At 72.6% G+C, this 57671-nt stretch carries 55 protein-coding genes (1 of these 55 running past the window's edge); 33 read left to right on the top strand and 22 right to left on the bottom strand.

The window, feature by feature from the left end; translation table 11 throughout:
* A protein-coding gene (pabB, locus tag ABZ635_RS10360) for an aminodeoxychorismate synthase component I (protein ID WP_357761971.1) crosses the window boundary here: on the top strand, positions 1–568 show its 3' end. It extends 1559 nt beyond the left edge of the window; the window shows 568 of its 2127 coding nt (coding positions 1560–2127); its start codon lies beyond the left edge, outside the window; the stop codon is at positions 566–568.
* Between the two features lie 157 nt (positions 569–725).
* Here pabB and ABZ635_RS10355 read toward each other — a convergent pair whose 3' ends face one another.
* On the bottom strand, positions 726–1835 hold the full coding sequence (locus tag ABZ635_RS10355) for a hypothetical protein (protein WP_357761969.1): 1110 nt from the start codon (positions 1833–1835) through the stop codon (positions 726–728).
* 867 nt (positions 1836–2702) lie between these two features.
* Here ABZ635_RS10355 and ABZ635_RS10350 point away from each other — a divergent pair.
* The 3 genes from ABZ635_RS10350 to ABZ635_RS10340 are packed head-to-tail and all read left to right on the top strand — an operon-like array spanning position 2703 to position 4461.
* On the top strand, positions 2703–3398 hold the full coding sequence (locus ABZ635_RS10350; protein ID WP_357761967.1) for a type 1 glutamine amidotransferase domain-containing protein: 696 nt from the start codon (positions 2703–2705) through the stop codon (positions 3396–3398).
* A gap of 51 nt (positions 3399–3449) precedes the next feature.
* The gene (locus ABZ635_RS10345; RefSeq protein ID WP_357761964.1) at positions 3450–4043 is read left to right on the top strand and encodes a DUF4291 domain-containing protein; all 594 of its coding nucleotides are present in this window, start codon (positions 3450–3452) and stop codon (positions 4041–4043) included.
* A 34-nt stretch (positions 4044–4077) separates the two neighbouring features.
* Complete coding sequence (locus ABZ635_RS10340) at positions 4078–4461, top strand: SgcJ/EcaC family oxidoreductase (RefSeq protein WP_357761961.1); 384 nt, start codon at positions 4078–4080, stop codon at positions 4459–4461.
* Positions 4462–4466: 5 nt separating this feature from the next.
* On the opposite strand, the gene ABZ635_RS10335 is transcribed toward ABZ635_RS10340, so the two are convergent.
* The 3 genes from ABZ635_RS10335 to ABZ635_RS10325 all read right to left on the bottom strand — a co-directional run bounded on the left by ABZ635_RS10335 (position 4467) and on the right by ABZ635_RS10325 (position 7447).
* Positions 4467–5327: a bacteriocin fulvocin C-related protein gene (locus ABZ635_RS10335; RefSeq protein WP_357761958.1), complete on the bottom strand. Its 861-nt coding sequence runs from the start codon at positions 5325–5327 to the stop codon at positions 4467–4469.
* Positions 5328–5649: 322 nt separating this feature from the next.
* A complete protein-coding gene (locus tag ABZ635_RS10330) occupies positions 5650–6399 on the bottom strand; it encodes a class I SAM-dependent methyltransferase (protein WP_357761955.1) in 750 nt (249 codons plus the stop codon).
* Between the two features lie 136 nt (positions 6400–6535).
* A complete protein-coding gene (locus tag ABZ635_RS10325) occupies positions 6536–7447 on the bottom strand; it encodes a LysR family transcriptional regulator (RefSeq protein WP_357761952.1) in 912 nt (303 codons plus the stop codon).
* A 107-nt stretch (positions 7448–7554) separates the two neighbouring features.
* On the opposite strand from ABZ635_RS10325, the gene ABZ635_RS10320 reads away from it, so the two are divergent.
* Positions 7555–7743, top strand: coding sequence for a hypothetical protein (locus ABZ635_RS10320; protein WP_357761949.1), 189 nt, complete (start codon positions 7555–7557; stop codon positions 7741–7743).
* Positions 7744–7848: 105 nt separating this feature from the next.
* Positions 7849–8556 carry a metal-dependent transcriptional regulator gene (locus tag ABZ635_RS10315; RefSeq protein ID WP_357761946.1) on the top strand — a complete coding sequence of 236 codons (708 nt, stop codon included), beginning with the start codon at positions 7849–7851 and terminating at the stop codon, positions 8554–8556.
* Between the two features lie 63 nt (positions 8557–8619).
* Here ABZ635_RS10315 and ABZ635_RS10310 read toward each other — a convergent pair whose 3' ends face one another.
* Positions 8620–10221, bottom strand: coding sequence for an alkaline phosphatase D family protein (locus ABZ635_RS10310; protein ID WP_357761943.1), 1602 nt, complete (start codon positions 10219–10221; stop codon positions 8620–8622).
* A gap of 226 nt (positions 10222–10447) precedes the next feature.
* On the opposite strand from ABZ635_RS10310, the gene ABZ635_RS10305 reads away from it, so the two are divergent.
* The 3 genes from ABZ635_RS10305 (at position 10448) to ABZ635_RS10295 (ending at position 13380) form a co-directional block, all read left to right on the top strand.
* Positions 10448–10942: a hypothetical protein gene (locus ABZ635_RS10305; RefSeq protein ID WP_357761940.1), complete on the top strand. Its 495-nt coding sequence runs from the start codon at positions 10448–10450 to the stop codon at positions 10940–10942.
* 227 nt (positions 10943–11169) lie between these two features.
* Positions 11170–12444 (top strand): MFS transporter, encoded by a 1275-nt coding sequence (locus ABZ635_RS10300; protein ID WP_357761937.1) that lies wholly within the window; start codon positions 11170–11172, stop codon positions 12442–12444.
* Positions 12445–12519: 75 nt separating this feature from the next.
* Complete coding sequence (locus ABZ635_RS10295) at positions 12520–13380, top strand: alpha/beta hydrolase (RefSeq protein WP_357761934.1); 861 nt, start codon at positions 12520–12522, stop codon at positions 13378–13380.
* 47 nt (positions 13381–13427) lie between these two features.
* On the opposite strand, the gene ABZ635_RS10290 is transcribed toward ABZ635_RS10295, so the two are convergent.
* Positions 13428–14297 (bottom strand): helix-turn-helix domain-containing protein, encoded by an 870-nt coding sequence (locus tag ABZ635_RS10290; protein ID WP_357761931.1) that lies wholly within the window; start codon positions 14295–14297, stop codon positions 13428–13430.
* Positions 14298–14498: 201 nt separating this feature from the next.
* Here ABZ635_RS10290 and ABZ635_RS10285 point away from each other — a divergent pair, with 201 nt between their 5' ends.
* Positions 14499–15851, top strand: a complete 1353-nt coding sequence (locus ABZ635_RS10285; RefSeq protein ID WP_357761928.1) for an MFS transporter — start codon at positions 14499–14501, stop codon at positions 15849–15851.
* 166 nt (positions 15852–16017) lie between these two features.
* Positions 16018–17187 carry a hypothetical protein gene (locus tag ABZ635_RS10280; protein ID WP_357762207.1) on the top strand — a complete coding sequence of 390 codons (1170 nt, stop codon included), beginning with the start codon at positions 16018–16020 and terminating at the stop codon, positions 17185–17187.
* Positions 17188–17245: 58 nt separating this feature from the next.
* On the opposite strand, the gene ABZ635_RS10275 is transcribed toward ABZ635_RS10280, so the two are convergent.
* Positions 17246–17605, bottom strand: coding sequence for a VOC family protein (locus ABZ635_RS10275; protein WP_357761925.1), 360 nt, complete (start codon positions 17603–17605; stop codon positions 17246–17248).
* 264 nt (positions 17606–17869) lie between these two features.
* Here ABZ635_RS10275 and ABZ635_RS10270 point away from each other — a divergent pair, with 264 nt between their 5' ends.
* The 6 genes from ABZ635_RS10270 to ABZ635_RS10245 all read left to right on the top strand — a co-directional run bounded on the left by ABZ635_RS10270 (position 17870) and on the right by ABZ635_RS10245 (position 23588).
* Positions 17870–18610, top strand: a complete 741-nt coding sequence (locus tag ABZ635_RS10270; RefSeq protein ID WP_357761922.1) for a phosphotransferase — start codon at positions 17870–17872, stop codon at positions 18608–18610.
* Between the two features lie 118 nt (positions 18611–18728).
* A complete protein-coding gene (locus tag ABZ635_RS10265) occupies positions 18729–19646 on the top strand; it encodes an ABC transporter ATP-binding protein (protein ID WP_357761919.1) in 918 nt (305 codons plus the stop codon).
* On the top strand, positions 19643–20482 hold the full coding sequence (locus ABZ635_RS10260; RefSeq protein ID WP_357761917.1) for an ABC transporter permease: 840 nt from the start codon (positions 19643–19645) through the stop codon (positions 20480–20482). The genes ABZ635_RS10265 and ABZ635_RS10260 overlap by 4 nt, the downstream gene beginning before the upstream one ends.
* Before the next feature lie 15 nt (positions 20483–20497).
* A complete protein-coding gene (locus tag ABZ635_RS10255) occupies positions 20498–21721 on the top strand; it encodes a histidine kinase (RefSeq protein ID WP_357761914.1) in 1224 nt (407 codons plus the stop codon).
* 33 nt (positions 21722–21754) lie between these two features.
* On the top strand, positions 21755–22399 hold the full coding sequence (locus ABZ635_RS10250; RefSeq protein ID WP_357761911.1) for a response regulator transcription factor: 645 nt from the start codon (positions 21755–21757) through the stop codon (positions 22397–22399).
* A 124-nt stretch (positions 22400–22523) separates the two neighbouring features.
* Complete coding sequence (locus ABZ635_RS10245; protein WP_357761908.1) at positions 22524–23588, top strand: right-handed parallel beta-helix repeat-containing protein; 1065 nt, start codon at positions 22524–22526, stop codon at positions 23586–23588.
* An 82-nt stretch (positions 23589–23670) separates the two neighbouring features.
* Here the strand turns inward: ABZ635_RS10245 and ABZ635_RS10240 are convergent, their stop codons facing one another.
* The 5 genes from ABZ635_RS10240 to ABZ635_RS10220 all read right to left on the bottom strand — a co-directional run bounded on the left by ABZ635_RS10240 (position 23671) and on the right by ABZ635_RS10220 (position 29460).
* Complete coding sequence (locus tag ABZ635_RS10240) at positions 23671–24951, bottom strand: aminotransferase class I/II-fold pyridoxal phosphate-dependent enzyme (protein ID WP_357761906.1); 1281 nt, start codon at positions 24949–24951, stop codon at positions 23671–23673.
* Positions 24952–25113: 162 nt separating this feature from the next.
* Complete coding sequence (locus tag ABZ635_RS10235; protein ID WP_357761903.1) at positions 25114–26085, bottom strand: exonuclease domain-containing protein; 972 nt, start codon at positions 26083–26085, stop codon at positions 25114–25116.
* A 254-nt stretch (positions 26086–26339) separates the two neighbouring features.
* A complete protein-coding gene (locus tag ABZ635_RS10230) occupies positions 26340–27986 on the bottom strand; it encodes a protein kinase (RefSeq protein WP_357761900.1) in 1647 nt (548 codons plus the stop codon).
* A 137-nt stretch (positions 27987–28123) separates the two neighbouring features.
* A complete protein-coding gene (locus ABZ635_RS10225; protein WP_357761898.1) occupies positions 28124–28990 on the bottom strand; it encodes an alpha/beta fold hydrolase in 867 nt (288 codons plus the stop codon).
* Positions 28987–29460: a MarR family transcriptional regulator gene (locus ABZ635_RS10220; RefSeq protein WP_357761895.1), complete on the bottom strand. Its 474-nt coding sequence runs from the start codon at positions 29458–29460 to the stop codon at positions 28987–28989. Before ABZ635_RS10220 ends, ABZ635_RS10225 begins: the two co-directional genes overlap by 4 nt.
* Positions 29461–29617: 157 nt before the next feature.
* Here ABZ635_RS10220 and ABZ635_RS10215 point away from each other — a divergent pair, with 157 nt between their 5' ends.
* The 4 genes from ABZ635_RS10215 to ABZ635_RS10200 all read left to right on the top strand — a co-directional run bounded on the left by ABZ635_RS10215 (position 29618) and on the right by ABZ635_RS10200 (position 32697).
* Positions 29618–30544, top strand: a complete 927-nt coding sequence (locus ABZ635_RS10215; protein ID WP_357762204.1) for a metal ABC transporter substrate-binding protein — start codon at positions 29618–29620, stop codon at positions 30542–30544.
* Positions 30545–30575: 31 nt separating this feature from the next.
* On the top strand, positions 30576–31322 hold the full coding sequence (locus ABZ635_RS10210; protein ID WP_357761892.1) for a metal ABC transporter ATP-binding protein: 747 nt from the start codon (positions 30576–30578) through the stop codon (positions 31320–31322).
* Positions 31310–32206: a metal ABC transporter permease gene (locus ABZ635_RS10205; RefSeq protein ID WP_357761889.1), complete on the top strand. Its 897-nt coding sequence runs from the start codon at positions 31310–31312 to the stop codon at positions 32204–32206. Before ABZ635_RS10210 ends, ABZ635_RS10205 begins: the two co-directional genes overlap by 13 nt.
* A gap of 65 nt (positions 32207–32271) precedes the next feature.
* A complete protein-coding gene (locus tag ABZ635_RS10200) occupies positions 32272–32697 on the top strand; it encodes a DNA-binding protein (protein WP_357761886.1) in 426 nt (141 codons plus the stop codon).
* A 151-nt stretch (positions 32698–32848) separates the two neighbouring features.
* Here the strand turns inward: ABZ635_RS10200 and ABZ635_RS10195 are convergent, their stop codons facing one another.
* Positions 32849–33658, bottom strand: a complete 810-nt coding sequence (locus ABZ635_RS10195; RefSeq protein WP_357761883.1) for a thioesterase family protein — start codon at positions 33656–33658, stop codon at positions 32849–32851.
* 318 nt (positions 33659–33976) lie between these two features.
* On the opposite strand from ABZ635_RS10195, the gene ABZ635_RS10190 reads away from it, so the two are divergent.
* A complete protein-coding gene (locus ABZ635_RS10190; protein WP_357761880.1) occupies positions 33977–35287 on the top strand; it encodes a DUF2716 domain-containing protein in 1311 nt (436 codons plus the stop codon).
* 107 nt (positions 35288–35394) lie between these two features.
* On the opposite strand, the gene ABZ635_RS10185 is transcribed toward ABZ635_RS10190, so the two are convergent.
* Complete coding sequence (locus ABZ635_RS10185; protein ID WP_357761877.1) at positions 35395–37677, bottom strand: tetratricopeptide repeat protein; 2283 nt, start codon at positions 37675–37677, stop codon at positions 35395–35397.
* 178 nt (positions 37678–37855) lie between these two features.
* Positions 37856–38338: a hypothetical protein gene (locus ABZ635_RS10180; RefSeq protein ID WP_357761874.1), complete on the bottom strand. Its 483-nt coding sequence runs from the start codon at positions 38336–38338 to the stop codon at positions 37856–37858.
* Positions 38339–38689: 351 nt separating this feature from the next.
* On the opposite strand from ABZ635_RS10180, the gene ABZ635_RS10175 reads away from it, so the two are divergent.
* Positions 38690–39211: an N-acetyltransferase gene (locus ABZ635_RS10175; protein WP_357761871.1), complete on the top strand. Its 522-nt coding sequence runs from the start codon at positions 38690–38692 to the stop codon at positions 39209–39211.
* 58 nt (positions 39212–39269) lie between these two features.
* Here ABZ635_RS10175 and ABZ635_RS10170 read toward each other — a convergent pair whose 3' ends face one another.
* The gene (locus ABZ635_RS10170; RefSeq protein ID WP_357761868.1) at positions 39270–39680 is read right to left on the bottom strand and encodes a DUF2000 domain-containing protein; all 411 of its coding nucleotides are present in this window, start codon (positions 39678–39680) and stop codon (positions 39270–39272) included.
* A 111-nt stretch (positions 39681–39791) separates the two neighbouring features.
* Here ABZ635_RS10170 and ABZ635_RS10165 point away from each other — a divergent pair, with 111 nt between their 5' ends.
* On the top strand, positions 39792–40247 hold the full coding sequence (locus ABZ635_RS10165) for an Lrp/AsnC family transcriptional regulator (protein WP_357761865.1): 456 nt from the start codon (positions 39792–39794) through the stop codon (positions 40245–40247).
* Between the two features lie 13 nt (positions 40248–40260).
* Here ABZ635_RS10165 and ABZ635_RS10160 read toward each other — a convergent pair whose 3' ends face one another.
* Together ABZ635_RS10160 and ABZ635_RS10155 are read right to left on the bottom strand one after the other, a co-directional pair.
* The gene (locus ABZ635_RS10160; protein WP_357761862.1) at positions 40261–41253 is read right to left on the bottom strand and encodes a GNAT family N-acetyltransferase; all 993 of its coding nucleotides are present in this window, start codon (positions 41251–41253) and stop codon (positions 40261–40263) included.
* 73 nt (positions 41254–41326) lie between these two features.
* Positions 41327–41815 carry an anthrone oxygenase family protein gene (locus tag ABZ635_RS10155; RefSeq protein WP_357761859.1) on the bottom strand — a complete coding sequence of 163 codons (489 nt, stop codon included), beginning with the start codon at positions 41813–41815 and terminating at the stop codon, positions 41327–41329.
* A gap of 408 nt (positions 41816–42223) precedes the next feature.
* Between ABZ635_RS10155 and ABZ635_RS10150 the strand changes: the two genes are divergently transcribed.
* Entirely contained in the window at positions 42224–43894 is a 1671-nt protein-coding gene (locus ABZ635_RS10150; RefSeq protein ID WP_357761856.1) for an OmpA family protein, read from the top strand.
* Positions 43895–44070: 176 nt separating this feature from the next.
* On the opposite strand, the gene ABZ635_RS10145 is transcribed toward ABZ635_RS10150, so the two are convergent.
* The gene (locus ABZ635_RS10145; protein ID WP_357762201.1) at positions 44071–44718 is read right to left on the bottom strand and encodes a DsbA family oxidoreductase; all 648 of its coding nucleotides are present in this window, start codon (positions 44716–44718) and stop codon (positions 44071–44073) included.
* Between the two features lie 11 nt (positions 44719–44729).
* Entirely contained in the window at positions 44730–44882 is a 153-nt protein-coding gene (locus ABZ635_RS10140; protein ID WP_357761853.1) for a hypothetical protein, read from the bottom strand.
* Positions 44883–44969: 87 nt separating this feature from the next.
* Between ABZ635_RS10140 and ABZ635_RS10135 the strand changes: the two genes are divergently transcribed.
* The gene (locus ABZ635_RS10135; RefSeq protein ID WP_357761850.1) at positions 44970–45365 is read left to right on the top strand and encodes a helix-turn-helix domain-containing protein; all 396 of its coding nucleotides are present in this window, start codon (positions 44970–44972) and stop codon (positions 45363–45365) included.
* Between the two features lie 20 nt (positions 45366–45385).
* Here the strand turns inward: ABZ635_RS10135 and ABZ635_RS10130 are convergent, their stop codons facing one another.
* Positions 45386–45922, bottom strand: coding sequence for a DUF6194 family protein (locus ABZ635_RS10130; protein WP_357761847.1), 537 nt, complete (start codon positions 45920–45922; stop codon positions 45386–45388).
* Between the two features lie 207 nt (positions 45923–46129).
* On the bottom strand, positions 46130–47035 hold the full coding sequence (locus tag ABZ635_RS10125; protein WP_357761844.1) for an ADP-ribosylglycohydrolase family protein: 906 nt from the start codon (positions 47033–47035) through the stop codon (positions 46130–46132).
* A gap of 162 nt (positions 47036–47197) precedes the next feature.
* Between ABZ635_RS10125 and ABZ635_RS10120 the strand changes: the two genes are divergently transcribed.
* From ABZ635_RS10120 to ABZ635_RS10090, 7 genes are all read left to right on the top strand, one after another.
* The gene (locus tag ABZ635_RS10120; protein ID WP_357761841.1) at positions 47198–48382 is read left to right on the top strand and encodes a protein phosphatase; all 1185 of its coding nucleotides are present in this window, start codon (positions 47198–47200) and stop codon (positions 48380–48382) included.
* 218 nt (positions 48383–48600) lie between these two features.
* Positions 48601–49344 carry a septal ring lytic transglycosylase RlpA family protein gene (locus ABZ635_RS10115; RefSeq protein WP_357761838.1) on the top strand — a complete coding sequence of 248 codons (744 nt, stop codon included), beginning with the start codon at positions 48601–48603 and terminating at the stop codon, positions 49342–49344.
* 189 nt (positions 49345–49533) lie between these two features.
* On the top strand, positions 49534–53121 hold the full coding sequence (locus tag ABZ635_RS10110; protein WP_357761835.1) for a TM0106 family RecB-like putative nuclease: 3588 nt from the start codon (positions 49534–49536) through the stop codon (positions 53119–53121).
* A gap of 330 nt (positions 53122–53451) precedes the next feature.
* Complete coding sequence (locus ABZ635_RS10105) at positions 53452–53775, top strand: hypothetical protein (RefSeq protein ID WP_357761832.1); 324 nt, start codon at positions 53452–53454, stop codon at positions 53773–53775.
* 10 nt (positions 53776–53785) lie between these two features.
* Entirely contained in the window at positions 53786–54328 is a 543-nt protein-coding gene (locus ABZ635_RS10100; protein ID WP_357761830.1) for a hypothetical protein, read from the top strand.
* Between the two features lie 58 nt (positions 54329–54386).
* Entirely contained in the window at positions 54387–55637 is a 1251-nt protein-coding gene (locus ABZ635_RS10095; RefSeq protein WP_357761827.1) for a site-specific integrase, read from the top strand.
* Positions 55638–55788: 151 nt separating this feature from the next.
* Positions 55789–57510: a hypothetical protein gene (locus tag ABZ635_RS10090; RefSeq protein ID WP_357761824.1), complete on the top strand. Its 1722-nt coding sequence runs from the start codon at positions 55789–55791 to the stop codon at positions 57508–57510.
* The last annotated feature ends 161 nt before the right edge of the window (positions 57511–57671 follow it).

The following is a 57671-nucleotide window of genomic DNA, read 5'->3' as shown; positions in this document are numbered from 1 at the left end:
CTCCGAGAGAATCGCCGAGAGCCGCCCCATCAAGGGCACCGCACCCCGGCACCCCGACCCGGCCACCGACGCCCGTGTCGCCGCCGAACTGCGCACCGGCGCCAAGACCCGCGCCGAGAACCTCATGATCGTGGACCTACTCCGCAACGACCTCGGGCGCGTCTGCGAGGTGGGGAGCGTGGAGGTCCCCGCCTTCATGTACACAGAGTCGTACGCCACCGTGCACCAGCTCGTCTCCACGATTCGAGGTCGGCTGCGCCCGGACGTCTCCACCCTGGAGGCCGTCCGCGCGTGCTTCCCCGGGGGATCGATGACCGGGGCGCCCAAGCTGCGCACGATGGAGATCATCGACGGGTTGGAAACCTCCGCACGGGGTGTGTACTCGGGGGCGCTGGGCTACGTCTCGCACACCGGCGAAGCCGACCTGAGCATCGTCATCCGCACCGCCGTGCGCACCGACGGCGGGATCACCGTGGGCGCTGGAGGGGCGATCGTGCTGGACTCCGACCCCGAGGAGGAGTACGAGGAGATGCTCCTCAAGGCCAGGGTCCCCGCCCGAGCCCGTTGACGTGCGCGGACACTGTTGGCGCGCACGGGCTCTGTTGGCGCGCCAGGGCCTGTCGGCCAGCACGGGACCGCTGGCACGCTGACGTGCGCGGACACTGTTGACGCGCCGGGGCTCGCAACCGCACGGGACCGCTGGCCCGCAGGGACACCGCGAAACGTCACCAGCCCCGCCAGGCTCGCCTCTCCTTCTCCGTGATGACCGCCGGGCCGTCCGGCAAGCCCCGACTCATCCAGTCCGCGATGTCGTTGTTGCCGACGAAGAGATTGATCACCATGATCCGCACATCCTCCAGGGGCAGGCGGAAGGACCAACCGACATCGTCCTGCAAGGGCACCACCAGGGCGGAGCGGTCCGGGCCGTGCATGGAGGCCCGGTCGGCGATCACCACGATCTCCTCGCCCGGCTCCTCGTCGTCCTCGCTCTGGCGGACCACCGCCAGCACCTGCTCGGGGGTGGCCCCGTCAAAGGCCGGGTCGTCCACGATCTGTAGGTAGGGGGCGTAGTCCTCGGAGGACTCGTGCCGGGGGTCGAGGCGGTCCGCGTCCGCTGCGAACGCGGCCCAGGCCCGGTCGTCACTGAAGTCGGTGCGCACCAGCAGCCCCGAGTCGTTCTGGGTGATCACGGGCAGAGGCGATGTCGGCGGCTGGTAGCGGGGCGGTTGACCCGCCGTCTCCAGGACTTCGCGCATCAGGTGAGGGGAGGCGTCCAACCAGTCCTCGTAGGACTCGTCCGGTTCGCGTTCGGACTCGACGCCACCGCGGTCCTTCTGGTGCTCCAGGGTGTCCTCGATGCTGGGGCGATGCGTGACGAGGTAGGTGAGGGCCGCCTGACGGGGCGTGACACGGAACGGCTCGAAGTCGTCGTCGCCGGGGAGGAAGGCCACGAGCGGGCGCAGGGGAGCGTCGCGCTCGGTGCCGCGGTCGGCGACCAGGACGAGGTCGGGAACCCAGGCGTCGTCGCTGTGAAGAGCTTGCAGCACCTCCACGGGGGTCACGCCCCGCCAGGCGGGGTCCTGGACCACGAGCAGGCGTCGGCGGATGGGGGCCTGGGCTGGGAGGGTGGGGTTCTGGTTGGGGAGGGTGGGGGCGTGCTCGGGAATCGGGGGCAGGGATGGTCCGGGAGTGTGCACGACCATGCCGGGCAGATCCCCCATACGGGAGAGCACGTCCTCCCAAGCGGGATCGTCGCAGTCACCCCGGATCAGTAGGGCGCCGGGCACGCGCTCGGTCTCACCCTCGGGGGGCGGGGGCAGGGTGGGGTGCGTCATGGGGAGTCTCTTCACAGTCGCGGCCTGCGGTCAATCTCGTTATATCGGGAGCGACCGACAATGCGGGAGCAGCTGACAATGCCGGAGGAACCGACAATGCGGGGAGGGCCAGGTACCAATCTGCGAACAGCACTCGGACACTTGGGGGTACGGCTCCCGATTCGCGTACTCGGAAGCGGGGTGGGGGTGGGGGTGGGGTTGGGTGGTGATGGGGGTTGAGGTTCTTTTGTGAGCCCACGGTCCGGGGTTGCTGTCAGCGGGACCCTCTACGGCCAACCCGTTTATCCCTTTGGGCCTGTAGGTCTTGTGCGGGTTACTGCGTACCCCTTGTGTGCTGAGGACTCTGGTCAGGGCGGGGTGTGTGGATGGTGCTCTGCCCGGACCGCACTTGGCGGATGTGCTCTCGTGTGACACGACTGGCAGGAAAGGGCCAAGCACGGCACCGGGCCACCCCCCAGGACGACTGATGTGTTCGAGAGATGCGTGTCCCCCGGACTGGTAAAAACCCCCGCCGTCCGAGCACCGCTTGCCGCTCTACGGCCAACCCGCTCTCCCCGGGAAAGCGCGTACCCGCACGTTTGCACCCCGCTGTGGCTCAGGGGGTTTGCGCCGTTCTGCTTACTACCGCACATGACTGAGGTTCAAAACCCCTGGGGGTGAAGGGGGAACCTCGCCTTCGGCTGTATCTGTGGTTGACGGGGTTTGCGCCGCCGTGCGTGATGGGGGGCGACCAGCCCCCGGGGGTGAAGCGCTGTGGTTGCCGCTTACTGCCGTTCCTGGCTCCGACCGGGTGTTCCGATGGAAGACGGCTGCCTGGCCAACTAGTGTCGGCGACACCACGGTAGCCACCCTCTGCGGAGAGACAGCATGTCCACGATCCTGTTCCTGATGACCGGCGCCGACCACTGGACCCTGGCGGACGGCACCCGACACCCCACCGGCTTCTGGGCGGAGGAGGCGGCGGCCCCTTACGCGGCCTTCCGGGACGCCGGACACGAAATCGTCGTCGCGACCCCCGGCGGCGTGGTACCACCCGTGGACCGGGGCAGCCTCTCCGCCGACCTCAACGGTGGGCAGGAGAACGCCGACCGGGTTTCGGCCGTCCTCGACTCCTTCACCGAGATGCACTCCCCGCTCAGCCTGGAAGAGGTCGACCTCGGCGACTACGACGCCCTCTTCCTCCCCGGCGGGCACGGCCCCATGGAGGACCTGGCGGTGGACGCGGTCGCCGGAGACCTCCTCACCACGGCGCTCGACACCGGCAAGGTCCTCGGGGTGGTCTGCCACGCTCCCGCCGCGCTGTTGGCCGCCGAACGCCCGGACGGTACCAACCCGTTCGCCGGGTACCGCGTGAGCGCCTTCACCAACGCCGAGGAAGAGCAGGCGGGCTTGGCGGACCGGGCCGTGTGGCTGCTCCAGGACCGGCTGGTGGAGGCGGGTGTGGACTTCCAGGAAGGGGAGCCCTGGGCGCCCAAGGTCGTGGTCGACCGGACTGTGGTGACCGGACAGAACCCGGCTTCCGCGGAGCCGGTGGCGCTGGCGCTGCTCGGGATGCTGGCGTAGCGACGGAAAACCGGTTGCTCTCACCGCTGACCAGCACCATGGTGGTGCCCCATGAGCTTCCAGATCCGGGCGGCGTTCACCGACACCGCCGTCACCGTGTACCAGGCCTACACACCCGGCATCGGGGTGCCCGCCGCGCGTGAGGGCCGCTTCCCGTCCACGTGGAAGCGCGAGCGCATGACGTGGATCAAGCCGTCGTTCCTCTGGATGATGTACCGGTGCGGGTGGGGGCGTAAGGAGAGCCAGGAGACGGTCCTGGCCGTGGAGATCACCCGTGAGGGGTTCGAGTGGGCACTGCGGAGTGCCGCCCTGTCGCACTTCAAGCCAGGCCTGCACCCCGACCACGAGGCCTGGAGGCGTGAGCTGCGCGGCGCTCCGGCGCGCGTGCAGTGGGACCCCGAGCGCGACCTGCGCCTGAACCCCCTGGGGCACCGTTCGCTCCAGCTGGGGCTTTCGGGTGAGGCCTCCCGCCGCTACGCGGACGAGTGGACGGTGTCGATCACCGACATCACGCCGCTGGTCCACCAGATCCACGCGCTGGTGACGGCGGGAGATCTGGAGGCGGCCGCCGAACTGCTGCCCCGGGAACGCCCGTACCCGATCGCGGAGGCGGCCATCGCCCACCTGCGCCCGCCGACCCCTTGACCTCAAGCTTGGTTGAGGCACCAGGATGGCGCCCATGAACACCGACACCATCGCCGTCGAACAGGTCGTCGCCGACGTCCAGCGGACCCAGCGGTCCAAGGACGCCGAAGGCTTCCTCTCCCTCTTCCATCCCGACGCCCTGTGGACCACCCGGAACGGCAAGGTCCTCGTCGGCCTCGACGCCATCGCCGGGTTCACCCGCGCCGTCCTGCCCGACGCCGACTGGGACGGCGAGGTCACCTACGCGGTGACGCACGTCCAGTTCCTGCGTCCCGACGTGGCGGCCGTCAAGGTCCGGCAGGTTTACCACGGGGCCGGCGGAGACGACGAGGGATCGCCGCTCTACGTCATGACCCGCGAGGACGACGGACGGTGGCTGCTCACCGTCGGCCAGAACACCGCCGTGCACCAGGAGTAGACCCGCTATCCCGTGGGTTCCGCCCGGGCGCGCATGCCGTCCCGCGTGTACATCCACGCGGTCCCGCAGGTGAAGGGGACCTCGGCGCAGCCCTTGGAGAGGCAGGGCTCCCACACCCCGCAGCGCCTGCTGACCGAGGTCTCCCCGTGCGGGTCCGGCTCGTCGGGCCCCAGGGTCGCCAGCAGCGCGTGGGCCTCCTCCGAACCGAAGGCCGAGACCGCCTGCCCGCGCAGTTCGCGTTCGCGCACGGGGGCGAGTCCGTCGCGGAACACCAGCACGTCGGACAGGGTGCGGCGGGCCAGGTGCACCACCTCGCGCTGGGCGGCGCTGAGATGGGGGTGGGCGCGTTCGTAGCGGCGCAGGTGTTCGATCCACAGGTCGCGGCGGGCCCGGGGAGGGAGTTCGGCGAACACGAGCCTGCGGCGGACGAGCGGGTGGGTGGTGAACTCGTCGTAGTCCCTCGGTAGGCGGCCCCGGTTGGCCTCCACCCACTCCCGGGCCAGGCCGTGGTCGCTGCGGGCCAGGGCGGGTGTGCGCCCGACCAGCGCCAGGGTCATGACGACGGCCCACCCTTCGCGCAGCCGCCGCAGACGCGGCCGTACGGAGGCGCCGGGGGAGGGGGCCTGGGCACGCTCCCAGGGTGCGCGGCGGCGCTGGCGGCTGAGTTCGCCCAGGGCCTCGACCACGCGCAGAGCCGCCTGGGCCCCGAGACCGCGCAGCAGAGGACGGACCATGGCGACACCGCTCCAGCAGCGGACCTCGGCACCCCGGTGGCGGACCAGGGTGGGGACCCATGGTGCGTTGGGGCCCCACTGCCGCACCCTCCACTCGCGCACGTCCGGGTGGGTGAGCGGCAGTGTCTCCAACCTGCCACCAGATACCGAAGCCACGGCGGTGGAGATGTCCGCGCACCTGTCGCACGAGGAATCGAAGGCCAACACGTACCGAACCCGAACATCCCTCATGATCTCCCTTGCCTCTCCGCCGCCTCCAGTGTCAAGGGGGGTCGCGCGGCGTGGGTCGGGTTTTCGGAACTTGGCACGACCGATCGGCGACAGCACGCGGGAATACCGTCGCGAACGCGGAGGAACCCGTGATCCCACCCCAGGTCAGAGCCCTTTTTTGGTGGTCACTTGAGGTGTGTATCGGGCAGGCCGAGCCCCGCGGCGTTCGGCGGGTTCGCCGAGGTCAGGAGGTGTCCTCCAGGCGAGTACCGGCCAGGAGCAGGAACAGGGGGACCCTCAGCCGACGTGCGTACTCGACCGTGTCACCACCGAACCGTTGCCGCTCGGGAGCGCACTCGCGCAGCCCCGTCAGCCCGAACCCGGCCCGGGTGAGGGCGTCGACGTGGTCCTCCACGGTGCGGTGGTGCCACACCACCCGGGTGCCCATCCAGTCGCGTTCGCGCGGGCCGGTCTCGAAGTAGTCGTCCACCACCTGGCCCCGCCGTGGCCCCTCGTCGGGGCGGCGTGCGTCGTGGCAGGTCAGCACCGGGTGGGGGACGGTGAACACGACGCGTCCGTGCGGACGCAGCCAGGTTCGCGCCCGCGTGAGCGCCGGGGTGAGTTCCGGGAGATAGTGCAGGGCCATCCGGGACACGACGAGGTCGACGCTGCCAGGTCGGGCGGCGAAGCCCTCCATGAGGGCGCGCACGACGCGTCCGGGGGTGCCCACCAGCGTGGAGCGGGCGCGCTCGGCCATGGACTTCGAGGAGTCCACTCCGAGGTAGCTCCGGCACCCGGCTTCCAGCAGGAGGCGCCCCAGGTCGGCGTCGCCGCACCCGAGGTCGAGCACGTCGAGACCGGCGGTGTCGCCCAGTGCGCCCAAGAGCGCGGGCTCCTCCATGACCGTGTTGGGGCTCGACGTCCCGGCGTGCCGACGGGCGGTGTAGCGATCGGACATTCCCCGTTCGTCGTAGGGGGAGGAGGGGGTGTTCATGGGGGCACCCTACGCGGGCGGGCTCGTGGCGCGGGGTGCGGCTGACCCCGGGGCTGGTGCACCTGACCTACGTCTCCGTGGTCGGCGGTCAGCGGGCCCTGCGCAGCGCCCTGTGGCGACGCGACGGCCGGGGCGGTCAGGCGACCAGGCCGGGGGCCAGGCGCTCCAGCTCGGCGACGGCGGCGGCGATCGCCGGGCGCTCCCGAGCCCCCGCGCGGGTGAAGGTGAGCAGTGAGCGGGCCGGTGCCGGTGAGCCCTCCAAGGGCACACGGGTGACCGGGAGCTGTGGAGACAGGTCCGCCGACCTCGGGACGAGCGCCACCCCGAGGCCGTGGGCGACCAGCGCCGCCACCGAGCTCCACTCCACCGCCTGGTGACGGCCCTGCGGGGTGAAACCGACCGCCCCGCAGGCGGTCATGACGTGGGCGTGGCAAGTGGTGTCCGGCCTCGGCAGAATCCACGACTCCCGCGCGGTCTCCACCAGGGGGACGCTCTGCCGTCCGGCGAGGCGGTGCCCCCGCTCCACCACGAGGTCCAGGGGGTCGTCGAACAGCGGAGCCTGGTCGAAGCGGGTGTCGTCCAGGGAGGGGGTGCTGGGCGCGGCCTCCACGACGGTGAGGTCGATGTCACCACGAAACAGCAGGTCAAGACTGTCTCCGGGTTCGGATTCCAAGATCTCCACCTCCAAGCGCGGGTACTCTGTGCGCAGGGCGGCGGCCATGGGCGCCAGCAGGCGGGTCAGCACGACGGGGAAACCCGCCACGCGCAGCGTTCCGGCCGGTTCCGCCTCCAGCCCGCGCATCTCGATCTCCGCCCGTTCCCATAGGGCCTGGATCGTGTCCGCGTGCCCCAACAGGCTCCGCGCGGCCGGTGTCAGCCGGACACCGCGCCCCTGGGGCTCCAACAGCGGAACGTCGAGCTCCTTCGAGAGCTGTCGGATCTGCTGCGAGGCCGCCGAAGGCGTGAAGTGCAGTGCCTCAGCGGCGGCTGTCACCGTTCCGTGGTGGGCCACGGCCCGAAGGATACGCAACCGACGAAGATCAATCATGTAGACGATTCTTCAGAGTGTCATCCAGATTTTCAACCTGGACCGCGAGGGTCCGTGGGCGTGAAGCTGGACCGGAGAAGTCGACGACGGCGAATCAGAGGTGCTTGATGACCAGTGTGTGCCCCCACTGCGGATGGCCCGACGACCAGCCCTACACGGTGCTCTCCCAGCACCGCACGGGAGCCGGGATGACCGTGTGGTCCCGTTGTGCGTGCGGCTCGGCCCAGGTCCGGGAGATCGGGCTCGCGGGGACGCGGATCGTCTCCCGTGGGCGCCCCTCGGGCGCCCGGCTCTGACGCCTGGAACTCCTCGGGCGTCCGCCCGAAAACGTGACGGGGGTCCGTCCACAGGCACGGTGCGGAAATCGTGGTCCGTGGTCGGTCCGCGATACGGTTACGGGCATGGGGAACACACCGGGGCGACCGTCCACTTCGGCCGAGGACTACGTGAAGGTCATCTACGACCTCCAGGAACGCGGCACCGGCCCGGTGACCATCTCGGGGATGGCCGAGCGGCTGTCGGTGTCCAACTCCTCGGTGTCGGGCATGCTGCGCAAGCTCAGCGAACTCGGATTCGTGGAGCACCAGCGGTACGGCAACGTCAGCCTCACCGAGACCGGCACCAAGGCCGCCCTGGCGGTGCTGCGCCGCCACCGCCTCCTGGAGACCTACCTGGTGGCCGAGCTGGGCTACTCCTGGGACGAGGTGCACGACGAGGCCGAGATCCTCGAACACGTGGTTTCGGACAAGTTCGTCGACCGCATCGCGACCCACCTGGGCGACCCGGTGGTGGACCCGCACGGCGACCCCATCCCCACCCGTGAGGGTGTCATCGTCGATCGCCCGTCCGTCCTGCTCTCCGAGGCCGAGACCGGGACGACCGGGGTGATCGTCCGGGTCAACGACACCGACCCCGAGCTCCTGCGCTACCTCGCCGACATCGACCTGGGCATCGGCATGTGCGTGGAGGTCGTGGAACGGCTTCCCTTCGCCGGTTCCCTCCAGATCGCGGTCCGCCCCGAGAAGGGCGGTGAGTCCCGGGAGCAGTCGCTGGGGCTGGTCGCCGCCGAGGCCCTGTGGCTCAGCCCTGAGAACGACGGCGACACCTGACCCCGTCCACGGCGGCGGGGCTTCCGGGGACGCCCCGGCAAGCCCCCCGCCGTCCGGCCTCGTCTAAGCCAGGGGCTGGGCTCCGGCGCGACCGGCCTCGATGACGAACCGGGCCCGGTCGCGGACGGGCGAGCCGGGTCTGCTCACGTAGTCGACCACCCGGTAGTCGGCGGTCCACTCCGTGGGGGTGACCCGGTTGCGCACGTAGCCCCGGTTGCGGTTGATGAACTTGATGTGCGGGTTCTCCGCCAGCTGCACCGCGTCGCCCGGGTTCTGCTCCGCGCCGTCCCGACCGCTGGTGAAGGAGGTGCCCACCAGTTCGGTGGCGACCGTGCGCGATCCCGGGTCGTCGAAGTCGGCCTTCACGTCCACCACGTAGTTGGCGTGCACGTCGCCGGTGATCACGACCGGGTTGGACACCTCCGCCAGCTCGTCGCGGACGCTGTCGCGCTCGACCCGGTAGTTGTCCCAGGCGTCGTCGCTGAAGTTGGTGGGGTCCCCCTCCGCGAAGTCGCGCTGGGAGAAGAACACCTGCTGCGCCAGGATGTTCCACCTGGCCCTGGAGGCCGACAGCCCCTGTGAGAGCCACCGGCGCTGGTCGGCGCCGAGCAGTGTGCGCTCGGGGTCGTCGCGCTCGGAGTCCTCCACCTGCGCGTCCCGGTACTGGCGGGTGTCCAGCAGGTGGACGTCGGCCAGGTTGCCGTAGGTGAGCCTGCGGTACAGGTGCAGGTCGGGCCCGGCCGGTCGCTGGGCGGCCCGCAGCGGCATGTGCTCGTAGTAGGCCTTGAGCGCGTGCTCGCGCCGGAGCAGGAACTCCTCGGGAGGGATGTCCTCCTCGTAGGAGGTGTCGTCGGCCCAGTTGTTCTCCAGCTCGTGGTCGTCGAAGACCACCGCCCACGGGAAGGCCGCGTGGGCGGCCTGGAGGTCGTGGTCGGTCTTGTACTGGGCGTGGCGCAGCCGGTACTCGGCCAGGGAGCGGACCTCCGCCTCGGGGACGTGGCCGCGGCCGATACTGCCCTGGTCGGCGGTCTCGTAGATGTAGTCGCCGAGGAAGACGACCAGGTCCAGGTCCTCCCGCGCCAGGTGCGCCTGGGCGGTGTAGTGGCCGTGGGTGTAGCTCTGGCAGCTGGCGAAGGCGAAGTCGAACCTGTTCAGCCGGGTGCCCGGGACCGGTGCGGTGCGGGTGCGCCCGACCGGGCTGATCTCGTTGCCCACCCGGAAGCGGTAGAAGTAGTCGGCCCGGGGGCGCAGGCGCTCCAGTTCCACGTGGACCGAGTGCGCCTGTTCGGGGCCGGTCTCGACGCTGCCGGAGGCGGCGATCCGGCGGAAGTGCTCGTCGTGGGACACCTGCCACTCGACCTCGACCGCGCGGTCGGGCATACCGCCCAGGCCGTCCTCGGCGAGAGGGTCGGGGGCGAGTCGGGTCCACAGGACCACACCGTTGTGGAGGGGGTCTCCGGAGGCGACGCCGAGGGTGAAGGGGTCGGAGATCACGGGGCCCCGGGGCGCGGGCGCCGCGTGCGCGGCGGGCGCTCCCAGGGTGGTGCCCAGCGCGGCCGCCCCGAGGGTCACGGCGCCGCCCACCAGTGCCTGGCGGCGGGTGGCGGCGGGTACCGGAGCGGGGGAGCGGTCGGGGGAGGTGGGGAATGGGGGTGTACCCGGCATGTGCGGTCTCCTGGGTTCGAGCGGCGGACCGCCCCGGGATACCGGGACGGGAGCAACCGTGGTCCATCCGGCCATGGAAAGAGGTACGACCCAACCCCTACGCGGTGAACATTACCCCCGTTCGAGTGACGGCAAGGTTACTGAGGGTCGTCACCAGGGTGTTTCGTCGACTATGGGATGTTACGATCGCCGCCGTCCCCTTCCCCACCCCCGTAAAGGCCCTTGTATGGGTTACGCGCTGGAAGCCGTCATCGCCCCGACCGCGCTCCTGAGCCCGTTCGGCTCCGACCTGGTCGGAGCCGGGACGGTGGCACTGGGTCACGGTCTGGTCCTGCTGCCCGTCACCGAGAAGCTCGCCCGCGCCGACGACCGCGCGGCCGACCACCCCGCCGGTTTCGTGCGACTCACCGCGCCCCTCGTGGAGCGGGCCGCCGCATGGTCGCGTCGGGGGCCGGTCGCCTACGTCGAGGCCGAGTTCTTCGGCGGTTGGGGCACCCAGGCGGCGGTCGTGTGGCACCGGGGCGCGCCGGTACTGGGTCCGCTGCGCCAGGAGGAGGGTGAACCCGCCCCCGAAGAGGGGACCCCGATCTCGCGGGCCCTGCGCCACCTCGGGGTGGCGACGGGCCCCGACGACCGAGACGAGTTCGACGCGGTCGGGCTGGGGGCGCACCGCTCCACCGAGGGATGGGCCCTTCGGGCCACACCGCTGGAGGCGCCGTAGGCTCCGATCGGGCGATGCGACGACCCCGCACTCCGTCGGCCTCCAGAGCGGAGCCGACCCCGGCGCCCCCACCCCTGTCACACGCCCGTTCGGCCTCCTATACTGGGCGCGTGAAGCGACGACATTAGGTCCCGAGCCGCGGCCGAGGCCGGTCCGCGACGCGATCCCGCGCACCGCCGGGTGGAGACCACCACCGGTGCCCGCGTCCGTCCGACCGAAAGACCTCCATGACCGCCCAGTCCGCGCGTGCGTCCGCCACGCGCCCCTCCAGGCTGACCCGTCCGCTGTACGCGTACGCCTTCCTGGAGGAGTTCGTCCTCCTCTACCCCCTGTACGCCCTGCTCTTCACCGAGACCGGTCTGTCCGTGGCGCAGATCAGCTCCCTCTTCGTCCTGTGGTCGCTGACCAGCGTGCTCCTGGCGATCCCGACCGGCGCCTGGGCGGACGTGGTCCCGCGCCACCTGCTGCTCGCCCTCGCACCGTTGCTGACCGGAGCGGGGTTCGCGTTCTGGCTGTTCCTGCCGTCCTACTGGTCCTTCGCCCTTGGCTTCGTGCTGTGGGGAGCGGCCGGCGCCCTGGCCTCGGGCGCTCTGGAGGCGCTGGTCTACACCGAGCTCACCCACCGGGGCGCCGCCGACCGGTACGCGCGCGTCATGGGCGTCACCAGGGCGCTGGGCGTGGCGGCGGTCGGTACGGCCACCCTGCTGGCGGTACCCGTCATGGCGTACGGCGGCTACGCGGCGATCGGACTCGCGAGCCTGGCCGCGTGCGTGCTGTGCGCGCTCACCGGCCTGACCCTGCCCGAGAGCCGCCCACCGCGTTCGTCCCCCGATCACGGCCCCGACGACACCGCCGCGACCGATCCCGGCACGGGCCGGGCCGACGCGGGGGCCGCACCCGAACCCGGCTACCTCGAGACCATGCGGCTCGGCCTCGCCGAGGCGCGCGGCAGCCGACGGGTCCGCACCGCGATCCTGCTGGTGGTCACCGTCACCGCGTTCTGGGGGATGCTCGACGAGTACCTCCCCCTCCTGGCCGCCTCCTCCGGGGTCGCCACCGAGGACGTCCCCCTGGTGGTCCTCGTGGTCTGGATCTGCGTCACCGCCGGCGGGCTGCTCGCCGGTCCCGCCTCACGACTGTCACCGCGCGCCGTCGGCGTACTCCTGGCCCTGGCGGCCGTGGCCATCGCTGCCGGCGCCCTCCTGGGCACCGCACCGGGATGGGTCCTGCTCGGCTGCGGTTTCGGCGTGTGCCAGATGGCGAACGTGGTGGCCGACGCCCGGCTCCAGGACAGCATCACCGGTTCCAGCCGGGCCACCGTCACCTCACTCGCCGAGGCCGGTACGGAGACGGTGAGCGGCGCGTCCTTCCTGCTGTACGCGGGGGTCTTCCTGGTGGCCGGGCACGCGACGGCCTTCGCCGTGTTCGCCGTCCCCTACCTGTTCGCGGCCGTCCTGGCCGCCCGGGGCGGGCGTACCCGGCCCGCGGAGCCCACCGGCTGAGCCCGGCCGCGGGCCCCGACCGCTTTCCCAAGCCCCCTGTTCATCCCCTTGCGTACGTGAATAGCATCGTTTGTTGTGACACACCAGACGACGGACACCGCGAACAGCGAAGGCCCACGTCTCGCGTCCGTGCGCGGGATCAGCGTCAGTTACGACGACCGCGGCGCAGGATGCCCCGTCCTGTTCGTCCACGGTCACCCCCTCGACCACAGCATGTGGGAACCACAGGTCAGAGCGCTCGCCGGGCGCGGATACCGGACCATCGCCCCCGACCTGCGCGGCTACGGCCGCAGCACCGTGGTGCCGGGGGTGACCTCGCTGGACACCCTCGCCCGCGACCTCGCCGCCCTCCTCGACCACCTGGGGCTGGACGTGGTCAACGTGGTGGGGCTGTCCATGGGCGGCCAGGTCGCCCTGGAGCTGTACCGGCTCTTCCCCGACCGCGTGGACTCCCTGGCCCTCGTGGCGACCAACCCCCTTCCCGAGACCGAGGAGGGCAGGACCAGGCGCGCGGCGATCGCCGCGCGCCTGCGCACCGAGGGCATGCGCGGCTACACCGACGACATGTTGGTGGGCATGATGACCGCGGCGAACGTGCGGGACCTGCCCGGGGTCGCCGACCACGTGCGCGCCATGATGTATGCCGCGCCCGCGGAGGGGGCCGCCGCCGCGCAACTGGGCCGGGCCGGGCGCCCCGACCACACCCTGCTGCTCAAGCACATCTCGGCACCCACCCTGCTGGTGGTGGGCCAGCACGACGGCTTCACCCCGCCGGGGGGAGCCGAGCTCATGCACGTCCGTGTCGCGGACTCGGTCGTGGAGATCATCGAGGGCGCGGGACACCTGCCCAACCTCGAACGACCCCGGCGGTTCAACGAGGTCCTGCGCCGCTTCCTGGAACAGGCCCGTACCCGACCCCGACCCCGCCACCACTGAGCGACGGGGCCCGAACCGCGTGCGGTCGGGCCCCGTCTCCCTCCGAGTCAGTCAGAGGCCCGTTCCACGGGGAGCCACAGCTCCCCGGAGGCGAGGTCGCCCTCGTACTCCACGCTCAACAGTTCGGGCCCGTGCCGGAACCGGTAGGCGGGGTTGGAGGGGAACCACTCACCGAGCGCGTGGACCCACATGCGCTGGACCCCCTCGGGGAAACCGAGCCCCTCGAAGGGGAAGACGACCCAGGTGCCCTCGGGCACCTCCAGGACCGCGTCCCCCTCGGGTGTGGCGGATGAGGAGGTCGCTGCCGCCAGGAGGAAGTCGACGTCGCTCCCCTCCCGCCGGTCGGGATCGTGGGTGAGGGTCACCGACACGACACCGCGCGGCTCCTGGTCGGACAGTTCCGCCAACCGCTCGTACACCTGGTCCCCGAGTCCACGGACGAACGCGGCCATGGGCGCGTTGTCCCCCTCGCGGACCAGCGGGACCCGGGTTCGGGGCCCGACGAGGCGGAACGCGGCCTTGTCGACGACGCGGTAACGCATGATGGTGCTCCCTTCGATGGTGAGACGGAAGGTCAACCGCGACTGCGACGTGAGCGCCGCGCCGGTGCGCCGCGCCTCACCCGGGCTCATCCCGTGCATCGCCCGGAACGCCCGGCCGAAGGCCTCCGCGGACCCGTAGCCGTAGCGCACGGCGATGTCGAGCAGGGTGTCCCGGCCCTCGATCACCTCCGCCCCCGCCAGGGTGAGACGGCGCCGGCGCGCGTACTCCGACAGCGGCATCCCGGACAGGGCCGAGAACATCCGCCGGAAGTGGTGTTCGGAGGTGAGCGCGGTCCTCGCCATCGCGGCCGCGTCCACCGGTGCGCCCGGGTCCCTCTCGATCCGTTCGAGTGCCTCGTTCAGGCCGTCCAGCACGGTCGCCTCCCTCGTTCACCACCGACGTTAGGGACACCGGCCCGGCCCCGACCCGACCGTTGCCGATCGCGTCCGGTCGGGTGCGTCGGGGCGCCGTTCCCGGGAACGGCGCCCTTCTGCTCGGCGGAGAAGTTCCTGTCGCACCCCTCTGCCACCCTCTACGGTGACCGTGCCCGAGCCCCCCGACTGGAAGGTCCCCCCGTGCCCGAGTCCGCCGCGCGTGCGAGCGCTCCGCCTCCCGACCAGCGCCGGAGCGAGCCCCTGGGCCCACGCTTCCACCGACTGCTGGGGGCGGTGGGGCTGGCCAACCTGGGAGACGGCATCGCCGTGGTCGCGCTGCCCTGGTACGCCGCCACGCTCACCGACGACCCCCTCCTGGTCGCGACGGTGGCCGCGGCCACCAGGCTGCCCTGGCTGCTGCTGGCCCTGGTTGCCGGGGTGGTGGGCGACCGGGTGGACCGGCGGCGCCTGATGGTGGGCGCCGGTGCGGCCAGGGCCGTGCTGCTGGCGCTGTTGACCGCCGTGGTGTTCCTGGGTGCCGGCTCCATCCCCCTGCTGGTCCTGGTCGCTCTGCTGGTGGGGGCGTGCGAGGTGTTCTTCGACAACACCACGCAGTCGCTGGTGCCCGCCGTGGTGCCGCGTGCCCGGCTGGAGCGGGCCAACGGGCTCCTCCAGGGTGTGGAACGCGTGTGCAACGCGTTCCTGGGCGCGCCGCTGGCCGGGCTCCTGCTGGGAGTCTCCACCGCGTGGGCCTTCGGTGCCCAGGCCGCGCTGGTCCTGCTGGCCGTCGTCTGCCTGGTGAGCCTGCGCGGGGACTTCCGCCCGTCCGGGGAACACCAGGGGGGCGAACGGGAACGGCCCTCCATCGGGGCCATGCTGCGCGAGGGTCTGGTGTGGTTGTGGCGCCATCCGGTGCTGCGACCGCTCGCGCTCGTCTCGGGGGCCTCCAACCTGGCGGGGGCGATGAGCGGCGCCGTGCTGGTGCTCTTCGCCCAGGACGTGCTCGGCGTGGGGGCTCAGGGCTACGGGCTACTGATGACCGTCACCGCCTTCGGAGCGGTCGCGGGGGCGATCGTCGTTCCCTCCTTCTCCGCGCGGGTCCATCCCAGCACCGCCATGGCGGTGGTTCTGGCGCTCCTGGGGGTGACCTCGGCGAGTATCGGTCTGCTCCAGACCGTCCCGGCGTTCGCGGTCTGCTACTTCCTCACCGGGTTCGCCATCTCCTGGTGGAACGTCACCCTGCTCTCCCTCATCCAGAGAGTGACGCCCGACCGGATGAGATCCCGGGTCTTCAGCGCCCATCGCACCGTCTCCTGGGGGCTGCTCTCGGTGGGACTGGGCCTGGGCGGCGCCCTCGCCTCCTCTCTGGAGGGGGTGTGGGGCCGGGAGTGGGGGCTGGCGGCCCCCTTCCTCACGGCGGGGGCCATCGGCCTGGCTCTGGCCGTGGTCAGTGCCCTGGTGATCACGCCGAGCCTGGTCGACCGCGCCCTGGCCGACGCCGCCGCACCGCCACAGGAGCGGGGCGAGACCGGGTCCGGATCTCGGCAAGAGTGACCCCCGGAAAGGGACGATCAGGAAAAACCTGGAAATCTTCGGGCAACATCCGTGTCTGGATCGACACGGCGCCCTTCCCACCCGCACCATGGCCGCACAGGATGACCCGCAGGCCGACCCTGAGAAGGAGGTGGGCGGGGCGGGGTACACGCGCCCCGCGGACTCTATGGACCTTGGTTTTCTGCGACCTCTGTACGAAAGCGACGGCCCGGTGGCCTCGGTGCACCTCGACACCAGTCGGGACACCACGGACGCCGACAAGAAGATCGAACTGCGCTGGCGGCACCTGCGCGAGGAGCTGGCCGCCCTCGGAACCGACCCGGCCACCCTTGACGTCCTGGAGGAGGCCGTGGGGGAGGGCAACTCACGCGCCTTCGGCGACCACGGACAGGCGCTCTACGCCTCCGAGGGCAGGCTCCTGGGAGCGCACACCCTCGCCGCTCCGCCCGCACAGGACCGGGCGACCTTCCTGCCCGTCCCGGACGCCCTCCCTCTGGCCATCGACCGGGGCCGTCGCCTCCCCTACGTCCTCGTGGCCCTGGACCGGGTCAACGCCAAGGTGTTCGCCTACCCCAGCCACCCCACGCGCGGCCCCGTCATGGAGGCCGCCAACGAGGGTGAGAACATGCAGAACCTCGATGGAGCCAGCCGTATCTTCCCCGGCCAACGGGGAGACGCGGGCGGACGCCGCGCCGACACCGGGTTTGCCCAGGACCTGTGGCGCGACAACACGGCCCAGGTGGCCGACCTGGTCCGCGAGGCCGTACGCCTGGTGGACGCGGCGGTGATCATTGCGGGCGGCGACGACGAGGCCATCGCCTACCTGCGCGAGAACCTCGGACCCCGCCAGCTCACCATCCCGATCAAGGTGGTCGCGGGCGGCCGCGGCGGCGCCGACGCCGAGGAACGCCTGCACGAGAACGCGGAGCGGTGCCTGCTCGAGCTCATCCACGAGGAGCAGGCCCGGGTGTACTCCGAGTACCAGCGCAAACTCGCCCACGACCAGGCGGTCAAGGGCACCACCTCGGTCCTGCCGATGCTCTCGGAGGCCAGGGTGGACACGCTCCTGATGGGCCCCGACCGCGAGAACGAGCCGTACCTGTGGGGTTCGCTCCACTCACCGATCCTGGTGGAGACCTCCCCGCGCGGTCTGGACGACCCGGACGCCGGGTTCCGGGCCCCCGCCAGCGCGCTCATGCTGCGCGCCGCGGTGATGTCGGACGCTCGGTTCACCGAGCTGCCGGTGCCCGAACGGGCCCTGGACGACGACAACAGCGCCGGGACCGACACCGGCACGGTGGATGCGGGCGCCACACTGCGCTTCCCCAAGCAGTAGCGACCGGCCAGGTGCCCCGTCCCCGCCGGTGCGGGGGCGGGGCACCGCCGCGCGACCCTCAGGAGTCCGCGAACACCCCCAGTTCGTTCCCGCTGGGGTCGGCGAAGTGGAACCGCCGACCGCCCGGGAACGCGTAGGGGCCCTGGAGCACACGGCCGCCCGCCCCCTCCACCGCGGCGATGGACCGGTCCAGGTCCTCCGAGTACAGGAGCACGAACGGGCCCCCGCCGCGCACCTCACCAGCCGGGTTGAGCCCGCCCACCTCCGAGGCGCCGTCGGGCGAGCGGATGCCCGCGTAACCGGGCCCGTAGTCGTTGAAGGTCCACCCGAAGGCCTCGGCGTAGAACCGCTTGGCCTCCTCCAGATCGGTGACCGGGAGTTCCACGTAGTCGATGACGTGGTGCCGCTGTTCGCTCATGGCAGGCATTGTCCCCGCCGGGTCCGACACTCGGGGACACCGCCTTCCCCGGCGGTTCCGGGCCGATCCGGCCCAACCCGCCCCCGACCGGACCTTCACAGGGCAGGATGGTGCGGGCGGGACGCGTCGCCACGCTCCCCCCACCGACCACGAGGCGAGGTTCCATGGCAGCACCGTTCCCGGTGACCGACCTCCCCGGCCCCTGGCACCGCGCCGCGCGCCCTCGGCGCCTCCCCCGACCACGGGACCGAGCACCGCTCCGGGGTGGGCGGACGCACCCTGAGCGGACCGGTCACCTACCGCGGGGTGCCCGCGTGGCTGCGGGTGGCGGGCGCGGCCCGCCGGGGCGGACGGCTGTGGGACGGCCCCCTCCTGGCCGACGCCGTCCTCGACGAACGGGTCCCCAGGCCCGCCCTCCTCGCCGAGCACGCATGGGACGGCGATACGACGGGAACGGTGTTCCAGGCCCACCTGTGGGAGCGCCTCACCGGACACGAGATCTCACCCACCCCCGACCTGTCCTCCCCGGCCCGGGTACCCGACGTGTGGTGGAAGGAGCTCAGGACGGCCCTCGACCGGCTACGGTCCGCGTCCGCCGAACGGACGCGGCCGCGCAGTCACACCCCGGGGTTCCTCGAACGCGTCCCCAGGTACCTCCCGGAGCTGGCGGGCACGGACCTCACCGTGCCCGCCTGGGAGACCTCCCACGGCGACCTCCACTGGGCCAACCTCACCACCGGGCCGCTCACCCTCCTCGACTGGGAGGGCTGGGGTCCGGCCCCGGTCGGCTACGACGCCGCGGTCCTGCACACCTACGCGCTGCCCGCACCGGAGTCGGCGGCGCGGGTGCGCGCGGAGTTCGCCGACGTCCTGGAGTGCCGGGTCGGACGGTTCTCCCAGCTGCTCATCGCCGCCGAGGTGATTCAGGCGGCCGAACGCGACGACCTCCACGCCCGGCTGCTCCCGCACGTCCGGCACCGGGTGGGCGAACTCCTCGCCCGGTAACCGGGCGCGCCGACCCTGCGGTCAACCCCACCCCTCCCCGACGGAACACCTCATGGCCTGGCCGGGCACCGGTTCCTAGCGTGGGAGTCGACATCACCGACCCCACGACGGGACCGCCATGATCACCCTGCGGGGACTCACCAAACGCTACGGGGACACCCTCGCCGTCGACGGCCTGGACCTCTCGGTCCGCCCCGGCCGCGTCACCGGGTTCCTGGGGCCCAACGGCGCGGGCAAGACCACCACGCTGCGGATGGTGCTGGGACTGGACCACCCCACCTCAGGAGAGGCGTTGGTGGACGGGCGCCCCTACCGTGAGCTGCGCCGGCCCCTGCACACCGTGGGCGCGGTCCTGGACGCCGGAGCGCTCCACCCCGGCCGCACCGCCCACTCCCACCTGCTCGCGCTGGCCAGGAGCCACGGCATCCCGGCCAGCCGTGTGGACGAGGTCCTGGGCACAGTGGGGCTGTCCGGCGTCGCCCGTCGCCGTGCCGGAGGCCTCTCCCTCGGGATGGGGCAGCGCCTGGGCATCGCCGCCGCCCTCATCGGCGACCCCGCGCTGCTCATCCTCGACGAACCCGTGAACGGCCTGGACCCCGACGGCGTGCGGTGGTTCCGCGGCCTCGTGCGCTCCCTGGCCGACGAAGGACGCACGGTCCTGCTCTCCAGCCACCTGATGAGCGAGATGCAGCTGACCGCCGACCACCTGGTGGTGATCGGACGCGGGCGGCTCATCACCGACGCCCCGCTGGCACGCGTCCTGGAGAACAGCGCCTGGACCGCCGTGCGCGTGCGCGCCCCGCACCCCGAGGACCTGGTCGGCGCGCTGGAGGCGGAGGGGGCCCGGGTCGAGCGGCCCGCCGCCAACGAACTCGTGGTCACCGGCGTCCCGATCGAACGGGTCGGCGAGCTGGCGCACCGGGCCGGGGTGGCCCTGCACGAACTCACCGCCCGCGCCGCCACCCTGGAGCAGGCCTACCACGAGCTCACCGCGGACAGCGTCCAGCACCGGGCCCTCGACAGGAGTCGCACATGACCTCGACGGACACCCTCCCCGCGCCCTCGCCCGGGGCACGCGTTCGACCGTTGGCGGGAGCGGTCGCGGCCGAATGGGTCAGGTTCCGATCGGTGCGTTCCACCTGGTGGGGGCTGGCCGCCGCCCTGGTGCTCATGGTGCTCGTGTCGGCCATGGGGGCGATCAACACCGCCTCCGCCATGGAGCGGGGGAGCCTCCCCGCGGCGGATCTGCCCGCCTCGGAGATGGCGGTCTACGGCTCGGTCTGGGCGGTCCAGTTCGCGCTGGTCGGGGTCGCGCTGACCTTCGCCGCCTCCGAGTACGCCCACGGTTCGGTCCAGGCCTCCCTCCAGGCGGTGCCCGTGCGGTGGCGGTGGTTCACCGCCAAAGCGGTCGTCGTGGCGGCGGTGACCTTCTCGTCCTCCCTGGTGATCGCCGCCGTGGGCACGCTCACCGCGCACCTGGTGCTGTCCCACCCGCTGTTGGGCGGCCACGGCACCCTCGTCCTGTCGCGGGCCGCCGCGGACGCGCTGCGCTGCGCGGTCTTCCTCACCCTGCTCTCCCTGACCGGTCTGGGCACAGGCACGGCCCTGAGGTCGGCCGCGGCGTCCCTGACCACCGTGTCCCTGCTGGTGCTGGGGCTGCCCGTCATGACGCTCTTCTCAGCGAACGCCCTGGTCGCGGCGGTCTCGGTGCGGCTGCCGCTGACCGCCGCGATCGCCTTCCTCGGCAGTGACCACGTGATCGGACCGCTGGAGGGCGCCCTCACCCCGTCGGGCGGACTGGTGGTACTCATGGTCTGGGCCGCGACCGCGCTGGCCGCGGGAGTACTGGTGCTCCGGTACAGAGACGCCTGAGCGAGGACGGACGGGGTGATCGTGGTCGTGGACGGCGGGACGGCACCGGTGACGCGCCGCGCGGTGGAGCACGCGGTCGGCCGCGGACGCGAGTTCGTGGGGCTGGTGTGGGGCGTCGGGGTCAGCGCGCTCACCCTGGTGTGGGTGGCGGCCTCGGCCCTGGTCCTGCTGGGCGCGCTGGTCTCACCTCCGTTCCGGCCGCGCGCACGGGGCAGGATCGAGGACTGGGCGTCACGGCTGTGCGAACGGGACCTGTCCCGGCTCTCCCGCTGGATGGGCGCCACCATCACCCCCGAGGCGGGCGGCCCCAGCCGCGCGGTCCACCTGCTGCTGCGCCTGCCCGTGCACCTGTGCTCCCTCTACGTGCTGCTGTCGGTCGCCTCGCTGGTCCCGATCCTGGTCGGCGGGGTGCTGATCCAGGCGGCCACCGGCACCGCCACGCACGTGAGCGCGGACTGGCCCGGTGTGGGGGTAGGCGTGTCCAGCGTCCCACTGGGCCTGATGGCCGCCCTGGTGGTGCTGGTGGTGACCTGGTGGCTGGTCCGGCTGCTGGCCGGGGTCGACCGGTGGCTGGCCCGCAGCATACTCGGCCCCACCGAGGAGGACCTGATGCGTCGGCGCATCCAGGAACTCACGCGCACCCGGTCCGGGATCGTGCGGGCGGTGGACCAGGAACGGCGCCGGATCGAGCGCGACCTGCACGACGGCGTCCAGCAGCGGGTGGTCGCCCTGGCCATGCTGCTGGGCCGGGCCCAGCGCGGCCGCGACCCCGAGCGCGCCGCCGAACTCGTGCGCCAGGCCCACACCGAGTCACGGGTACTCCTGGACGAACTGCGCGAGGTCGCCTGGCGGATCTACCCGACCGCACTCGACACCCTGGGGCTGGAGGCGGCCCTGACCGAGGCCGCCGAACGCGGACCGCTCCCGGTGGTGGTCCGCGCCGACCTGCCCCGCCCCCTGCCTCAGGAACTCGCCACCGCCGTCTACTTCGTGGCCCGCGAGGCCATGACCAACGCCGCCAAGCACTCGGGGGCCGACAGCGTGGTCGTCGACCTCGTCGTGTACGACTCCCGCGTGTGGCTGACCGTCTCCGACGACGGCCGGGGCGGCGCCGACCCGGGAGGCGACGGCCTGACCGGGCTGGCCCGGCGGGTCCGGGCACTCGACGGCACCCTGGAGGTGCGCAGCCCGCGCGGCGGGCCCACCACGGTGCACGCGGTCCTGCCCCTCGCCCGATAATCGACTCTTCGACGCCCACGGAACGGAGCCCGCATGCGCCTGGTGATCGCCGACGACTCGGTCCTGCTCAGGGAGGGTCTGATCCGTCTGCTGGAGGAGGAGGGGCACGAGGTGTGCGCCGCGGTGGGGGACGGCCCGACCCTGCTGGAGGCGGTCGCCGAGCACCGGCCCGACCTCGCCGTGGTGGACGTGCGGATGCCGCCCACCCACACCGACGAGGGGCTGCGCGCGGCGTTGCGCATCCGCGCCGAGCGGCCCGGCGTGGCGGTCCTGGTGCTGTCGCAGTACGTGGAACAGCGTTACGCCGCCGAACTGCTCACCGGAGCCCCCGAACGCGTCGGATACCTGCTCAAGGACCGGGTGGCCCAGGTCGGCGAGTTCCTGGACGCCCTGGACCGGGTGGCGGCCGGAGGCGCCGCCTTCGACCCCGAAGTGGTGCGCCAGCTGCTGGCCCGGACCACGCGCACCGACCCGCTGGCCCGGCTGACCCCGAGGGAGCGCGACGTCCTGGAGAACATGGCGGAGGGGCTGAGCAACACCGCGATCGCCGCGCGGCTGTACGTGTCGCTGAGCGCGGTGGAGAAGCACATCAACGCGCTCTTCGACAAGCTGGAACTGGCGCACGCCCCCGAGTACAGCCGCAGGGTGCTGGCGGTCCTGCGCTTCCTCGGCTCCTGAGGACGCGGCACCGGTCCGGACCGGGCCTCGTCCCCCTCTTGTTGGCGCGGCGGGCCCGACCTAGGGTCGGTGTTCCCACCCTCACCCACGGTGAGGTACCACCCGACACGGAAGGTCTGCCCCCGTGCCCACCCCCCGCACCCGGCCGCGCCCGCTCCGGTCCCTGGCCGCCCTGGGAGCCCTGGCCCTGGCGGCCCCGGCGGCGCCCGCGCACGCCGGGACCGCACCCGTGTCCTCAGAGGTCCGCGTCGCCGACGCGCCCGCCCTGGAACGGGCCCTGGCCGAGGCCCGCCCCGGCCAGACCATCACGTTGGACAGCGGCGAGTACGCCGGTTCCTTCGTCGCCACCACTCCCGGGACCTCCGAGGCGCCCATCACCCTGACCGGCCCCTCCGACGCCGTCCTGGTCAACGACGAATCGGTCTACGGCAGCGGCTGCCCCGCACCCGACACCCACAGCAGCGGCTACGGGCTCTGGATCTACGGGGCCGACCACTGGAACGTGCGCGGACTCACCGTCGCCGACTCTAAGAAGGGGATCGTGGTCGACCGCTCCGACCACGTCCACCTGAGCGACCTCCAGGTGCGCGGCACCGACGACGAGGGCGTGCACTTTCGCAGCTCCAGCTCGGACGGCTCGGTGCGCGACTCCCGCATCACCGACACCGGCCGCGTCCAACCCGGGTTCGGCGAGGGCGTCTACCTGGGCTCCGCCACCAGCAACTGGGGCTGCTACGGCGTGGACGACGGCGTCGACCGCAGCGACCGGGTCGAGGTCACCGGCAACCACATCGGCCCCGACGTCCGGGGCGAGCACCTCGACGTCAAGGAGGGCACCCGCGACGGCCTGGTCTCCGGCAACACCTTCGACGGACGCGGCATCTCCGGCCAGAACTTCGCCGACAGCTGGGTGGACGTCAAGGGCAACGGCTACCTGTTCGAGCACGACACCGGCACCTTCGAGCGGCCCGGCGTGTTCGCGCACGGCTACACCAGCACCCAGCAGGTCGACGGCGCGGGCTGCGGCAACGTCTTCCGCGACAACCACTCCGACCTCGGAGGGGTGGGCGGCTTCGCGATCGCGCTGTGGAGCCAGTCCGACTGCGCGGACGAACCCAACGTGGTGCACGCCAGCAACACGGTCGCCAACGCCACCCGGGGCCTGACCAACATCGCCGTCACCCCCTGACGCGCGGAGGCGCCCCCGCCCCGAACGGGGTGGGGGCGCCTCGCGAACACGCGGCGACCGGACGGATCGGCGACCCGCCGGATCAGCCCTGCTCGGCCACCTGCTTCTCCGCGCCGACCAGGCGCACGCACACGGCCAGACCCTCGATGGCCTCCTCCAGCGCGTCCAGCTCCGGGAAGGAGGGCGCGATCCGGATGGTGCGGTCCCGCGGGTCGTCGCCGTAGGGGTGGGTGGCCCCGGCGGGGGTGAGCGCGATCCCGGCCTCGGCGGCCCGGCGCACCACCTCGCGGGCGCACCCGTCCAGGACGTCCAGGCGCACGAAGTAGCCGCCCTTGGGGGTGGACCAGGTCGCCAGACCGGTACCGCCCAGGTGCTTGGTGAGGACGCTCTCCACCATCTCGAACTTGGGCTCCAGCAGCTCGCGGTGGCGGCGCATGTGCGCGCGCACGCCCTCGGCGTCGCCCAGGAACATCGCGTGGCGCAGCTGGTTGACCTTGTCCGGGCCGATGGAGCGCTTCCCGGCCAGGCCCAGGTACCACCGCACGTTCGCGGGGGAGGACCCGAGGAACGCCACACCCGCACCGGCGAAGGTGACCTTGGAGGTGGAGCCGAAGACGAGGGCGCGGTCGGGGTTCCCGCTCTCGGCGCACGCGCCCAGCAGGTCGGCGATCTCCACCTCCTCGTCGGTCAGGTGGTGCACCGCGTAGGCGTTGTCCCAGAAGATCCGGAAGTCCGGGGCGGCGGTGGTCATGGCGGCCAGGCGGCGCACGACCTCGTCGGAGTAGGAAACACCGTCCGGGTTGCTGTACTTGGGCACGCACCAGATGCCCTTGACACCGGGGTCGGAGGCCACCAGGCGCTCGACCTCGTCCATGTCGGGGCCCTGGTCGGTCATCGGCACCGGGATCATCTCGATACCGAAGCGCTCACACAGCGCGAAGTGCCGGTCATAGCCGGGGACCGGGCACAGGAACGCGACCCGCTCGGCGTCCGCCCAACGGCCGGTCCCGCCCGGAACCGTGCCTAGGAAGGCGTTGGCCAGGCAGTCGTGCATGAGCTCCAGGCTGGCGTTGCCCGCGGCGATCAGCTGGTCGACCGGGACCTGGAGGAGGTCGGCGAAGATCTCCCGCAGCTCCAGGAGACCCTGCGGCGCACCCGCGTAGTTGCGGCAGTCGGTGCCGTCCGCGGCGGTGTAGGCGCCACGGGGCAGTTCGAGCAGGTCGGCCGACAGGTCCAACTGACGGGGGGACGGCTTGCCCCGGGTCAGGTTCAGGGAGAGTCCACGCTCGACCAGAGCTGCGTGGTCGCGCCGGGCCGACTCCAGGAGTTCGGCGGGCGGGGTGGGGCTGCTTGCGGTGGTCACGGGATGTTCCTTCCGATGGGACGCCCCCGGTGTGCCGCACGTCGTGGAACGGGGCGCACGGGGCTTCGCCCTGGAATTGTCCCAGATCGCGGCCGCGCCGTTCCGCCCAGGTCGACACCCCGGGCACCGGCGGACCCCGCGCGGCCCCGCGCGCCGTCCTTCCTAGACGGAGGTCACACCGAGGCGACCCAGGAGCTCGGGTTCGGTGATGATGTCGATGCGCTGGCCCTTGGCGGCGTAGGCCTCGGCCTGCCGGTGCTTGGAGGTCTTGCCACCGTGGTCGCTGTCGGCCACCACCAGCACGTCGGTCTTCTTGGTCACGTTCTTGGCGGGTCGGCCCCCGGCCTCGGCGATGCGCTTCCACACCTCGGGTTTGTCCATGGCGCGCAGGTCGCCGGAGACGCACACCGTACGTCCGTAGAGCGGACCGGCCGGGTCGGCGTCGGCGGAGGGTTCGGGGAGCGGGGCCTGGGCGGCGCGCTGCCAGCGGCCGAACCGGTCCTCACGGCCGAACCGCTCCTCGCTCACGGGAGCGGGCACGGCGGGTGCGAGCGGCGTCGCCGCGACCGCCTCCAGACGGCCCAGGCGCAGGCCGCTGACCCGGCTGAGTTCGGGCAGGGTGTCGGTGCCGTGGCGGCGCATCGCCGCGATCATGATGTGCGCGGCGGCCTCGGCGTCGGCGTCGGCCCGGTGGTGCCGGGTGACGGTGTGGCCCACGTGCGCGGACACCGTCGGCAACCGGTGGTCGGGCAGGTCCCAGGTGCGCCGCGACAACGCCAGCGTGCAGGCGTAGTCGAAGGCGGGCAACGCCAGACCGGTGTGTGCGCAGGCCTGGCGCAACGCCCCCATGTCGAAGGGCGCGTTGTGTGCCACCAGCGCCCCGCCCCGCGCGAACTCGACCAGCTGGTCGCGTACCCGGTCCCAGGTGGGGGCGTGCGCGACGTCGGCGGCGGTGATGCCGTGCACGGCGGTGTTGTGGCGGGAGAAGAACGCCACCGGGTCCGGCGGGCGGATCAGGGTGGTGAACCGGTCGACCACCCGCCCCCCGCTCACCCGGACCAGACCCACGGCGCACACGCTGCCGCGGTCCTGGTTGGCGGTCTCGAAGTCGATCGCGGTCCAGGTGTGGGACACCCCGCGCCACCTCCCTAGGGTGTGTTTTTGGGTGCTTTCGCCTTCTGGCGGCGAAGCCGCCAGCTCCGCGAGCGGCCGTCCAGGCCATCTCTCGCAAGACGATGAGCGAGAGGCAGCCCGGGGTTGGCTGGCCGAGCTTCATCGGCGCAGTGAGAGGCAGCCTGGTGGTCGCGAGCGCGGAATGATCCACAAAACAGGCCCTAGTCCGTGCTGCGCGACGGATCGAGCGTACCGGGGCCGCCGGACCGCTGGAGTCAGAACGGGTCGAAGGAGTCGATCGCCTGGTCCCGTAGCTGCGCGTCCCCGGCCCAGACGTCCTCTCCGGAGGACCAGGCCAGGGTGTAGTACTCGCCACCGGAGACGTTGATGTTGCGGGCCAGCAGGTGCCAGGCGCCCTCTCCTCGGTCCCAGGTGAACTCCCAGTCGGCGGCCGAGGCGAAGGGGGTGCGGTCGGTCACGTCCTCCACCCTGACGCGCTGGTATCCGGGCAGCCGCGCCTCCTCCAGGGAGGTGGTCTCCTGCTCCAGTACGTGCTCGTACTCGTCGTCAACCGAGTGGGGGGTGCGGTCGACCTGGAGGTAGGCGCTGGTGGTGGTGGAGCTGTAGAAGACGCTGGCGCCGTCCACGCGGCGCACCCAGCCGTCGGGGACCAGCAGTGCGAAGCCCTCGGCGTCCCGGGTCCACGTCATGCCCTCGGCGGTGGGCCCCTCCTGCGGCTCCGCTTGGTCCGGGTCCTTCTGCGCGGCGGGGGGACCGGCCTCCCCGGTCGGCGCCCAGGGTGCCCCGTCCGCTCCTCCCCAGCGGTCGACGGCCACCAGTGAGGCGGCCACCAGCAGCGCGGCCAGCCCGAGGACGAGCACCACCACGGGCCACGACAGGCGCCGGTGCCGCCGGGACCCGGTGGCGACCTCGCCGCTCCCGGCCGGCGGCACGGGGGAGGAGGCGGCCTCGGGCAGGGGGTGCGCGGGCCCGACCACGCGGGTCCGGTTCTGCGGACGGCCGGTCGAGTCCAGGTCGCCCGACTCCGGGCCCGCCCCCGGCGCGGCCGGGGGGAGGTGGGCCAGGGTCACCGCGCTGGTCCCGCTCTCGCCCCGGGCGGCGGCGCTGAGCAGGGCCCGACAGCCGGGGGCGTCCAGGCGGTGGGCGGGGTCCTTGACCAGCAGGCCCCGGATCGCCTCGCCCAGCGGTCCGGGCAGTGACTCGGGCGGCTCCGAGCACAGCACCGCGTTCAGGGTCGCGTGCACGCCCTCGCGCAGGAACGGGGAGACCCCCGTCGTCGCGTGGTAGAGGGTGGCGCCCAGGGACCACAGGTCGCTGGCGGGGGTGGCGGGCAGGGAGTCCAGGCGTTCGGGCGCCACGTAGGCGGCCGACCCCATGACCGCCGAGTTCTGGGTGACGGCGGCGGTGTCCACGATGGTGGCGATCCCGAAGTCGGTGAGCACCACCCGCCCGGCCGCGGTGATCATGACGTTCTCGGGTTTGACGTCGCGGTGGGTGATGCCCTGCCCGTGGGCGGTCTCCAGCGCGTCGAGCAGGCCCAGCCCCCACGCGGCGGCACGCTGGGTGGGGACGGGGCCCCGCTCGCGCATCAGGCGCAGCAGGGAGTCTCCGTCCAGGAGCTCCATGACGATCCACGGGCGCCCGTCGTCCTCGACGATGTCGTAGACGGTCACGATGTTGGGGTGCTGGCCCATCGCGGTGGCCTGGGCCTCGCGTCGGGCGCGGGCGGCCACCAGGGCCCGCTCCTCCTCGTCCATGCCCGGCCCCAGCAGGATCTCCTTGACCGCCACCGCCCGGTTGAGTCCGGTGTCGTGGGCCCGCCAGACCCGGCCCATGCCTCCCCGTCCGACCTCGGAGTGCAGCTCGTAGCGCTCGCGCAGCGTGCGGTGGGGAAGGACCACCAGGTACTCCTGTGGGACGGGGGCCGTACGGTCGGGCGACGTGGCCGCAGCGGGGGCGGGGGCGGATCGGGAGATCCCACGTCAGGGCGCCCATTGTAGGAAGGTTCGGATCTTGGGGGCGCACTCCGGCCGCCGGGTCAGTCCCCGCCTTCGGTAAGGAAGTCCCTGACCAGGCGGTTCACCCGTGCGGGGGACTGGCGGTTGACCCAGTGCCCCTGCCCGGCCAGGAGTTCGAGACGGGCCCCGGCAACGGCCTGGGCCGCGGCGACGGTGATGGCGGGTTTGACACCCCGGTCCCTGTCACCCTGGATGAACAGCGCCGGGCAGCCGATCTCGCCCAGGCGCGGGCGCAGGTCGACGTTCATCCGCCAGGGTCCGATGGAGGCGTTCTGCCAGTCCGAGGAGCCCGCGCCGTTGGCGTCCATTTCGGCCATGACCTCGTCGACGACCTGTTCCTGGTCGGGGGCGGGCCCCGCGAACAGCCCCGTGCGGACGAAGGACTCCACCCTCTTCCTGTCACCGACCATCATCCCGGGCAGAGTGGTGTTGAGCAGGCGGCTGCGGGAGACGAGCCACAGGAGCTGGTGGTAGACGGGCGGGAAGGACAGGACGCCCCCCGGGGCGATGGCCACCAGGCGTTCCACGCGGTCGGGGTGGTCGATGGCGGTGGCCAGCGTCATCGCCCCGCCCTGCGACATCCCGACGACGGCGGCCCGTTCGATGCCGACGTGGTCCAGGGCGGCGAGCACGCAGTCCTGAAGCACGGCGTGACCGGCGAGACCCTCCCAGGGTGCGCTCTGGCCCTGTTTGGGCCAGTCCGGGGCGATCACGCGGTGGTCCCGGGCCAGGTCGGGGATGAGGTGGCGCCAGCTCATGGTGGCGCTGTCCACCCCCCCACCGCTCAGCAGCAGTACCGGCGGGGCGTTCTCGGGACCCTCGACGATGACACTCAGCCGCCCTCCGGGCAGGTCCACGTGCTCGCGGTGGAAGTCGGGTGCGCTCATGCTCGATCCTCGTTTCGGTCCCGCCAGCGCTGGAGCATGGCGGGGAGTTCGTGCTCCAGGAACCCGTAGAGCTCGTGGACGTTGGCCAGGCGTTCGCGGCGCTCGGGCGAGGCGTCCTCCAGGGCCCGCAGGCCGCGTTCGGTGACCTGTCGGAAGCTGGTGGCCAGGGCGTAGCGGCGCTCCAGCATGCGGCTCCAGCCGTCGGCGGCGATGCGGAAGTACTCCTGGCGTTCGCCGCGTCGGCGCACCCCCTCGACGAGGCCGCTGGGGGTGAGCATGCGGGTGGCGGTGCTGATGGAGCTGCGGCTGACCTGGAGCACCTCGGCCAGGCGCGCGGCGCTCTGTTCGGGGGGGTCGCTGATCAGCAGCCAGCCGATGACCCGGCCGGAGATCAGGGGGAGCCCCTCGCGTTCGAAGAACACGGCGACGTCGTCGACGAAGGCGAGTTGGTCCTCGGTGGGTTCGCTCATGCCACTAGATTACCGTCATTGCAGTCATGACTGCAATGACGGTAACAACTGCAACGAACGGGAGGGGCGGATTGCGGACCGACCCGAACGAGCGACCGGACCCGGCTCCCCCGTGCGCAGTTTGCCCCGCTTGTGGTAAAAGTTAGGCGTGCCGAACATGAGAGATGGGTTCTCTTCAAACCCCTGGTCGACAGTGATACCCGGGGCCGCACTGGCCCTCGCCCTCAGCGCCTGCACCACCACCTCCGGAAGCGAACGCGACGACGACCGCCCCCTGGTCCTCACCACCTTCACCGTCATCGCCGACATGGCCGAGAACGTCGCCGCCGACCGCGTCGAGGTCGCCTCCCTCACCCGGCCCGGCGCGGAGATCCACGGCTACGAACCCACACCCGACGACCTCGTCCGCGGTCAGGACGCCGACCTCATCCTCGAGAACGGCCTGGGCCTGGAGGCCTGGTTCCAGCAGTTCACCGAGCGTGTGGACGCCCCCACGGCCGTCCTCAGCGAGGGCATCGACACCATCCCCGTCTCCTCCGGCGGCTATGAGGGCGCACCCAACCCGCACGCCTGGATGTCCCCCGACAACGCCCTGGTCTACGTCGACAACATCCGCGACGCCCTCACCGCCCTGGACCCCGAGGGGGAACGGGAGTTCACCGAGGCCGCCGAGGCCTACAAGGAGGAGATCTCCGAGGTCGGCGCCTACCTGGAGAGCGAACTCGCCGACGTGCCCGAGGCCTCCCGCGCCCTGGTCACCTGCGAGGGCGCCTTCTCCTACCTGGCCCGCGACGCCGGGCTCACCGAGCGCTACCTGTGGCCCGTCAACGCCGAACGCGAGGGCACCCCGCAACAGATCGCCGCCGTCTCCGCGTTCGTGCGCGACAACGACGTGCCCACCGTGTTCTGTGAGAGCACCGTCAACGACAGCGCCCAGCGCTCCGTGATCCGCGAGACCGGGGCCGCCATGGGGGAGACCCTCTACGTCGACTCGCTCTCCGAGCCCGGCGGCCCCGTACCCACCTACCTCGACCTGCTCCGCCACGACGCGGAGGCCATCGTCACCGGTCTGGCCGACGCATGAGGAAGGAGACCGACATGAGGCAGGGATCGCGGTGACCGCCGCCATCGAGGTCGCCGGGGCCACCGTCCGCTACGGCGACGTCCTCGCCCTGGACGACGTGCACCTGTCCGTGGAACCCGGCCGGGTGTGCGGGCTGCTCGGCATGAACGGCTCCGGGAAGTCCACCCTGTTCAAGACCGTCCTCGGACTGGTCCCCGTCGACCGGGGCCGAGTCCGCCTCCTGGGCATGGGCCACACCGCCGCCCGGCGCAAGGGCCTGGTCGGGTACGTTCCCCAGTCCGAACAGGTGGACTGGGCGTTCCCGGTACGCGTGCGCGACGTGGTCATGATGGGCCGCTACGGGCACATGGGCCGCAGACGCCGTCCCCGCCCCGCCGACCGCCAGGCCGTGGAGCACGCCCTGGCCCGCACCGACCTCACCCAGCTGGCCGACCGCCAGATCGGCGCGCTCTCCGGCGGCCAGCGCAAGCGCGCCTTCGTCGCCCGCGCCATCGCCCAGGACGCCGACGTACTGCTGCTGGACGAACCCTTCGCGGGCGTGGACAAGCGCTCCGAGGCCACCATCACCGACCTCCTCCTGCAACTGCGCCAGGCCGGGCACACCCTGCTGGTGTCCACGCACGACCTGGCCCAGGTGCCGGTGCTGTGCGACGAGGCCGTCCTGCTGCAACGGCGCGTGATCGCGCACGGACCGCCCGAGAAGGTCCTCGAACCGGACGTGCTCCTGGAGGCGTTCGGCATCCACCCCAGTGAGGAGCGACGCCCGTGGACGCCCTGACCGCGCTCGTGGAGTGGTTCACGGTGCCGATGCAGTTCGAGTTCGTACAGAGGGCCCTGCTGGTCAGCGCGGTCGCGGGCGTGGTCTGCGCGGTGCTCTCCTGCTGGATGACCCTGGTGGGGTGGTCGCTGATGGGCGACGCGGTCTCACACGCGGTACTGCCCGGTGTGGTGCTCTCCTACATGTTCGGGCTGCCCTTCGCGCTCGGCGCCCTGGTGTTCGGGGGCGGCTCGGTGGCGCTGATCGGGGTGGTCAACCGCACCTCCCGGGTCAAGGAGGACGCGGTGATCGGGGTGGTCTTCACCGCCATGTTCGCCCTGGGCCTGGTGATGGTCTCGCGGGTGCCCAGCCAGACCGACCTCAGCCACATCCTGTTCGGCAACGTGCTGGGGGTCTCCGACTCCGACATCCTCCAGGTGCTGGTCCTGGCCGCCGTGGTGCTGGCGGTGGTCTGGTACAAGCACCGTGACCTGACCATGTACGCCTTCGACCCGGTCCACGCCCACGCGATCGGCGTCAACCCCCGACTCCTGGAGACCCTGCTGCTCGGGTTGCTCTCGGTGACGGTGGTGGTGGCATTGCAGGCGGTGGGGATCATCCTGGTCGTGGCCATGGTGATCATCCCCGGCGCCACCGCGTACCTGCTGACCGACCGGTTCGAGCGGATGCTCCTGATCTCGGCGGGGATCGCCCTGGTCGCGGCCGTGGTCGGGGTGTTCACCAGCTTCCACCTGAACGTGTCCACCGGTGGCTGCATCGTGCTGGCCCAGGCGGCCGCGTTCACGCTGGCCTACCTCTTCTCGCCGCGGCAGGGACTGCTGTGGCGGGGGCGCGCCGTCCGCGCGCTCAGGACCCGGGGGAGGGGGACCCGTGTCCTCGACTGAGGGCTTGAACATTTCGTTCAAAACAATGTGTTGACAACGATGGCCTGTAAACACATAGTTGAGGCATGGAGAACACGGCGCAGGACCCCTTCGCCCGACCCGACCCCGAACAGGCCCGGCGCGGGAGGGCCCACGAGGCCCTCTTCCGCATCACCGAACGGCACGCCACCGGCCAGGACCGCGACCGCTGGACGAACATGCGCATGCCGATGTCCCCGCACGCCGCGATCCAGCGCGTCAACGACCTCGCCGCGGGCAGCGCCCTGCCCGACGAGGGCGCTCCCTCCGTGGACCAGGACGACCTGACCGCCGCGCTGACCCTGGTGCCGTGGGCCCGCGCCGAGTTCGACCAGCTGGAGTCGGGTCTGCTCACCATGGGCAAGGGGCGCGGTATGACCTGGCAGGAACTGGCCTTCGGCCTGGGCCTGGGCACCGCCCAGGCCGCCCGCCAGCGACACGAACGCCTCACCCGCCGCACCGAGGAGGAGTAACGGCCCCCGGTGGCGCGGGACATCCCGATCCGACAGGCGGGTCCGCCCAGGCGAGTGACGGCGGTGAGACGCCGCCGACCGGCTCACGGTTGCGTGCCCCGGCCCCCTCACCCGTCCCGCGACGGGGCCCCGCCCACCGTGGGGGAGGGGATCACAGGAGCATGGCGAGCTGGCGCGCCTGGGCGACCAGGGTGCCCTGGCTGTCCCAGATCTCCATGTCCTCCTCGTGCAGGCCGTGGGAGACGTGCTTGGTGAAGACCCGGCAGGCCAGCCAGCCGGGGGCGGGCCGGGCCCGCACGTGGGTGGTGAGCTCCACGGTGATCGTGCCGAATTCACCGATCTCCAGCACGGCCGGGACGGCGAAGTCGACCATCGCGGGCAGTGAGCCGGCGTCGGCGTCGCGGCCGTCGGCGAAGCGCATCCAGAAGTCGGTTCGGGGGCGTCCGTCCTTCTTGCCGTCCAGCCATCCGGGACGCTCGGGGTAGCGGTAGTCGACGCGCTGGGCGATGGTGACGCCCTCAGTCGCGCCCGCGAACTCCGGCGGTGCGTAACAGTCCTCGGGGGCGGGTAGCTCCGGCGGCCCCTCCAGGTGCAGTTCGCGCCCCTCGGCGGCCAGGTCACCGTAGGTGGCGGTGGCGCGCAGGATCTCCTTGCCGCCCTGTTCCAGGACGACCGCGCCGGTGGCGGTGCGGCGCCCCTCACGGACGGTCTCGGTGCGCAGCAGGGCCTGGCCGGGTGCGGCCGGGCGCAGGTAGAAGGCGGAGACGACGAGGGGGTCGGTCTGGCTGAGGGTCTGTCCCAGGGCGTTGAGGGCCGCTCCCAGGACGTAACCGCCGTTGGGGTGCGAGGTGAAGGTGGTCCAGCCGTCGGTGAGGGTGGCGGTGAACTCGCCGTCGGCGCGCTTGTCGACCCGGGTGTCGCGGTCGAACTCGTAACCCTCGGCGGGGTGGTCAAGGCTCATACGACAATGTTACCGACCAGTAGAAGCCGTGGCCACACTGAACCGAACTCCATTCGGATCGGTGTCCGGGCAGCCCCGCCCCCCGCGGCCCCACGCCACCGGCAACGGTACCCGCACCGAGTGGGACGGCGTCCGTTGGTGTCCGAGGCGCCGCGCACGAGAACGCCCGCCGACGAGGTTACGGACCGGCCTCGACAATCGGACACCGCCACCCCGGCTTCCGGCTCCCACGGCACCGCACGGGGTGGAACCGCAGGGGCCCGACCCTGGCACAATGGGGCGCCCCCTCCCGCCCCCTCACCCCTCCTGGCTACCACCTTGCACGAGTTCCGTCATGCCTACGACACCCACCTGCGCGGCCACCTCCCCTCACCTCCCCAGGCCGGGGCGGTGCACCTACGGGACCGGTTCCTGGACGGCGGACGCCTCACCCGCACCCACTACGGCACCCACGGCGTCGTCGACCACGGGCCCCTGCCGCCCGGAACCGACCTGCCCGCCCTCGTCGCCCGCCAGCGCGCACGGTTCGCGGCGCACCGCGAACCCGCCCACTGGCCGGTGCACGACCACGACCCGACCGGCCTGGCCCCCGCGCTGGAGGCCGCCGGGTTCCACCCCGGGGCCGAACGCTCCGTCCTGGTCGCCGAACTCGCCGACCTGCCCAGCCCGCCACCCCCGGGGGACGAGGTACTGCGCGAGAACGACCGGGTCTCCGCCCAGGCCGTGCGCCGACTGGCCGCCAACACCGGCCCGCACCGGCGCCCCCTGACCGAACACGAGGCGGACGGCACCGCCTTCGAGAACCGCACCCTCACCCTCGTACGCGGGACCCGGGTGACCGCCGCCAGTTGGGCCACCCTGCGCACCGGGACCCCCTTCGTCGTCCTGGAGGGCATGACCTCACCGCGCCCGGAGTTCCTGGGGGAGTGGGCCCGGCACGCCACCTCGGGCCGCGTCCTGCCCCTGTGGTGGGTGTGGACCCAGGCCGAGGCCCGCCTCATGGCCGCCGAAATCGACCCCGCCGCCCAACCCGACCTGCACGCACTGCTGCTCGACTCGGGCCTGCGGCGGATCGCGACCGTGCGCACCCACACCTGGACCCCACCCGGAACACCCTCGCGAACCCGACCCGTCACCGAGCTCCACGACGACCCCGAACACGACGACGTGTGGGACCGGTTCACCGAACGCTTCTTCTTCACCCCCAGCACCACCGTCTTCCCCGGCATCGTCGAACCCACCCCCTCGACGACCTGGCCCGTCCGCGCCGTCACGGGCGACTCCGCACGCATCAACGAACTCAACCGGGTGATACGGCGCGCGCTCACCGCGGGGGTCCCGCCGGGCGAACACCTGTACTCCCTGGACTGGCAGCACATCGGACGCCGGTACGACCCCCGCCGGGTCGGCGGCGACGAACGGCCCCGCCACCCCGCCTGCGCCTTCCCCGACGGCGACTACTCGCTCAACCTCTCCCACGACCTGCGCCTGGGCACCTTCGGTCACCCCTGGGAACACGGCCAGGGCACGCTGTGCGTGTTCGGCCGCGAGCTGCTCGACGTGGTGGCGGCGGACCTGGACCGGCTGCTGGGAGCCCCCCTGCGCCGGGACGGACGCCCCGCGCGCTGACCCCGCAGGAGTACTCCCGTACGGGCGCGTCCGGCGGGCGGCACAGGACCGAAACCGCCGGCCCCGACCGGGCCCCGGGGCCCCTCGGCGGGCCTCCCGCCAGGGACTCAGGACCCCGGGACCCCGGCCGGGCCCTCACCCGACGGGAGCGCCGCCCGGGCCCGGGCCAGGTCCCCCGCGGCCAGCTCCCCGCGATGGGGGTCCGCGCTCTCCCCGAGGAGCCCCACCGCGCGCTCCAACTGGGGGACCGCCCCGGCGGGTTCCCCCGCCCCCACCCAGGCCAACCCGAGTTCGTGGCGCACCCACCCCTCGCTGTGCGGGTCACGCTCCTCGGCGAAGAACTCCGCCGCCTCCTCCAACAGGGCCAGTGCCTCCTCCGTGCGTCCCACATCCCGAAGGCACGTGCCCACCCCGGCCTGCGCGCTGACCGCCTCCCGGGTGTCGCCCAACTCCCGGAAGACGCCCCGCGCCCGCGCGTACGCCTCCAGAGCCCCGTCGAAGCGGCGCTCCTCCCGGGCCACCGCCCCCAGGTTGACCCACACCCGGGCCTGACAGTGGGCGTCACCCAGACGGTGGAAGTCCCGCAGGGCGTGCTCATGGGCCTCGATCGCCTCGGCGTACCGGCCCTCCTCGCGCAGAGCCACCCCCAGGTTGTTCCACGCGATGGCCGCCCGGTGCGCGTCGTCCACCCGGGTGAGCATCGCCAGGGCACGACGCAGGACCACCATGGCCTCGGCGAAACGGCGCTCCTCGATCAACGCCGCACCCAGCCCGCCGCACGACACCGCCTCCCCGTGCACGTCGCCCCGCTCGGCGAACAGGACCCGAGCCCGTTCATGGGCGTCGACGGCCTCACCGAAGCGCCGCTGCTCACGCACCACGGCCCCCAGGTTGTTCCACGCGATCCCCTCACGGACCGCGTCCCCGGTACCACTGGCGGCGTCGATCGCGATCGTGTGCACGGACACCAGATCAGTGAAGTCCCGGCGCCGCTTGAGATAGGTGTTGAGGTACACCGGCAGCTCGGCCGCCGTTCGCGTCTCGCCCAGGCGGTGGGCCTCGTGCACGGTGTCGATCAGCACCGCCCGTTCGGCGTCCAGCCACTCCGTCGCCGACACGCGATCGGCGAAGGTCGCCGGGGCCGCCCTCCCCGGCAACGCCACCAGGTGCAGGCGGGCGTGGTCGGCACGGGCCGTGTAGTGGTCGAAGAGCCGTGTCCGAGCCCGGGCGTATCGGGCCGGAGCCCCCTCCCCGGCGCTCAGCGAGGCCGCGTAGTCGGCGACCAGGTCGTGCATCCGCCACCGCCCCGCCTCACCGGTGACCAGGTGCGCGGCCGCCAGGGAGCGCAGACGCCCCACCACCTCGGAGACGGTGGTCCCGGCCAGGACCGCCACCGCCTCCGTCGACACGTCCGGCCCCGGGGCCAGCCCGAGAAGGGCCAGCAGTTCGGCGACCTCCGGGGCCAGCCGGGCACGCGACTGCTCGAAGACCGTGTGCGGGCTGCGGGAGCCGTCCCTGAGCCGGGACGGCCGCTCTCTCCTCTCCTCCAGCGTCCGTGCCAGTTCCACCACGGTCATGTCCGGGGCCGCCCCCAGCAGCGCGGCGCACACGCGCAACGCCAGCGGAAGCCCCGCGCAGGCCCGGGCCACCCGGGCCAACGCCTGATCCGCCACCCGCGGATCGTCCGGATCACCGACCCGCAGGGCCTCCGCCAGCAGCCGCACCGCGCGGTCCTGCGGAAGGTGGTCGACGGACACGCGCCGCCAGCCATGGGAGGCGAACCGGTCACGCGAGGTGGTCAGCAGACGGTGGCGGGCCCGCCCCGGCACGAGCGGAACCACCTGCGCGGCCTCCGAGGCGTTGTCGGCCACCACCAGGATCGGCCCGCCCAGCTCCAGGGACCGCTCCTCCAGCGCCGACCGGTACAGCCCCCGCCTGGCCTCGGGGTCATCGGGCCAGCGCCGCGCGGGCACGTCCAACCCGTGCAGGAAGGACTCCACCGCCCGGTCCCCGTCCACCGGGGTGGTGTACCCGTGCAGGTCCACGAAGAGCGCCCCCGCGAACCAGCCGCGCCGAAGCGCCTCGTGCCCGGCGGCCAGGGCCAGCTGGGTCTTGCCGATCCCGCCCATACCCTGGGAGACCACCACTCCCGGAACGCCGCGCGCCTCAGGATCGAGCACCGCCAGGACCCGCTCCAGCTCCACCTCCCGGCCGGTGAAACCGGCCTCCACCGAGGGCAGGGTCAGCAGCGTCTGCGCGGCGCCCCGGGCGGGTCCGCCGCCGACGTCGACGCGGACGTCGCCGTTGACCGTGCCCACCTGGGTGAGCGTCCCCCACACGTGCCCGGCGGTGTTGGCGGCCCGTCCCGCCTCCCGTTCACCCGAATCCACCGCTCACCCTCCCCGGGCCCAGGACACGCACCCGGCTCGTCCACCGCCCGCGCCCACCACACCCCCCGCTCACACGACGCACCCGGTCGCCGCGCCCACCGCTCCGGCCCACACCGGGGCGACGGCCGACCGGGACTGCCGAACCCGCAGCGTCCACTCCGGCCCACCCGCACCGCCCCTAGCCTTCGCAGCGGCCGCCCCCGTGGGGGTACCGGGTACCGGTCACGTCAGGCTCGGACCGGGCACCGCGCGGGTCCACGCGGTCACCGTCCACACCCGTCACGTTCCGGTGGACACCACCCCGGATCGTGCCCGCCTGGATGAGCGTGCCGTGCACGTCACCGGCGATGTTGGTGACGTTGCCCGACCCCGAGGGCGCCACCTCGTCCAAGAGCGCGCGCAGCTCGGCGGCAGCCTCCGGGTCCTCACGCAGCAGCCGACGCAGCTGGGTCCGCCAGGTCTGCTCCACCTCCTCCACCGGAACGGCGTCCGCGCCGCTCTCGAGCAGGTCGCGGCGGGTCTGCTCCAGCTCCTCCAAAGCCCTGTCCCGCTTGGCCCCATCCCCCCCGAACACCCGGGTGACCCACCCCCGGACCACGGTCCAGCCGCCCTTGACCATCTCCTGCGTCAGGACCTTGGCACCTTCCTCGAACAGCTCCACCGCTCGCCACTCCCTAGCCTCGCGCCGACTGGTCCACGGGGCCGCCCGGCAACCGCGAAAGCCCCGTGGACCAGACACCCTAGCCAGCCCCCGGGGCCGCGCACAGCGGGCCCGAAGGCCTCCCGAACGCCCCGAACCGCCCCCGCTGCCACCCGCGCCCGCACCCACCTGGGGGAACACCCCGCCCCCTGCTAGCGTTGGACCCCGCGAAGCCGAGAGCCGACCCGCGCGAACAGAAGCGAACCGATGACCGTCGCGACCGGCGACGCCACGAGCGCCCCCCAGCACCCGCGTCCCACGGGTCCCGGCCTGACCACACGGCGGGACCCCCGAACACGAAGGTCCACACCCTTGTCCCACCCCGCACACCACTGGTCCACCCGGCCCGAGACCAGCGCCGACACCGCCCGCATCCACGCGATCGTCAGCGCCGCCTTCCCCACTCCCGCCGAGGCCGACCTCGTCGACGCCCTGCGCGCCGACACCGACGCCTGGATCGAGGGGCTGTCCATCGTCACCGAGGACACCGACGGCACCCCGGTCGGGCACGCCCTGTTCACGCGCTGCCACGTCGACGGCGCACCCGCCCTGGCCCTGGCCCCGTGCGCGGTGCTGCCCTCCCACCAGCGCACCGGAGCCGGTTCGGCCGCCATCCGCGCCGGACTCCGGGCCGCCCGCGACCTGGGGGAGAACCTGGTCCTGGTCCTGGGCCACGCCGACTACTACCCCCGGTTCGGGTTCACCCCGGCCTCCGGCCACGGCGTGCGCGCCCCCTTCGAGGTCCCCGACGAGGCCATGATGGCCCTGTCCCTGGACCCCTCGCGCGCCACCCCGCGCGGCACCATCCGCTACCCGGACGCCTTCGGGGTCTGACCCGACGACGCTGCCCCCGCCACGGAACAGCGGTTCCGTGGCGGGGGCAGCGGTGCGTTCAGCCCGCCAGGGACAACCCGCCGGTCAGTTTGTTCACGTCCTTCTTGGGCCCGAACACCGCCAAGCCGACGTACTCCACGTCGCCCGGACCAGTCCGCTCCAGCCGGTCCAGGTAGTCGGCGTAGGTGCGCGAGCGGCGGGCCACCTCGTTGAACTCCACCACCGTGAGGTCCCGTTCGTCCGCCAGCTCCTTGATACGGCGCAACTCGGCACCCGAAGCGGCCAGCGTCGGCACCGGGTGCGGGTTGATCCCGGCGTGCAGGCCCCCGCCCGCGTCCTTGCCGTCGGCCCCCAGCGAGTTCTCCAACCGCGCACCCAACGCCAACCCGAGCACCGCTCCCGCGTTGGCCGCCACCGCGAGCCCCAGGTCCGAACGCAGGACGACAACCAGCTTGGTGGACATGCTCATGCGACGATTCCCCGTTCATCCGTCTTGTGGATAACGCAGAAACTAGCCACAGACACATCACCCTGGACAGATCGCCGAACACTATTCGACCATCGGCCTACGATGGCCGATATGGACGAACTAGATTCGGCGATCGTGCGTGAACTCCAACGCGACGCACGGCAGACCAACCGGGCCCTGGCGCACACGCTCGGCGTGGCGCCCTCCACCTGCCTGGAACGCGTGCGCCTGCTCCACCAGCGCGGGGTGATCCGCGGGTACCACGCCGACATCGACCCCGCGGCACTCAACCGGCGGGTGGAGGCGTTCGTGTCCGTCGGGCTGCGCCCGCCCAGCCGCCGCGCCATCGAGGGCTTCAAGTCGGCGATGTTCGCACTACCCGAGGTCCTCGCCGTCTACGTGGTCTCCGGAGAACAGGACTTCCTCGTGCACGTGTCCGTCCCCGACCTGGACTCCCTGCACAGCTTCCTCATCGACCGGCTCACCGAACGCCGTGAGGTCGCCTCCTTCCGCAGCCAGGTCATCTACGACAGCGCCCGCAAACACGTGAGCGACCCGCTCGGCTGAGACCACCCCGCCCTCAGTGCCGTTCCAGCCCCTCCTCGACCAGCAACCGCTCGCTCACCAGCTGGTAGCGCAGGGACCGGTTCACCGCGAGCATCCCCCGGTTCTCCCTGTCGACGGTCACCGTCACCGCCTCCACGTGCGGGAACAGGTCGTGCACCCGCAGCGCCTGGGTGGCCTTGACCCGGCTGGCCAACCCCTTGCGCCGGTGGGCGGGCAACACCGCCGTGTCGTGCTGGTCGGCCACCGACCCCCGGGAGACCGTGCTCACCGTGGCCGCCACCACCAGATCCGAGGTGCGGTCCAGGGCCGCACCCACCACCAGCCGCGAACCGTCCTCGGTGACCCGGCGCTCCCACTCACGTACCCGCGCCACGTCCCAGGCCAACGCCCCCTGGCGCGCCTGCGTGCCCGGAGCGTCCCCCACATGAGCCATGACCCGGCCGAAGGACGCCGCCAACGGCTCGGGCACCGCACCCTCCCAGTGGGTGAGCCGGTACCCGCGAGCCGGGGTGGCCGCCACACTCCAACACCGCCGCAGCGTCTCCTCGTCCAGGTACTGCTTGTGCAGCTCCAACCGCACCAGGGAGCGCAGGTAGGGACTGGACCGCACGAAGCGCTCACCCGGCTCCCCGACCAGCACGGTGCACTGGAGCCGGTCCATCCCCTGGGCACGGGCCTCCGCCACCACGGCCTCACGCAACCGCCGACCGCTGCCCCGGCGCCGCGCCGTGTCGGCCACGAACAACCGCAGGAACCCGATCCGCTCGTCATGGTGCCGGGGCCGCAACTCGGCCACACCATGAATGGCGTGCCCCCGGGACGCCCGCGCCGCCCAACGCCACGCCCGCCCCGCCCTGCCCGCACGCAGACGGGCGGCCAGCTCCTCGGCCGGGGCAGGAGCGCCACCGGACAGCTCGCTCTGCCCGTCGGTGAACACCGACGTCCACGACGCGAGGTCATCGGCGCCGGTCACGGCGGGGTCGAAGGTCTCGATGTGCGGGTCCACCCCGCCACGGTGTCACACACCGGGCCCCACCCCGAGCACACCACGCCCCCGACCCGCGAACCACCGGCACGGCTCACACCGGAAGCAGCGCCACCACCGCACACACCAGCGCCGCCACCGAGACCAGCGAACGCACGTGGTTCCACCGCACCCACCCCGGCTCGAACGCCGCCCGCACCGCGGCCGGGTCCCGCAGGTGATCGGCCTCGCCCGCCTGCTCCAGGGCGTTGTTGCGGGGCACGTTCACCACGAACGTCACCACCACCGCCACCAGGAGCAACACCAGCGCCGCGCCGGACCACACCAGCGACCGCACCGGGCCGGAGGAGGCGTACAGGGCCGTCGTGCCCAGGGCCGCCACCGGGGCGCCCACGAACACCAGCGCGAACAGCGGGTTCAGGATCGCCGTGTTGATCCCCCGCATCGCGTCGATCATCGACCGGTCACCCGCACGCGCCAGACCCGGCATCACCGCCATCGAGAAGGACAGGAACAGCCCGGCGAACAACCCGGTCAACACGGCGGCCAGCACCGGAACGACCCCGAACACCATCTCCATCATGGGAACGCGCCCGCCCTTCCTCGTCCGCGCCGCACACGGGTCACGTGACGCCCCCATCCAAGCACCCCCGGGGCCCGGCGCGCCACGGAGTTCACACCCGGCAGGAGGCCCCCGCGCACACCCGTTCACCCTCTACCGCTACCGCGCGGCCCCGCGACGCCCCAGCCGGAACCGTCCTGGCCGGGTACCGCCCCACGCACCGACCCCTTCCCCACGCCCCCGCCACAAGGGCGGCACGACCCCACCCCGCCCCGGGGGAACGCCCCCGGCCCCGCCACCCGCCACGCCGAGCGGGTGGCACCGGGCCCACGAACGCAACCAGACCGCCACCGCGCGCGTCTGACCAGCTGACCGACGGCACCGGCACCCCGGCCGGAGCGCGCCACCACCGCGAGGAGTCCCCCGACCATGTCCCCACGAGCCCCAGGCAGCGCCCCTCGGACCCGCCCGCCCCGGGCCTCCACACCACGCGCCCTGGGCCTGACCGGCGCGGTCCTCGCCCTGAGCCTGGCCCTGACCTCCTGCGGCCTGCTCCGCGACCTGACCTCCGACAGTGACGGCGCCGCACCCGCCGCCGTCGAGGAGAGCGACCAGCCGATCCTGGCCGAGGACGTCGAACTGCCCTTCGTACGCCAGGGGCGCATGTTCGTCGAGGGCGGCAACGACGTCGGCGTCGAGATCACCATCGAGGCGCTGGAGAACAACGGCGAATACCTCATGATCGACTTCAGCCGCACCATCCTGGAGACCATCAACGGCGAAGAGGTCTCCTACGCCGGAGCACCCCTGCGCCTGGTCGACCCGGTCTCCGGCGAGGTCCTGCTCCCCATCACCGACCCCGAACACGGCGAACCCTACGGCAGCTACTTCATCGAGGGCAGCGACCTCGTCCCCATCCACGAACGCCTGCCCGCACCCATCCGCCGTTACTTCCCCGCCCCCAGCGAGGACGTGGACTTCCTGACCCTGACCGGCATGACCGCCGCCCACGTACCCGGTATCCCCGTCACCCGCGTCGACACCTTCACCCCGCTCCCCGAACCCGACGTCCACGACTACATCGACCCCGAGACCTGGGTCATCAACGGCGACCTGCCCACAGACGAGATCGTCTACCCCGAGACCCCGCCGCGACCGGGCCTGGACACCACCGCGTTCCTCCAGACCATGGAGAGCTTCGTGGACAGCTCGACCGCCTCCACCACCCGCGCGGGCGACGAGGAGGTCATCGCCCTGCACGCGGACAACATGTTCGCCTTCGACGAGTCCGACCCCACCGACGAGGCCGCCGCCACCATCCGGGAGGCCGCCCAGTCCCTGCGCGAGAACCTCGGCGAGGACGTACGGGTCACCATCGTCGGCCACACCGACGGCACGGGCTCCGACACCTACAACCAGACCCTGTCCGAAGAACGCGCCGAAGCCGTGCGAGCCCTGCTGGAGGAGGAACTGGGCTCGGACTTCACACTGGTCACCGAAGGGCGCGGCAGCACCGAACTCCTCGCCGAAGAGGGCGGGGACGACGACGAGCAGGCGCGGGCCCGCAACCGCCGCGTCGAGTTCTCCTACGAGGTGCCGCTGTCCGACGACGGAACCGGCAAGGACGGCGCGGGCCTGGACGCGGCCCAACGCCACGTCGGCCCCCCGGCCGCCTACTTCGAGGAACTGGACCCCTTCACCACGGCCGTCCACAACGACCTCGACCTGAACGTCTACCCGCTGGTGCGCGACGGCGCCTACCTGTTCCAGATGGTGGGCTTCCAGAACTCCACCCTCACCGACCTCGAAGCCGACCTGGAGGGCGACGAGGCGTTCCTGCCCGGCAGCCCCCAGCAGTACACCGAGGGCACCATGGGCGGCTTCCGCCTGGAGGAACCCGACACCGGGGTGATCCGGTACGTGATCCGCATCCGCGCCGGCGAGGGGGAGTACGAGGACTTCGCGGACGAGGTCCTCACCCTCTCCCCGGGCGAGGAGTACCTGGCCCTGGCGGTCTTCCCCGCCCCGAGCACGGACGTGACGCAGATGACCCTGTACGCGGGCGCCTTCGGCGAGATCCCCGACGTCCCCGTCCGGTAGCCGCCCCCGCGACGCGCGACCGCCCCGCCCAGGGGAGTGCGGGGCCGAGGCGGGAAACCACGGGAAACCACAGGAGGCACCGGTCATGACCGGTGCCTCCTCCCACGGGGGCGAACCCCCACCCCCTCACGGGGGAGCGGTCTGCCTCCCAGAGGCAGGACCGCCACCGGCCGGGCTCAGCTCCGAGGCTCCCGGTTCCGCCACGCCCGGTCCAACGCGGCGGTGAACACCTCCAGGGGCTGGGCCCCGGAGATCCCGAAGGCACGGTCCACGACGAAGAACGGCACCCCGGTGGCACCCAGCCGACGGGCGGTGCGCACGTCCTCCTCCACCTGCGCGGTGTAGGCGTCGGTGGTCAGGACGGCTCGGGCCCGTTCGGCGTCCAGGCCGATCTCCACGGCCAGCTCCACCAGGGTGTCCACCCGTCCCAGGTCACGGGCCTCCACCAGCTGGGCCCGCATGAGCCGCTCGTGGGCCTGTCCGCCCAGCCCCCGCTCCCGGGCCAGGTGGGTCAGCCGGTGGGCGTCGAAGGTGTTGACCATGACCGCGCCGTCGAACTCGTAGTGCAGCCCCTCCGCGGCCGCGACCTCGCGGACCTGGGCGGTCATCTCCCGGACCTGGTCGGGGGTGGCGTTCATCTTCTTGGCCAGGGAGTCCAGGACCGGTTCGCCCACACCGCGCGGGAAGCCCGGGTCGAGCTGGAAGCTGCGCCAGACCACCTCGACCTCCTCCGCGTGCTCGAAACCCTCCAGAGCCCGCTCCAGGCGCCGCTTGCCGATGTAGCACCACGGGCACACGATGTCCGACCACACCTCGATCCGCACGCTCGCCCCCCTCACCAGCAGATTCCGTCCGAGCACGCGGGCGCGTCCTCGGACCCCAACACCACCAGGCCGCCGACCTCCGGCAGGGGAACGCTCTCCCCGTCGCCCGTTCCGACGATCCCGGGCTCCGGCGCGTCCTGCGCTCGCCGCTGCGGCTCGCCCACACCCACCACCCCTCACTCACTTCTTGTGCGTAACCTACTGATCAGTGAGTATGCAGGCAGAACAGACCGGCCTCAAAAGGAACTCCCATGTCCGTAACGAACACCCCTGTGCCCCTGACCGAACGCGACCTCACCCCCGACCCCGAGGACTGCCCGGTCCGCGAGGTCCTGGACCGGGTCGGCGACAAGTGGAGCGTGCTCGTCATCGTCCTGCTCGGGCGACGCACCCACCGCTACGGCGAACTCCACCGCGCCGTCGAGGGCATCAGCCAGCGCATGCTCACCCTGACCCTGCGCGCCCTGGTCCGCGACGGGCTCGTGGAACGCACCGCCCACCCCACCGTGCCACCGCGCGTGGACTACTCCCTGACCGCGCTCGGCCACACCCTGCTGGAGCCGCTCACCGCCCTGGACCGCTGGGCCCAGGAACACCGCCAGGACGTGCGCGCCGCCCGCGAGCGCCACGACCGCGACCACGCCTGACCCCCCGGGGGGAGCGGCCCTCAACCCCTGGCCCGGTAGCGCGCCACCGCCCTGGCCCGGGCCAGGACCAACAACTCCCGGGTGCGATCGGCGGTGCGCGGCCCGGGATTGAGCACCGACACCCACCCCTGGGCGGCGTAGACCGGGTGCGGCAGAAACCGGTCCAGCTCGGAGGCGTCACACCCCCGCCCGCTCCCGGCGTACGCGGCGGGGGAGCGGCCCACCACCTCCTCGAACGACACCCGACCCACGGCGGCGTTGACCCGGAACACCCCGGGGCGATCCAGGCGCGAGGCGGTGTCGAAACCCGGATAGTCCTTGGTCACCAGGGTCGCGAAGGGCGCGAAGCCCGCCCGATCACGCGCCCGCCCGTCCGGTTCGTACAGGAAGAAGGAGTCACCCCACGCGATCTCGGGTGAGCCGTCCCCGACCCCGGCCGTCATCACCCGCACCCCGTCCAGCCCGCGCACGAACCCGAGCACCTCGTCCTGGTCCACCACGTCCCCCTCACCCGGTCCGGGCGCCCCCAGTGACCGCCCTCCCTTCAAGTGTGTCATTCAACCGCTTTGTGAGACTTTCACCGACCCAGAGTTCGCTGAGCACCACAGAAAGCTCGCACACCCTCAAATACTGACCAGCCTCACCCTCGCCGGGGCCGCTCAGCCGAACGCAGGAACACCAGAGCCACCACGGCGCGCACTGCTCGACGCCATCATCGCCGCCACACCCGCCGAGGACACCACCCCCGGCCCCGGCACCCGCGCCTAGGACACGGCCCCCTCCAACGCCCAGGCGGGCAACGGCTCCGTACGCTCCACCCACTCCCGAGGCAACGACCCCACCGTCATCCCCGCCCCCAGCACACCCCCCACGACCGCGCACGTGGTGTCCATGTCACCACCCGGCGCCACCGTCGCCCACAACGCCGACGCCAACCCCGACCGGAACCGCGCCGCCACCCACAACGCGAACGGCACCGTGTCCAGGGCACTGACCCGCGACCCGTTACCCAACTCCCGCGCCACCGCCACCGGGTCGGAGGTCACCAGCAGCGCACGGGCGTCCCGCACCGCCTCACGCATCCGCCCCCCGGGCAGCCACGCCACCACCCCGTCCAGGAACGGGCCCGCGCCCAACGGCTCGCGCCGCGCCACCAGGGCCGCGGCCACCGCCACCGCCACCGCGCCGTCCACCGCCTCGGGATGGGTGTGCGTCACCAGGGCGCTCACCCGCGCCCGCTCGACGACCTCCTCCAGGTCCTCGGCGTACCAGGCCCCCAACGGGGCCACCCGCATCGCCGCCCCGTTCCCGAACGACCCCGCCCCCTCGAACAACCCCGACGCCAACGACCGCCAGTCACCGCCCTCGCGCACCAGACGCAACAAGCGCCCCGTCGCCGGACCGTACCCCCGGTCGAAGTCGTGGTGGAGGGCGAAGGAGGACGCCAACCGGTCGGCGTCCACCACACCACCACGCGCCACCTCGGCGTAGACCGACGCCGCCATCTCGGTGTCGTCGGTCCACTGCCAGGGACCGGGCGGCAACTCGCGCTCCTCCAGGAACACACGGTTGTCGGGAACGAAGAACTGAGAGCCGAAGGCGTCACCCACGGCCAGAGCGGACAGGGACCCCAGGGCGCGCACCGGGCGCGCGACGTCGATGGTGTGCATAACACCCCCATCCTCACGCGCCGGGCCCCCACTGTCCACGCTCCCGCACCGCCCACCCCGCGCCCACGTGACCACAACCGGCACAGCACGTGCCCCAGAGTCCGCTCCGGGGAAGACCCCCACCTGGACCCGCCCGCACCGACCGCCCCCACAAGGAGCACCGTGCCACCAGCCCCCACCCACCAACGCCCCGTCGAAGAACCCTCCCACGACCGCGCCGTCGGCGCCCTGCTCGGCACACTGGCCGCAGCGGCCCTGGTCGGCGCCCCCGCACCCCTGGCACAGCGCTTCGCCTCCGCCGCCACCGACCCGCCCGAACCGGGCCCCCTGGAGGGCACCGGACCCCGCCCCCTGGCCCTGCTGGTCCACACCGCGCTGCGCCACCGCACCGCCGCGCCCCCCGCCCGCTCGCCCGAGCACGCCGCGTGGGTGCGCACCCTGCGCTCCCTGGTCCTGACCGGCGGAGCCCCCGCCTCGCAGCCCGCCCTGGAGCACACCGCCCACAACGATCCCCTGGGCGTGTCCTGGCGGGCCCTGACCCGCACCCCCGTCCCGGCCGACGCCCCGGCAAGGGGCGTGTTCGCCTGCGACCACCTGGTGGACGCGGTCTGGGCGGCCCACCACGCCCACGGGGACCCGGCCGCGATGTACACCGGAGCGCTGGCCGGAGCCCGCTGGGGCGCCTCGGCCCTGCCCCTCCAGGCACTGCGGGGGCTCAGCGAACACACCGACCCCCACGCGCTGACCACCGCGGCCCTGGCCGCCCTCAACGGCCCTCACCCCGACCGCTGGCCCCACCTGCCCATCCGCCACCGACCCGACCAGCGTCTGCCGCCCTTCGCCGTACCCCACCCCCTGGACCCCGACGTCCTGCTCGGCAACCTCGACCACCTGCGCACCCACCCCGAACAGGTGGACGCGGTCGTCTCCCTGTGCCGCACCCACCCCCGGGACGCACCCCACCTGGCCGGGGCCGACTGGGTACGGGTGTGGCTGCACGACACCCCCGGCCGCAACCCGAACCTGCACTTCACCCTGGACGAGGCCGCCTCCGCCGTGGCCGCGCTGCGCGCCGAGGGCAAACGGGTCCTGCTGCACTGCTGGGCCGGCGCCTCCCGCACCCCGGCGGTGGCCGCCCGCTACGCCACCGCCTCCCTGGGCGCCCCGCCCCTGCCCACCATGGCCGCCCTCATCCCCGCCGTGGGCGGACACCTGGACAACCCCACCCTGTCCCAGGCGGTCGCCGAACTCCACGGCCTACCCCTGCCCGACCCCCTGACCAGCCTCTTCCCCCACGGGCTGCCCCCGCGCCGACCAGAACTGAGAACCTTCCAGAACAGCGGGTGATAAGTTCCACAAACCGGCACTTTCCGGTACCGTTACCCTCGCGTTACCCCTAGGCTCTGCGCCCGGACCCCGTGCGATGCCACCGGCGGTCCCCGCTGTCACCCGTGCTCGGCTCCACCGACACCCGGAGCCCGCACCACCGGCGCACCGCGCCTTCCACGGCCGAGCGCCCGGAAGAGCCACCGCCACACCCCTGTTCCCGTTCGAAGGACTGAGTTGTGGGCACCAACGAGCCCCAGATCCCGCCCGCCGACGACCACGAACCGGCCACCGAGGCCGCGCCCGTCGTCGGCCCCCGCCAGGCCGCCGCGCGCTCACGCTCACGACGCAAGCGGGCCCTGGTCGTGGCCTCCGCGGCCGGCCTGACCCTGGTCGTGGGCGGCACCGCGGCAGCCGCCGTCCTGATCACCGGCACCGACCCGGGCACCGCCACCAACGCCGCCGGCATCCCGCAGGCCCAACCCCAGACGCTCGTCGTCGAGGAGCCCGCACCAGACACCGAACCGCCCCAGGACGACCAGGACCGCACCCAGGCCGCAGCGCCCCAGGCCCTGACCGCCACCGGCTCCGACATCCGCGAGGAACCCGAGGAGGAGGAGACCACCGCACCCGAGGAACCCTCCGGCGACACCGGCACCTCCGAAGGCTCCAGCGGCGGCCAGGGCACCGGCGAGGGCGGCACCTGCCAGGCCTCCTTCTACGGCGACGGCTTCCACGGAGCCACCACCGCCAACGGCGAGACCTTCGACACCTACGGCATGACCGCTGCCCACAAGACACTGCCGTTCAACACGATGGTCAAGGTGACCAACCCCAACAACGGCAAATCCGTCACGGTCCGCATCAACGACCGCGGCCCCTTCATCGCCGGACGCTGCCTGGACCTGTCCACGGCCGCCTTCGACCAGATCATCGGCACCGGCGCCGGCGTGGGCACCGTCGCCTGGGAGGTCGTGGGCTGACCCCACCCCCCAACAGCCGCACCCGGCGCGCCCCGCACCCCCAACGGGTGCGGGGCGCGCCGCCCTCACCCCCACCCCTTCCCGGGGGCGCCACCCCCGCCCCACCGGCGCGAACGAGACCCACACGTCACCCCGGCATGGCACAATCCCCACCACCGCAGACACCACAACACCAAGGGGAGTCGGGCGTTGTTCCGCACCACCACCGGCTGGGTCGTCTCACCCACCGACCTCGTCGACACACTGGAGTGCGACCACCGCAGCGCCCTCAAGAGCGCCCTGGCCGCCCACGTGCCCGGAGCACCCCGCCCCGACGAGGTCGACACCCTCGTCGCCCACCACGGCGACCTCCACGAAAGAGCCGAACTCGACCGCCTGACCACCCTGTTCGGCCACGACCTGGTCCGTATCGACCCACCCACCGCCGACGACCACTCCCTGGCCGCCGCCGCCCACGCCACCGCCCAGGCCATGGCCGCCGGAGCACCCGTCATCTACCAGGCGTCCTTCCACCACCCCCTCACCGACACCGTCGCCTTCCACGGACGCGCCGACTTCCTCATCCGCTCCGACCTGGACCCCACCACCGGCACCCCCCGCCCCAACGCACCCACCCCCCACACCTACGAACCCTGGGACACCAAACTCGCCCGCCGCCCCGGCCCCGCCGCCGTCGTCCAACTCGCCGCCTACGCCCAGGCCGTGTCCGTCCTCCACGGACACACCCCCCACCACATGCACCTCCTCACCGGCGACCAACACACCCACACCCTGCCCACCGCCGAGTTCACCCCCATCCTCACCACCGTCACCCAACGCCTCCTCACCCACCTGGCCACCGAACCCGCCCTGCCCACACCCACCTGGGGCCAACCCCGCCCCGCCTGCGACGGCTGCGGCTACGCCACCTGGTGCGCCCAAGGCCGCACCGACGCCCGCCACCTGTCACTGGTCGCCGGACTACGCACCGACCAGGCCACCAAACTCACCGACGCCGGCATCGACACCATCGACGCCCTGGCCCACGCCCCCGACCACGCCCGCCCCACCACCCTGCCCCGCCGCTCCTTCGACCAACTCCGCGCCCAAGCCGCCCTCCAGGTCCGCCAGGACACCACCCGCACCCCCACCAACCCCCAGGGCACCGTCACCGCCGAGGTGTTCTCACCCGAAGGCCTGGCCACCCTGCCCGCACCCAGCCCCGGCGACGTCTTCTTCGACATGGAGGGCTACCCCTACCACTCCCGCCAGGGCGAACGCGGCCTCGAATACCTGTTCGGCGCCACCACCGAGGACGAGAACGGCCAGGAGACCTTCCACGCCTTCTGGGCCCACGACCGCGCCCAGGAGAAGAAGGCCCTGGAGGACTTCGTCGACTTCGCCACCGCCCGCATCGACGCCGACGAGAACGCACACGTCTACCACTACGCCTCCTACGAGGTCGACCGCCTCACCCACCTGAGCGCCGAGTTCGACACCCGCGAGGAGGAGGTCAACCGGCTCCTGCGCGAGAACCGCCTCGTGGACCTGTTCACCGTCGTCCGCAAGAGCCTGCGCGTGTCCCAACGCTCCTACTCCATCAAGTACCTCGAACCCCTCTACCTCGGCGCCGGCCGCGACGGCGGCGTCACCACCGCCGCCTCCAGCATCGACGCCTACGCCGCCTACCTGGCCGCCCGCGAGGCCGACGACACCCCCACCGCCGAACGCGTCCTGGCCGACATCGCCGCCTACAACCGCGACGACTGCCACTCCACCGCCCGCCTACGCGACTGGTTGGAGACCCACCGCACCCAACAGGGCATCACCGACCGGCCCCTCATCCAGTTCGAACTCTCCGAAGAGGAGACCGAACGCGCCCGCAAACGCGCCGAGAGGGCCGCCCGCCACGCCGCCCTCACCGAACCCCTCCTGGCCCACGTCCCCTCCGACCCCGACCAGCGCACCCCCGACGACACACCCCGCGCGGCCCTGGCCGCCCTGGTCGGCTACTACCAGCGCGAGAACACCCCGCCCTGGCGCGAACACTTCCAACGCCAGAGCGCACCCCTGGCCGACCTGGAGACCGACAGCAACTGCGCCGTGCCCTGGCAGGTCCACGTGGGGGAGTGGGAGGAACCCACCGGACGACGCACCAAAGCCCGCCGCGAGGTGTCCATGCGCCTGGACCGCGCCCACCCCAACCCCTTCACCACCGGCGAGAGCGTCCACCTCCTCCACCCAGGCGCCCCCGGCCAGGCCGCCACCACCCACCCCGCCACGGTCGTGCGCGCCGAACCCGACGCCCTGACCCTGGTGGAGACCGCCCACCCCGACCAGACCGTCTCCCGCGCACCCGTGGCGGCCCTGCCCGGCTCCCCGGTGGACCCCAAACCCAAGGACGGCGCCCTGGAGAGCGTCGCCCACACCGCCGTCGCCGACCTGCCCCACTGGCCCCACCACCCCGGCCTGGACGTCCTGCGCCGCCTGCCCCCGCGCCTGAACCCGCCCGGCCCGCTCCCCGCCCCCGACCCGGGCGACCCCATCAGCGCCGCCATCGCCGCCGTGGACCGCCTGGACCACTCCTACCTCGCCGTCCAGGGCCCGCCCGGCGCCGGAAAGACCTACCTGGCCGCCCAACTCATCACCCACCTCATCAAGGAGGGCCGCAGCGTCGGAGTGTGCTCCACCGGCCACAAGGCCGTGGAGAACGTCATGTCCGCCGCCCTGCGCGCCGCCGACCGACAGGGCCTGGAGGTGGCCGCCGCCAAACGCCCCCGCGGCGGCAAGAAGGACCCCGACGCCCCCTGGGAACAACCCTCCAGCCAGAAGGTCCTGGCCAACTGGCGGGCCAAACGCACCGCCCAGGGCCAACCCGTCCTCATCGGCGGCACCGCCTGGGGCATGTCCGGCGCCGACACCGTCGCCGACCCCCTGGACGTCCTCATCATCGACGAGGCCGGACAGTTCGCCCTGGCCGACACCCTGGCCGTGTCGGCCAGCGCCCGCAACCTCGTCCTGCTCGGCGACCCCCAACAACTACCCCAGGTCGTCCAAGGGGTCCACACCGAGGGCGCCGACGCCTCCGCCCTCCAACACCTCATGGGCACCGACCCCATCATCGACCCCGCCCTGGGCTACTTCCTGGACCAGACCCGCCGCATGCACCCCCAGGTGTGCGCCCCCGTCTCCGCCCTGTCCTACCAGGGCCGCCTCCAAGCCCACCCCAGCACCGCCCACCGCACCCTGGGCACCCCCACCGCACCCACCCGCCTCACACCGGGCGTGTACACCCTGCCCGTCCACCACACCGGCCGCACCACCCACAGCCCCGAGGAGGTCGAGGCGGTGGTCGCCACCGCCCGCCACCTGGTCACCGAACACGTCACCACCGACCCCGACCAGGGACCGCGCCCCCTCACCGGCCACGACATCCTCGTCGTGGCCCCCTACAACCTCCAGGTACGCACCCTGCGCCAGGCCCTGACCCACGCCCAACACCACACCCCCGCCCTGGAAGGGGTACGGGTGGGCACCGTCGACAAGTTCCAGGGCCAGGAGGCCGCGGCCGTCCTGTGCTCCATGACCACCTCCGACGCCGCCGAGACCAGCCGCGGCCCCTCCTTCGTCCTGGACCGCAACCGGCTCAACGTCGCCCTCTCCCGCGCCCAGGTCCTGGCCGTGGTCGTGCACTCACCCGACCTGCTCACCACCACCCCCCGCACCATCGACGAACTACGCCTGCTGGCCTCCTTCACCGGACTGGTCACCACCGCCCGCCCCTGGCCCCACCCCTGACCGGCCCACCGTGAGAACCACCCCACACGCCCCCGCTCCCGGGTTTCGGACACCCCCCAGGTGGAGTACGTTTTAGGGAGCACACCACGCCCGACCGCGAGCGCCCCCGCGCGCCGCGCGCGGGCCACGGCGTGCACACGCGAGGGAGTGTTCCGCGGCTGCGCGGATGTTCTGCCCGGCCCCCACCGCACCCGCGCCCACCGGGCCGCGCGGCGCGGACACGGCCGACAGCGCACCCGCACCGGCGAACACCACCCAGCCCACCCCCACGCCCGCTGGTGGGCCACGCCGCCCGGCCCGCCACCGTTCTCGAAAGGCACCACGGCCCCCGTGTCTGAACGTCCCTCCTCCTCCGGCGGTGGCCGCAACACCCGCCACCCCACCGGCATCCGTGTCGTCATCATCGTCCTGGCCCTGCTCGCCCTGGCCCTGGGCCCCTTCGGCTACCTCATGGGCGTGGACGCCGACTCCCACGCTGGATCGGCCGCCGAATGGTTCACCCTCGCCTTCGGGGCCGCCGTGGGCCTGCCCTTCCTGGCCGCGGCCGTGGCCACCGTGGCCGGCGACCGCAGGGCCGCCCTGTGGTCGCTCGTACTGCTGGTCTGGCCCGTGGTGTTCGTGGTGGTGATCCACGCCGCCGGTCTGGCCGGGTAGGCTCCCGGGGGTGTCACCCAAGAAACGCAACCGCCGCAAACCCCTCAAGGGGTCCGCCCAGGCCCCGGCCAACGACCGGGACCACACCGAACGGGGACGCGTCGAACCCGGCAGCACCCCGGACCGGCGCCCGCTCAGCCGCACCCCGCTCACCCTCGCCGAGCCCCCCGACCGCCGGGTCACCGCCCTGTGGGTCGTGCTGTGGGCACTGTGGGGCCTGGGCAGCCCCCTGGCCCTGCTGGCCCTGCTCCTGGCCGGACTCAACGCCTTCGACACCGCCACCCTGCCCCTGGACCCCGCCGCCGCACCCGACCCGGGCGCGCTCGCCGACCAGGAGGCCCAGGCCGTGCGCGCCATCGGCACCGCCCTGGTGTGGTTCCTGATCATGGCCTGGGCCGTCCCGGCCCTGGGAGCGGTCACCGCCACCGTACTGCGCCGCAAGATGGCGGCCATCGCCTTCACCGTCGCACTGGCGCTCTCGGTGGGCCTGCTCCTGCTCACCGTCTCACCCGGCGAACTCTGGGCGGCGCTGAGCGCCCACCTGTCCGGCTGAGACCCCACCACCCCCTTACCGCCCCGCCTGCCACTCCTGGGCCCCCACCCGGGTCACAATGGAACCCGTGGACACCACCGACGCCTCCCCGCAACCCGAGCCCCGGGCCGAGATCGCCCTGCCCACCACCGTGCGCGCCCGCCTCCAACACCTGGACCACGGCGTCCTGGTCGACACCCGAGCCCTGGAACGGGTCCGCGAACGCTTCGACACCGAACAGGCCCACACCCTGGGCCGGTTCCTGGCCAACGCCCAGTCACCGGCCACCCTGCGCGCCTACCGCGCCGACTGGACCTCCTTCGGCGCCTGGTGCCTGGCCGAACAGCGCACCTCCCTCCCGGCCGACCCCGTGGACGTGGCCGTCTACCTCGCGGCCTGCGCCGAACAACGCGGCCAGGACGGCACCACCTGGGCCTACTCACCCGCCACCCTGGAACGCCGCTCGGCCGCCATCGCCGCCGTCCACGGCGCCCACGGCCTGGACTCGCCCACCCGCGCCGAAGTGGTGCGCATGACCCTGCGCGGTATCCGCCGCACCCGCAGGGCCCGCCCGCGCCGCAAGGCCCCCGTGGTACTGGACACCCTGGAGGCGATGCTGGCGGTGCGCCCACCCGAGGGACACCCCGGGGGAGTGGCGCGCAGACGCGACGCCGTACTGCTGCTCACCGGGTTCGCCGGGGCGCTACGCCGCTCGGAACTGGCCGGACTGACCTTCGACGACCTCCAGACCCGCACCGACCCCGCCACGGGAGCGCCCACCCTGGTGGCGTCACTGTGGGCGACCAAGACCGACCAGGAGGGCCGCGCCCACCAACGGGTCGCGCTACCCCGGGGCCGCCACCGCGCGACCTGCCCGGTGTGCGCGGTGGTCGACTGGTCACAGTTGCTGGTGGTGCACCGCGACGGGGGAGGCGAGGCGGTACGGGAGTGGCTCCAGCGACCCCGAGCCCCCCAGCCCGCCGCCCGCGCCCACTCCTGCCAGGGCCTGACCCGACTGGAACTGGCCGACGGCACCCAGCGCCCGCTGCTGCCGTCCGTGGACCGCCACGGACGCCCAGCGGACAGGGCGATGACACCCAAGGCCGTGGGCAACCTGGTCAAACGCTACGCGCAACGGGCCGGGCTGGACCCCGACGACTTCGGCGGGCACTCACTACGGGCCGGATTCGCCACCCAGGCGGCACTGGGCGGGGCCACCGACCGCGAGATCATGCGCCAGGGCCGGTGGACCAACGCCCAGACCGTCCACGACTACATCCGCACCGCCAACCCGCTGGAGGACAACGCGGTCACCAGACTGGGCCTGTGAGCCCCGCAGGGCGTGTGACCTGCGACTCAAAGGCCACCCCCGCATCTCGAATCTCCAACAAACCCATCAGCAACACCCGATACTGGCCGTTAAAGTGCGATCCTTCCCTGATGAGACATTAGGTTGGTTGCGTGAGAAAGGGGACGGACCCATGGTCGACGAGTTTCGCGCGGCATTCCAAGAACTGATCGACGCCTCCGTCGCCACCGACCCCCAACAGTTCCCGCCAGCCGTCCACAAGGTCTACCTCCTGGCCTCCCAGATCCCCACCTCCGAACGAGAACTGGCCCTGGAAGCCCTCACACCCCTACTCACCGGAGACCACGCCGCCCCCGGCATCATCGCCGACCTGTCCGTGGTCGCCGGAGCCCTCGTCGAGATGGGCACCGAACCCGGCCCCGCCGGAACCGAAATCCTCCACCGCCTACGCACCATGGGCAAAGGCGCCATCGTCTTCCTCCGCGCCTGGGAACGCACCGGCGGCGGACCACCCCCCGACCCCGACGCCGTCACCGCCGACGCCGAAGCACGCGTCGCCACCGAACTGGGCCCCGACGCCCCCGCCGCCACCATGTGCTGGTGGACCATCCGCCGCCACGGCCTGGCCGCCCGCACCATGCTCGCCGAATCCAGCGTCCGCGCCCACACCCGACGCGACCCCGCCCTGCACGCCGAACTCGTCGCCATCGCCAACCAACTCAGCGACCAACTCACCGAGTTCGGCGAGGTCCGCGCCCTCCTCAGCATGGCCGAAGCCTCCTCGGCCCTGGTCATGGACCGCGCCTCCGGGCGCGCCTTCCGCGTCCTCTTCGACGGCATCGGCGACAACTTCCAACTCCACACCCTGCTCGCCGACGCCCTCATCGGCCCCCACCGACAGGGCCTGCCCGGCGACGCCCCCGACCCGCGCTGGACCACCTCCTTCCGCGACGGCCCCGTCGACCCCGCCGCCCAGACCGTCTGGGGCTGGTGGAACCTGGTCGCCCACGACGGCTCCTGGGTCTGGAACGAAGGCGTCCCCGCCGACATCCCCACCATCGACGGCGAACACGTCCTGGTCCTGGACGAACAGCCCTACCCCCGCTCCTGGAACGCCGGCCGCCGCCACCCCCACGTACGCGGCTGGCTGGAGGTCGACTCCGAACTCGACCCCGACGAGGCCGCCCTGTGGTGGAAGCGCGTCGCCCCGGCCGAACCCGCCATCCCCGACCCGGACGCACAGGACCACACGCCTCTGCCCGAACCGGTGGTGCTCAACACCCCCGCCTCCGAGGCCCAGCGCGTACGCGGGTTCGTCCCCCAGCTCGACGACGAGGACACCCCCCACCCCGCCCCGCGACCCCCTGAGTCCACCGACCAGGCACCCGCCACCGAAGACCCGCCCCAGGAGACCCGACCCGCCTCGCCCGGCACGGGCACCGACGGCCGACACCCCCTGGAGGACCCCGCACCCGTGGGCGACCCTCCCGAGGAGACCGCGCCCGAGCCGCCCGGGGCCGCACCGGCCCAGGACCCGACTTCGGACACCTCACGCGACCGGGCCGACCACGCACAGGGCCGGGGGAGCGCCACTCCCGACCCGGCCGACCACGCGCACCACGCCCCCGCGATGACCACCCGGTTCGCGGCGGTGCAGACCCCCGGCCCCGAGGCCCCCGCGCGGGCCGAACGGCAAGGGCACGACCAGGACGCGGCGCAGCCCGCAGCAGCCGCGCCCGCGCACCCGCCCCAGGACGCCGCCGATCCCGAACCGGAGCGGGGGAGTGCGCGACCCGCCCCGCGACCGGCACACACGACCACCACGCCCACCGGGCTGCCCCAACTACCGCGCGGGGTCTCCCAGAGCTCGGGGTGGGGCCCGGCCTGGCGCTGAGACCCGCAAGGGGCCCTGAGACACCCCCCGAATGCCGTGGGGCCCGGGAGAGCGACGCTCTCCCGGACGCGCCGCGCCAGCTGGGAGGCGTGTTCGCGGTCGGACTCGTGGATGCCGATGTCCAGCAGGGACAGGCCCACGTAGTCGCGCCCGCCTACGAA

This window comes from Nocardiopsis sp. NPDC007018 (genome assembly GCF_040635075.1).
In the GTDB taxonomy this organism is placed as follows: domain Bacteria; phylum Actinomycetota; class Actinomycetes; order Streptosporangiales; family Streptosporangiaceae; genus Nocardiopsis.
Note: the sequence above shows the minus strand (reverse complement) of the source record. Positions and strands in the feature narration are given on the sequence as shown.

Excerpts from the sequence above, each read along its gene's own strand:
- ABZ635_RS10355 (WP_357761969.1), bottom strand. The coding sequence starts at position 1,835 with ATGACGCACCCCACCCTGCCCCCGCCCCCCGAGGGTGAGACCGAGCGC.
- ABZ635_RS10350 (WP_357761967.1), top strand. The coding sequence starts at position 2,703 with ATGTCCACGATCCTGTTCCTGATGACCGGCGCCGACCACTGGACCCTG.
- ABZ635_RS10345 (WP_357761964.1), top strand. The coding sequence starts at position 3,450 with ATGAGCTTCCAGATCCGGGCGGCGTTCACCGACACCGCCGTCACCGTG.
- ABZ635_RS10340 (WP_357761961.1), top strand. The coding sequence starts at position 4,078 with ATGAACACCGACACCATCGCCGTCGAACAGGTCGTCGCCGACGTCCAG.
- ABZ635_RS10330 (WP_357761955.1), bottom strand. The coding sequence starts at position 6,399 with ATGAACACCCCCTCCTCCCCCTACGACGAACGGGGAATGTCCGATCGC.
- ABZ635_RS10325 (WP_357761952.1), bottom strand. The coding sequence starts at position 7,447 with ATGATTGATCTTCGTCGGTTGCGTATCCTTCGGGCCGTGGCCCACCAC.
- ABZ635_RS10320 (WP_357761949.1), top strand. The coding sequence starts at position 7,555 with ATGACCAGTGTGTGCCCCCACTGCGGATGGCCCGACGACCAGCCCTAC.
- ABZ635_RS10315 (WP_357761946.1), top strand. The coding sequence starts at position 7,849 with ATGGGGAACACACCGGGGCGACCGTCCACTTCGGCCGAGGACTACGTG.
- ABZ635_RS10310 (WP_357761943.1), bottom strand. The coding sequence starts at position 10,221 with ATGCCGGGTACACCCCCATTCCCCACCTCCCCCGACCGCTCCCCCGCT.
- ABZ635_RS10305 (WP_357761940.1), top strand. The coding sequence starts at position 10,448 with ATGGGTTACGCGCTGGAAGCCGTCATCGCCCCGACCGCGCTCCTGAGC.
- ABZ635_RS10300 (WP_357761937.1), top strand. The coding sequence starts at position 11,170 with ATGACCGCCCAGTCCGCGCGTGCGTCCGCCACGCGCCCCTCCAGGCTG.
- ABZ635_RS10280 (WP_357762207.1), top strand. The coding sequence starts at position 16,018 with ATGGACCTTGGTTTTCTGCGACCTCTGTACGAAAGCGACGGCCCGGTG.
- ABZ635_RS10275 (WP_357761925.1), bottom strand. The coding sequence starts at position 17,605 with ATGAGCGAACAGCGGCACCACGTCATCGACTACGTGGAACTCCCGGTC.
- ABZ635_RS10265 (WP_357761919.1), top strand. The coding sequence starts at position 18,729 with ATGATCACCCTGCGGGGACTCACCAAACGCTACGGGGACACCCTCGCC.
- ABZ635_RS10260 (WP_357761917.1), top strand. The coding sequence starts at position 19,643 with ATGACCTCGACGGACACCCTCCCCGCGCCCTCGCCCGGGGCACGCGTT.
- ABZ635_RS10250 (WP_357761911.1), top strand. The coding sequence starts at position 21,755 with ATGCGCCTGGTGATCGCCGACGACTCGGTCCTGCTCAGGGAGGGTCTG.
- ABZ635_RS10225 (WP_357761898.1), bottom strand. The coding sequence starts at position 28,990 with ATGAGCGCACCCGACTTCCACCGCGAGCACGTGGACCTGCCCGGAGGG.
- ABZ635_RS10220 (WP_357761895.1), bottom strand. The coding sequence starts at position 29,460 with ATGAGCGAACCCACCGAGGACCAACTCGCCTTCGTCGACGACGTCGCC.
- ABZ635_RS10215 (WP_357762204.1), top strand. The coding sequence starts at position 29,618 with ATGAGAGATGGGTTCTCTTCAAACCCCTGGTCGACAGTGATACCCGGG.
- ABZ635_RS10200 (WP_357761886.1), top strand. The coding sequence starts at position 32,272 with ATGGAGAACACGGCGCAGGACCCCTTCGCCCGACCCGACCCCGAACAG.
- ABZ635_RS10195 (WP_357761883.1), bottom strand. The coding sequence starts at position 33,658 with ATGAGCCTTGACCACCCCGCCGAGGGTTACGAGTTCGACCGCGACACC.
- ABZ635_RS10170 (WP_357761868.1), bottom strand. The coding sequence starts at position 39,680 with ATGAGCATGTCCACCAAGCTGGTTGTCGTCCTGCGTTCGGACCTGGGG.
- ABZ635_RS10165 (WP_357761865.1), top strand. The coding sequence starts at position 39,792 with ATGGACGAACTAGATTCGGCGATCGTGCGTGAACTCCAACGCGACGCA.
- ABZ635_RS10155 (WP_357761859.1), bottom strand. The coding sequence starts at position 41,815 with ATGATGGAGATGGTGTTCGGGGTCGTTCCGGTGCTGGCCGCCGTGTTG.
- ABZ635_RS10150 (WP_357761856.1), top strand. The coding sequence starts at position 42,224 with ATGTCCCCACGAGCCCCAGGCAGCGCCCCTCGGACCCGCCCGCCCCGG.
- ABZ635_RS10135 (WP_357761850.1), top strand. The coding sequence starts at position 44,970 with ATGTCCGTAACGAACACCCCTGTGCCCCTGACCGAACGCGACCTCACC.
- ABZ635_RS10130 (WP_357761847.1), bottom strand. The coding sequence starts at position 45,922 with ATGACACACTTGAAGGGAGGGCGGTCACTGGGGGCGCCCGGACCGGGT.
- ABZ635_RS10125 (WP_357761844.1), bottom strand. The coding sequence starts at position 47,035 with ATGCACACCATCGACGTCGCGCGCCCGGTGCGCGCCCTGGGGTCCCTG.
- ABZ635_RS10095 (WP_357761827.1), top strand. The coding sequence starts at position 54,387 with ATGGAACCCGTGGACACCACCGACGCCTCCCCGCAACCCGAGCCCCGG.
- ABZ635_RS10090 (WP_357761824.1), top strand. The coding sequence starts at position 55,789 with ATGGTCGACGAGTTTCGCGCGGCATTCCAAGAACTGATCGACGCCTCC.